The organism is Pseudonocardia lutea (assembly GCF_042658055.1).
In the GTDB taxonomy this organism is placed as follows: Bacteria; Actinomycetota; Actinomycetes; order Mycobacteriales; family Pseudonocardiaceae; genus Pseudonocardia; species Pseudonocardia lutea.
In genome coordinates this window covers 1-56,029 of sequence record NZ_JBHSQK010000026.1, presented here as the reverse complement: position 1 = coordinate 56,029, position 56,029 = coordinate 1, and the positions used below count along the sequence as shown (strand labels likewise).

Here is a 56,029-nt window from a genome sequence, read left to right as displayed (position 1 = left end):
GCCGGCGGCGACACCGGGGTGACCGGCCTGATGATGGAGAGCTTCCTGGTGGAGGGGAACCAGTCCCTCGGCGGCGACCTCGTCTACGGGCGGTCCGTCACGGACGAGTGCCTGTCCTGGGACACCACGGCCGACCTGCTCGACGAGCTGGCCGCGGCCGTGCGCGCCCGGCGTTGAGCGGCCGCGGATAGGCCCGGCCGCCCGGTGGTATCCGCCCATCATGGGTGACTACGAACACTCCACCACCGTGGCGGCCGAGCCCGACGCGCTGTTCCGGTACCTGTCCGACGTCCACAACCTCCCCGACTACTTCGCGGCGATGCGCGAGGCCGAGCCGACCGGCAGCGCCGCCACCGGCGACGTCCCCGGCGGCGCCGAGGAGGTGCACGTCGTCGCGGAGGTCGACGGCGAGCGCAAGGAGGGCGAGGCCTGGTTCGACAGCGACCCGGCCCTGCGCTCCCTGCGCTGGGGCTCCGAGGGTCCGAACGCCTACCACGGCGAGCTGTCGGTGAACGCCGCGGCGGAGGGCTCCGAGGTCACGGTCACCCTGCACACCGAGCACGTCGACGGCGACCGCATCCGCTCCGGCCTCGAGCACACCCTCGCCGAGATCAAGCGCAACGTGGAGGGCACGACCAACCCCGGCTGAGCGCATAGCCGGGCCGCGAGCGGGCACCCGGCGGCCTCGACGGCCCGTCCGGGGCCGCGGACCGAGGAGGCGCGATGGCGGACGGGCTCGGTGGGCCGGTCGTGGTGGGGATCGACGGCTCGGACCCGGCCCTCGAGGCCGTCCGGTGGGCGGCCCACGAGGCGGCGGGCCGGGAGGTTCCCCTCCGGATCGTCGAGGCCGTGGCCTGGACGTCGTCCCGCCCGGTGGGCATGTCGGCGCCAGGGCAGGAGCGCCTGCGCGAGATCTGCGAGCGGGTCGGGCGGGAGCATCTGGCGGCCGCCGCCGAGCTCGCCCGCGAGATCGCCCCCGGTGTGGAGATGGAGCGGGAGGTGCTCGTCGGCGGGACCGTCCGGGGCGCGCTGCGGCTCGAGACCCGACGTGCGGGCATGCTCGTGCTGGCGAGCCGCGGCCGGGGCGGCTTCGCCGGGCTGCGGCTGGGGTCCGTCGTCCTCGGGGTCGCGTCCGGCGCGGAGTGCCCGGTGGTGGCCGTGCGGCCCACCTCCGACGCGGACGGACCGGTCGTGCTGGGCGTGGAGGCCGGCGCAGGCCCCGAGCCCGCCGTCGACCTCGCCTTCGAGGAGGCGGCCCGGCGCAAGGCACCGCTGGTGGCCGTGCACGCGTGGATCGACGCGGTCCTCGACCCGTTCCTCACCCCGCACGTCGACTGGCCGGGGGTCCGCGACGAGCAGGACAAGGCCGTCGCGGATCGGCTCGCCGGGTGGACCGGGACCCGTCCGGAGGTCCCGGTGGAGATCGTGGTCGTCCCCGACGCGGCGTCGCGCGAACTGGTGTCCCGGTCGGCGGGCGCAGCCCTCGTGGTCGTCGGGTCCCGCGGGCGCAGCCCGTGGGCGAACGCCCTGCTCGGCTCGGTGAGCCAGGTCGTGCTGCAGCACGCGGAGTGCCCGGTGGCCCTCGTCCCGCCCGTCGCCGACGTCGAGGACGCGCAGCGCTGAACCGGCCCTCAGACGATCCGGCGGTAGTCCAGGCCCTCCGGGCCCGGCCGCCACGACACGATCTTCGTCACCGTGACGACGACCGGCTGGGAGAAGACGGCGAGCCAGTCGTCGAAGCTCTGGTCACCCAGCAGGGCGTGGTACTTCGCCTCGAAGGGCGCCAGGTCGTCGGCGACGTCGTCGTGCCCGACGAGCGTCGCGTCGCCCTCGCCGAGCACGATGTCGGTCCCGCCGGTGGCGCTGTCGAGCGAGAAGGCCACCGCCGGGTTCCGCCGCATCCGCCCGACCTTCGCGGTGTCCGGGCGACTGAACACGACGAGCCGAGGGTCGGCGAAGAGGAACCAGACGGGCGCGGTGTGCGGCCGGGGCGTGCGGTCCATCGTGGTCAGCCACAGGATCGGCTCGCGTGCGAGCCGCGCCGCGGTGACGTCGTCCTGCGGTCCGAGCAGCGGATCGGGCACGCGGCCACTCCAGCAGCAGCGGCCCGGCTCGGCAAGCACCCCGGCCGCGCGCTGCGCCGACCGGCGGAGCGCGACCCGCGGAGTGATCGGCGCAGTGGTCGGCCGGCCTACCCCGGCGGGTTCACCGAGCCTGCGGTCTCCACCACCTCGGCCGCGTCCGACACCGAGTTCGCCGCGCTGGTGGAGGCGGAGTCGTCGCGCCCGAACACCAGCGCCGCGGCGATCGCGACGATGGCCAGGCCGGCCGAAGTCGTCCGTCAGGGGTGAGCCCGCCGGGGCCGCCGCCGCCTAGCGTTCCGGTGTCCGACGGCGAGACGGGAGAGTGGTGCAGCGATGCCGGAACAGACGACCGCGGGGCCGATCGACTTCGTGCTCCTGGAGTTCCCCGACGACGCCGACACGAAGGCCTGCGGCGACATCCTCATGGACCTCGTCCGGCGGGACGTCGTCCGCCTCTACGACCTCCTCCTGATCCGCAAGGCACTCGACGGGTCGTACTCGGGCATCGACCTCACGGACGTGACGTCCGCGGGGGTCGGCGGATTCACGGCGTTCGAGGGGGCGCGGTCCGGCCTCCTGCACGACGACGACGTGCGGGCCGTCGCGGAGATGATGCGGCCGGGCTCGATGGCCGCGCTGCTGCTGTACGAGAACACCTGGGCCGCCCCGTTCGTCGGGGCCGTGCTCGAGGCCGGCGGGGAGCTGGTCGCCAGCCAGCGGATCCCGGCGCCGGACGTGCTCGAGGCCGTGGAACGGCTCGAGGCCGGGCTGCCGGGCTGACGGGAGGACACACCATGCCAGGTCTGTTGCGGGGCATCGCCCGCACCGCGATCGTCGCGGGCACCGCCAGCTCGGTGGCCGGACGGGTGCAGCGCCACCAGGCGCGGAAGTTCGCCGACCGGGACGCCGAGGTCGCCGCCCAGCGCGAGCGGGCCTACGAGGACCAGATGGCCCCGCCGACGCCGTACCCTGCGCCTGCTCCCGCGCCGTACCCGCCCGCGCCCGGCGGCGGGTCGGACGTCATCGCCCAGCTCAAGGATCTCGCCCAGCTCCGCGAGCAGGGCGTGCTCACCGACGAGGAGTTCGCCGCCCAGAAGGCGCGGATCCTGGGCTGACGGTCAGGAGGGCGTCGCCGGGCCGGTGATCAGGTCTCGGGGCTGCCCGGGACCAGCGGGACGAAGCTGACCTCGACCAGGTCCTCGCTGCGCCCGTCGCGGTACCGGACCAGGCTGCCGACCCGGTCGTCGCCGACGGGGCAGACGATCGTGCCGTGGGGGGCGAGCTGGTTCCGCAGCGCGGGCGGGATCTGGCGGGCGGCCATGGCGGTGACGACGATCCCGTCGAAGGGAGCGCGGTCGGGGGCACCGCGCACGCCGTCGCCGGTCCGCACCTCGACGTTCGGGGCGAGCTCGGCCAGGACCTCGCGCGCCCGTTGCGCGAGGTCCGGGTCGCGCTCGATCGACACCACCTCGCCGACGCACCGGGCCAGCACCGCCGCGGCGTAGCCGGACCCGGTGCCGATCTCCAGTACCCGCGCGGTGGGCGGCTGCTGCAGAGCGGCGATGCTGAATGCCACGATGGACGGCGCGGAGATCGTCTGGCCGCGGCCGATGTCCAGCGGGGCGTCGACGTACGCCTCGCCCGCGAGTTCGGGCCGCACGAACCGCTCCCGCGGCACCGCGGCCATGGCCGACAGCACCCGCTCGTCGGCGATGCCCCGCGTGCGGAGCCGGGCGACCATGTCCGCGCGTCCGGTCATGGTCAGCCGGACAACCTGCGGCCGAGCATCTGCTTGGCCTGCTCGGCGCCCTTCCGGCTCTCCCCCTGGGCCCGCCGGAAGAACTCGGCCAGCTCGTCGTCGCCGTCGCGCTCGGCGTCCTGGATGTAGGTCTCCAGCCGCAGCGCGTTGCTGAGGCACTGCTCGGTGAACCAGACGAGGTTGTAGTCCTTGTCCTTGGTGCCGGTGACCTCGCCGCTCTCGGACGTCGTCATGCTCTGCTCACCTCCGGTCGTCCCCGGCGGGCCGGCCGGTCCACGTCGGCACCGCCGTGTTCCCGCGGTACGGCACCCGCACCGCCCTGCGTCCCCGGCGTGCGCCGACGTGGCGCAGTGCGCCCGGGTACCCGCCCGGCGCGCGCCCGAACCTTCCCCGACCGGTGTGGGCCGGGCGTCCTCGTCGGTCCGCGGGCGACGGCCACCGCGACCCGGACCTGACGATCCTCTGACGATTCGCGCCCCGGCACGGGCTGCGCTGGCGCCCCGGTCGCCGGACGGCGTCTGATCGGAGCACCATGTTCCCGATGAGCCCGACGCCGCGCCCCGCCGCACCCGCCGCCCCGCCGCGGCCGGGCGGGCCCGGGCGGGCCGAGGTGCGCGACCGCGTCCTGCTGGTCGACGACGACGGGCGGATCCGCCAGGCCCTGTCGCTCGCCCTGGACGACGAGGGCTTCGCGGTCTCCACCGTGCCGTCGGGCGAGGAGGCGCTGGCCGCACTCGGCCGCGGTCCCGTCGACCTCGTCCTGCTCGACCTGATGCTGCCGGGCACGGACGGCCTGACCGTGTGCCGGCAGCTGCGGGCCCAGGGCGACCTGCCGATCATCATCATCACGGCGCGGTCCGACTCGGCCGACGTCATCGCCGGGCTGGAGGCCGGCGCCGACGACTACGTGACCAAGCCGGTCGTGGCCGGCGAGCTGGCGGCGCGCATCCGGGCCCTGCTGCGCCGCAGGCGACCGGGCACCCAGGCCGCGGAGCTGCGCGTCGGCGACGTCGAGATCAGGCCCGACGAGGGCGTCGTCCGCTGCCACCGGGGATCCGGGCCCACGGAGGTCCACCTGACGCGCACCGAGTTCCGCCTGCTCGTCGAGCTTGCGTCGGCCGAGGGCAGGGTGGTGAGCCGGGAGGACCTGCTGCGCAGGGTGTGGGGCTACGACTACCTCGGCGACACGCGGCTGCTCGACGTGCACGTCCGCCGGCTGCGGCTCAAGATCGAACCCGATCCGGACGACCCCACGCTCGTCCTCACCGTGCGCGGCGCGGGCTACCGGGCCGCCGGTCGGTCCGATGCCGCCGGCTAGCGGCCCGACGGGAGCGCCCCGGCCGTGGGTCCGCGGTCTGCTCCCGCGGCGGTTGCCCCTGCGCTGGCGCGTCGCCGTCGCGTTCGCCGTGGTCTCGCTCGCGATCACCGGGCTGCTCGCCGCGGTGACCTGGCACCTCGCGTCGGGCTTCCTGGTGGCCAAGCGGGAGGAGGGCGCGACGACCCAGGCCGCCGTGGACGCGCGCCTGGTGCAGGACGCGCTGCGGTACCCGTCCCAGTACGGGTCCGGTGACCTGCTCACCGGGCTCGCCGGGGGCGGGGACGGCACCGTCGCGGTGCGCCGCCACGGCACCTGGACCGCCAGTGGTCGTCCCGTCGACCTCGACGCCCTGCCCGCAGAGCTGCTCGCCCTCGCGGGCTCGGGGACCCCGGCGCGCCAGCGCATCCTGGCCGGCGGGATCCCGGTGCTGGCCGTGGCGCTCCCCCTGCCCGACGGGGTGTACGTCGAGCTCGCCGCGCTCACGGAGCTCGACGCCACGCTGCGGTTCCTCAGCGGGGTGCTGGTGGCGGGGGTCGGGGTCAGCGGGCTGCTCGGCCTGGCGCTGGGCGGGTGGGCCGGGCGTCGCGCGCTGCGTCCCCTGGCCGAGCTGCGCGACGCCGCCGCCCGGGTCGCGGCCGGCGATCTCGACGCCCGGCTCCCCCAACAGGTCGACGCCGACCTCGCCCCGCTGGCCGCGACATTCAACCGCACCGCGGAGGACCTGCAGCGCCGGGTGCGCCGGGACGCCCGCTTCGCCGCTGACGTGAGCCACGAGCTGCGCTCCCCGCTGACCACCCTGGTCAATGCGGTCGCCGTGCTGCGTCGCCGCCGCGAGGAGCTCCCGCCGACCGCCCGGCAGGCCGTCGACCTGCTCGACGCGGACGTGCACCGCTTCCGCGCGATGGTCACCGACCTGCTGGAGATCTCCCGCGACGAACGGCTCGACCCCCGGGACCTGGAGGTGTGCGACGTGGTCGACATCGTCACCCACGCCGTCGGTTCGCGCGCCGGCGTCGCCGTCGAGGTCCACGGGACACCGCCGAAGATCGTGGTCGACCGCCGCCGCCTGGACCGGGTCGTCGGCAACCTGCTGGACAACGCCGACCACCACGCCGGCGGCGCCGTCCGGGTCGGGGTGTCCGCCGCGGGCGACGGCGTGCGGATCGAGGTGGACGACGCCGGTCCCGGGATCCCGCCCGACCTGCGCGAGGAGGTCTTCGAGCGGTTCGCCCGCGGGGCCGGGGCCGGCCGTCGGGACGACCACGGCGGGGCCGGCCTGGGCCTGGCCCTCGTCGCCCGCCACGTCCACGCCCACCAGGGCCGGATCCGGGTCGAGGACAGCCCGTCGGGCGGCGCCCGCGTCGTCGTCGAGATCCCCGGACGCTGCCCGTGAGGAGCCCTCGCACCCCTCGCGCGTCGACGCCGGTCGCCGGCGTCGGGCGCGGGCTGACCGCCGCGCTGCTGGCCGCGCTGGCCACGGCGTGCGGGGTGACCACCGAGGACCATCCCGAGCACCTCGCCCCGTCCATGGTGCCGGCGGTGCCGACGCCGACCGTCACGGTGGTACCGGATGCACCGGCGCCCGGTACCACCACGTCGGAGACCACCCCGCCGACCCACGGCCCGACGCGCCCGCGTTGACCGCCCGTTCCGGGAGGCGAACGCCCGGGCGGGCCTTCCGGGACGGTGCATCATCAGCGGCGCACCGGGTACGGCGGCCCGACCCCGACCGCGAAGGAGCGCACGGCCGTGACCTCTGAGGCGCCGACGAACCTGCCGCGTCTCGCCCCCGAGATCGTCCGGCGCCTGCCGAGCGTGCTCGAGGAGGTCGCCGAGCAGCTCGGCGAGCAGCATCCCGGCTACGCGACCTTCGTCGACTCCGAGTTCCCGAACATCCTCGCGGGGGCGGAGGCCTTCATCGAGCGCCTGTTCTCGGTCGCCGCACGCGGCCACCAGGGCCGGCCCGAGTTCGTCACCGACGCCGAGCGGGCGCTCTTCGAGACCATCGGGCGCGCGCACTACCACCAGCACCAGGACGTGGACGCCCTGTTGGCCGCCTACCGCATCGGGGCCGCCGTCGTGTGGCGCCACGTCGCCGACGTCGCGCTGCTGCACCGACTGCCGTCGGCCCGGTTCGCCGGGCTGGCCTCGGCCGTGTTCGCCGCCGTCGAGGAGTTGTCCGCGGCGAGCCGGCAGGGCTACCTCGACGCCGAACGGGAGCGGCGGCACAGCATCGGGCGGCACCGGCACGAGCTCGTCGAGCTGCTGCTCTCGGACCGGCCGAGCCCCGCGGCGGTGGACGCAGTGGCCGAACGCGCCGACTGGCCCCTGCCGGAACGGGCGGCCGTCGTGCTCCTCGAGCCCGATCCGGGGGCGGGCGAGCGGCCGGCGCCGGTCGAGGGCGACGTCCTGGTGGGAGAGGGGGCGCTGGTCGTGCCCGAGCCCGATCGGCCGGGGAGACCCGAGCACCTGCACCGGGCCTTCCGGGGACGGTCCGCCGTGATCGGGCCGAGCGTCCCGGTCGACCAGGTGCACCACAGCCTCGAGCTCGCCCGGCTCGCGGCGCGGCTGCGGGACGAGGGCGTGCTGAGCGGCGACCCGCTCGTCGTCGACGATCATCTCGACGCCCTCATCGTGCACCGTGACGAGCACCTGCTCGAGGCCCTGCGGGTCCGGCTCCTCGCGCCGGTGCTCGAGCTCCCGGGCTCCAGCGCCGAACGGCTGGTGGAGACCCTCGCCAGCTGGCTGCTCCACCTGGGCAACGGCAAGGCCGTGGCCGAGGACCTGCACGTCCACCCGCAGACCGTGCGGTACCGCCTGGGGCGGCTGCGGGAGCTGATGGACCTCGACGCCCCCCGCAGGCGGGCCGCCCTGCTGCTCGCGCTGGGCTGGCCGCGCGCGGAGAAGCCGGCGGCGACGGACGACCGAGCTGCCCGGGGCGACGAGGGCCGCTGACGGGAGCGGACGGCCGCGAGGTGGTCAGGCCTCGTGGACGCGGGCGTGCGACCGGCCGGCCCGGTCACCGCCCGCTCCCCCGCCGCGGTCGTCCTCCCGGCCGCCCTCGTGGCCGTGGCCGCCCGCGTCGTCGGTGAGCAGCGGCGACCGGGCCAGCAGGAGCGTGCCGCCGACCAGGAGCAGCGCCCCGCCGCCGGCGAGCGCGAACCAGGGCCCCCCGCGGACCTGTTCTCCGAACACCACGACGCCCCAGGCCGTCGCCACCAGTGGGTTGGCCAGCGTCATGCCCGGCTGGGACGCGACGAGGTTCCCGGCGCGCAGGGCGTTCTGCAGCATGAAGAACCCCGACGGACCGACGACCACGACCGCCCACGTCTGCCACGCCGTCAGCACGCCGTGCAGGCCGAACCGGTACTCCGCACCCACCGCCGCGACCAGCACCGCGACGTACCCGAAGAGGATGCCGGTCGCGATCCCGAACGCCGCCGCCCGCCGCGGGCCCTCGGCCCGCAGCCCGAGGAACACCACGGCGCCCGCGAGACCCAGGGTCGCGCCGGACCCCACGGCCCACTGCCAGCCCGGCACCGCCACCGGGTCACCGCCGTGCGGGGCCAGGGCGAACACCACCGCGGCCAGCCCCACCGCGAGCGCCCCGATCGACCACCAGTCCCGACCGGCCGGGCGCAGGTGGAAGGCCAGGGCGGCCAGGAGGATGGTGAACGGCAGCTCGGCGACCAGCAGCGGCTGCACGACCGCGACCCGGCCGAGCGTGAGGGCCACGGCCTGCGCGCCGAAACCCGCCAGGACCGAGGTGATCCCGCCGATCCAGGCCGGGCGGCGGGCCAGGTCGAGCAGCATCCGGACGGAGAACTCGCGGTCCGCGGGCTCGTCGCGGGCCGCGCGCCGCTGCAGGACGGAGGCCGCCGCGTTGAGTGCGGCGGCGAGCAGGGCGAGACCGATGGCTGTCACGAGCTTCCTCCTGTCCGGGTGGCCCCGTCGCGGGCCGGCGCCCCCGCCTGCTCGGACCCGTCGCCGGTGTCGTCGCCACCGGCCCGTCCGGGCCGGTCCCCGTCCCCGGGTTCGTCGGCCGGAGCGGGATGCCCCAGGAGGACGGGCACGGTGTGCCGCAGGACGGCGGCGACCGGGACGGCCACCACCGCCCCCACGATCCCGCCGAGGATCGATCCCACGGCCAGGGCCAGACCGATGAGCAGCGGGTGCAGCCGCACGTAGCGGCCGACGATCAGCGGCTGGAGCACGTGTCCCTCGAGCTGGTCCTCCGCGATCAGGACCACGAACAGGATCAGTCCCGCCACCCAGCCCTTGACGGCCAGCGTGACGAGCACCGCGATCCCGCCGGCGACCAGCGCGCCGGCGATCGGGACGAAGCTTCCCAGGAACACCAGCACGGCCAGCGGCAACGCCAGGGGCACCCCGAGCAGGTACAGAACCAGGCCGATCACGGTCCCGTGGATCGTCGCGATCACCGCGGTGCCGTGCACGTAGGCGGTGACCACTTCCCAGGCGGCCCGGCCGGCCCGGTCCATCCGCTGCCGCGCCACGTCGCGGAAGGGCAGCAGCACGCCGCGCCACACGCGTTCGCCGTCGTAGAGGAAGAAGAAGGTGACGAACAGCGTCAGGAGGATCATCGTCCCCGCGTCGACCAGCACCCCCGCGCCGGTCTGCACCGCGTTGAGGGCCTGGTCGCGGTGGGCCTGCAGCCAGTCGACGATCGCGGTCTGCAGCCGGTCGAGCCGCAGGTCGGCCATCCCGAGCCGGGCGAGCAGCGGGCGCATCCCCTGCACCGTGCCCACGAGGTCGTCGACCAGCGTCGACAGCTGGGCCGCCACCCGCTGCTGCACGAGGAAGCCGACCCCGCCCAGCACGGCGACGGTCGCGAGCAGCGTGAGGAGCGCGGCCAGCGGCCCGGGGACGTGCCACCGCGCCAGCCGCCGGGTCAGCGGCCGCAGCAACGAGGCCAGGAGCACGGCGGCGACGACCGGCACCACGACCAGCCACACCAGCGCGAGGACGCGCACCAGCGCGTAGGCCGCGACCCCCACCGCGAGCAGCCGCCACGCCCATCCGCCCGCGAGCACCAGCAGTCGCGGAAGCTCGGCCGGCGGCCGCGGCCCCCACCGGTTGCGTGCCTCGACGCCCATCTCCTGGTGTCCTTCCGCGTCCGCGTTCCCTGCCCGCTCCGGTCCGTCCCTGCTCACGCGACGCGGTACTGCTCCAGGTCGGCGTCCTTCGGCTCGAGCCCGAGCCCGGCCCGCGACCGGTCCGGTCGCAGCACCCCGCCGGCCTCGGGTTCGAGCACGCCGTCGAAGGCGAGGCGCTCGATCCGCTCGTGGTCGTGGAAGTACTCGAGGTGGCGCAGGTGCCAGACGGCGGTGCCGGCGTGCGCGGAGGCCTGCGGTGCACAGTGCAGCGACAGGTCCAGGCTGCGGGCGTCGCACAGGGCGGCGACCCGCAGCAGGGCGCTGAAGCCGCCGCACCGGGTGACGTCGGCCTGCAGGCAGTCCACCGCGCCGGCGGCGAGCATGTGGTGGAAGTAGGGCAGGTCGTAGCCGTACTCCCCCGCCGCGACGTCCATCCCGCCGGGACCGCGGTCGCGGAGCAGGCGCAGCCCCTCGAGGTCGTCGGAGCTGACCGGCTCCTCCAGCCACCGCACGTCGTGGTCGGCGAACCGGTGCGCCCACTCCAGGGCCTGCTTGCGGCTCCAGGCCCCGTTGGCGTCGACGAACAGCTCGACGTCGTCGCCGATCGCCCGGCGCGCCGCCCGCACCCGGTCCGGGTCCTCGTCCGGGCGGCGCCCGACCTTCATCTTGACCCGCGGGATGCCGGCCTTCACCCACCCGCACAGCTGCTCCGCGAGCTGACGGTCGTCGTAGGAGGTGAACCCGCCGCTGCCGTAGATCGGCGTGGCCTCGTGGACCGCGCCGAGCACGGTCGCGAGCGGCAGGTCCCGCAGCCGGGCGTGCAGGTCCCACAACGCGATGTCGACCGCCGAGATCGCCTCGGCGACCAGCCCGGGACGGCCGAGGTTGCGGACCGCGTGCTGCATCGCCGCCCAGGACGCGGCCGGGGTGGCGGCGTCCCGGCCGCGCACCAGCCCCGCGAGCTTGCCGGTGACCACCTGCGCCGCGGCCGGCCCGGCGTAGGTGTAGCCGATCCCGGTGCGTCCGCCGCCGTGGGCGCGCACGAGGACGAGGGTGGTGGAGTCCCAGCTCAGCGTGCCGTCGGACTCCGGGCTGTCGGTGGGAATGGCGTAGGCGGCGGCCTCGAGCTGCTCGACGACCGGCGCCCGTTCCTCCGTGGTGGTCACGGGTTCGGCCTACCCCCGGCCCCCGGGCCCGAGGGCCTCGGAGCCGTTTCGTCAGGCAATCGCAGGGTGGCATCCCGGGCCCCGCACCGGTGGTCCGGGTAGCCGTGGAACAGGGGGCTCCGGCGGACCCGTTCCGGGGCCACCGCAGAACCCGTGACGGGACCGCGACGAGACGAGACACGACCCGCACACGACGACTACGCGACGAGATGAGGACGGCAATGCCGAAGGTCGCCGACTACGTCCTGCACCGCCTGACCGAGTGGGGCATCCACCGCATCTACGGCTACCCCGGCGACGGGATCAACGGGTTCCTGGGCGCGCTGGACCGCGCGGACGGGAACCCGGAGCTGATCCAGCCGCGGCACGAGGAGATGGGCGCGTTCATGGCCGGTGCCCACGCCAAGTTCACCGGCGAGCTGGGCTGCTGCCTGGCCACCTCCGGGGGTGGGGCGATCCACCTGCTCAACGGCCTGTACGACGCCAAGCTCGACCACCAGCCGGTGGTGGCGATCGTCGGGCAGCAGAAGCGCTTCTCCCTCGGTGCGGCGTTCCAGCAGGAGATCGACCCGACCGTGCTGTTCACCGACGTGTCCGAGTTCGTGCAGACCTGCATGCACCCCGCCCAGGCCCGCCAGCTGGTCGACCGCGCCTGCAAGGTCGCGCTGTCCAACCGCACCGTCGCCACCATCATCTTCCCGGTCGACGTGCAGGAGGAGGACGCGCAGCCCTCGCCGCCGCGCACCCACGGCGCGGTCTACACCAGCGTCGGTTGGACCAAGCCGCGGGTCGTCCCGCCGCAGACCGAGCTGGAGAAGGCCGCGGAGATCCTCAACGAGGGCTCCAAGGTCGCGATGCTCGTCGGGCAGGGGGCCGCCGAGGCGCAGGACGAGGTGGTGGCCGCGGCCGAGCTGCTCGGTGCCGGCGTGGCCAAGACCCTGCTCGGGCGCGAGGTGCTCCCCGACGACCTGCCCTACGTCACCGGGCCGATCGGGCTGCTCGGCTCGACGGCCAGCTACGAGCTGATGAAGGACGCCGACACCCTGTTCATGATCGGCACCAGCTTCCCGTACGCCGAGTGGCTGCCCGAGGAGGGCCAGGCCAGGGCCGTCGAGATCGACATCGACGGCCGGATGATCGGCGTGCGGTACCCGGTGCAGGCGAACCTGGTCGGCGACTCGCGCGACACGCTGCAGGCCCTGCTGCCGCTGCTGCGGCGCAAGGAGGACCGCTCCTGGCGGGAGAGGATCGAGAAGGAGGTCGAGCAGTGGTGGCGGGTCCTCGACGACCGCGCCCACGAGTCCGCCGACCCGCTCAACCCGCAGCTGGTCGCCTACGAGCTGTCTCCCCGGCTGCCGGAGAACGCGATCATCACCACCGACTCCGGATCGGCCACGAACTGGTGGGCGCAGTACCTGAGGCTCGGCAAGGGGATGCGCGCCTCGCTGGCCGGGACCCTGGCCACGATGGGCGCCGGCACCCCCTACGCGATCGCGGCGAAGTTCGCCTACCCCGACCGCCCGGTGATCGCCCTGGTCGGCGACGGGGCGTTTCAGATGAACGGCATGGCCGAGCTCGTCACGGTCAAGCGCTACATCAAGGAGCTGACCGCGAAGAACCCGACCCTGGTCTTCTGCGTGTTCAACAACCAGGACCTCAACCAGGTGACCTGGGAGCAGCGCGCCGAGTCCGGCGACCCGAAGTTCATGGGATCGCAGTGGATCCCCGACGTCCCCTACGCCGAGTTCGCGACGCTCCTCGGGTTCGAGGGCATCAAGGTCGACGACCCGGCCGCGATGGGTGCGGCGTGGGACCGGGCCCTCGCGGCCGACCGACCGGTCGTGCTGGAGGTCGTCGTCGACCCGGAGATCCCGCCCATCCCGCCGCACATCAAGAAGGAGCTGGGCAGGAAGTCGGCCACGGCGATGCTCAAGGGCGACCCGGAGGAAGCCGGCGTGATCACGAAGGGGGCCAAGCAGAAGCTCCACGAGTTCACCGAGTCGGTCAAGGACGCGATCCCGGGGAGGAACGAGTGACCACCACGGTCCCGGCCCGGCCCGACCGGCGGTTCGCCGCGGGCATGGTCGCCACCGAGACGATCAACACGAAGGGGCTGGAGCAGCACCTGCGCCGGCACGTGAGCGGTGAGGTCCGCTTCGACACCGCCTCGCTGGCCGTGTACGCCAACGACGCGTCGAACTTCCGGCAGGTCCCGGTCGGCGTCGTCGTGCCCCGGACGCCGGACGACGTCGTGGAGACGATGAAGGCCTGCCACCGGTACCGCGCGCCGGTGGTCTCCCGCGGCGGCGGCACCAGCCTGTCCGGCGAGACGGTCAACAACGCCGTCGTGATCGACTTCTCGAAGTACCTCACCAGGGTCGAGGAGGTCGACGCCGAGAACCGGCGCGTCACGACAGAGACCGGGGTGATCAACGAGCAGCTCAACAAGGTCACCGGCGAGTACGGGCTGGTGTTCGGCCCCGACCCGTCGTCGCACTCGCGGTGCACCATCGGCGGCAACATCGGCAACAACTCGTGCGGCATCCACTCCGTGCAGGCGCGCCACTACGGGCCCGGCCCGCGGACCTCGGACAACACCCACGCACTGGAGATCGTCACCTACGACGGCGAGCGCTTCTGGGTCGGGGTCGACGAGGAGGACCGGCTCGACGAGATCATCGCGGCCGGGGGGCGCAAGGGCGAGATCTACGCGAAGCTGCGCGACCTGCGGGACCGCTACGCCGACGACATCCGCGCCGGCTACCCGTCGGTCGACGTGCTGCCGCGGCGGGTGTCGGGCTACAACCTCGACGAGCTGCTGCCGGAGCGGGGGTTCAACGTCGCCCGCGCCCTCGTCGGCACCGAGAGCACCTGCGCGATCGCGCTGCGGGCGGTCCTGCTGCTGACCCCGGCGCTGTTCCGGCGGACCACCGTGCTGGTCCAGTACCCGGAGCTCGCCGAGGCCGCGACCCACGTCCCCGAGATCATGGCGTGGAAGCCGATCGGGCTCGAGGCCCTGGACGAGCGGCTGATCGAGGACGAGCAGCTGAAGAAGATCAACCTCGGGGGCCTGCACGAGCTGCCCCGGCGCGACGAGGGCGGCGCCTGGCTGATGGTCCAGTTCGGCGCCGACACCACCGAGGAGTCGGTGGGCCGCTGCCGGGAGTTCGTCGACTGGCTCCGCGGGGAGAAGGGCTATGCCGAGGACCGCATCCGGGTCGCGAAGAGCGTCCAGGAGGGCGGGAACAGCGAGACCCTGTGGGCCATCCGCGAGGGCGGTCTCGGCTCCACCGCCTTCCCCGCCGACGGGGACCACTGGCCGGGCTGGGAGGACTCCGCGGTGCCGCCGGACCGGGTCGGCGACTACGTCCGCGACCTCGACGCGCTCTACGGCGAGCACGGGCTGCGCGGGGCGATGTACGGCCACCTCGGAGAGGGCTGCATCCACTCGCGGATCAGCTTCGACCTGCGCACCGCCGAGGGCATCCGCAACTACCGCGCGTTCATGGAGGACGCCGCCGACCTGGTCACCCGCTACGGCGGCACGCTGTCCGGGGAGCACGGCGACGGCCAGCAGCGCGCCGAGCTGCTGGAGAAGCAGTACGGGCCGCGGCTGATGCAGGCCATGCGGGAGTTCAAGGCCATCTGGGACCCGGACGCGAAGATGAACCCGGGCAAGGTCGTCGACGCCTACCGGATGGACGAGAACCTCAAGCTCGGCACGGGCTACAACCCCTGGCGGCCCGCCGTCCGCTTCGCCTATGCCCAGGACGACGGGGACTTCGCCCACGCCGCGCTGCGCTGCGTCGGCGTCGGCAAGTGCCGCGACCCCGAGCCCACGCAGACCATGTGTCCCAGCTACCAGGTCACCCGCGAGGAGAAGCACACCACCCGCGGGCGCTCCCGGCTGCTGTTCGAGATGCTGCGCGGCGAGGTGATCACCGACGGGTGGCAGTCGACGGAGGTCGCCGACGGCCTCGAGCTGTGCCTGGCCTGCAAGGGCTGCACCAGCGACTGCCCGGTCGACGTCGACATGCCCACCTACAAGGCCGAGTTCCGCTACCACCACTACAAGTCCTGGCGGCGCTGGCGCTCGCGCCACGCCTACACCTTCGGGTTCATCGACCAGGCCGCGCGGCTCGCGTCGCGCATGCCCGAGCTGGTCAACGCCGTCACGCAGACGCCCGGGCTCGCCCGGGTGGCCAAGCTCGTCGCCGGGATCGACCGCCGCCGGCCGTTGCCCACCTTCGCCCCGCAGACCCTGCAGCAGTGGTTCGCCGAGCGCGGGGGCACCCGCAACCCGGACGGGCGCCGCGTGGTGCTCTTCCCCGACACCTTCACCAACCACCTGCACACGGACGTGGGCGTTGCGTGTGTCGAGGCCGTCGAGGCCGCCGGCTGGCAGGTCGTCATGCCGGAGGTGCACGTGTGCTGCGGGCGGCCGCTGTACGACTACGGGTTCCTGGACGTGGCCGACCGCTACCTGCGGCGGGTCCTCGACGTCCTGCGCGACGACATCCGGGCCGGCACGCCGGTCGTCGGGATGGAACCCAGCTGCCTGGCGGTGTTCAAGGACGAGCTGGTCAAGATGCGGCCGCACGACGACGACGCGCGGCGGCTGGCCGGCAACGCCTACCACTTCGGCGAGTTCTTCGCCCGTTTCGACATCGAGCCGCCCCGGTTGCACGGCCGGGCGCTGCTGTGGGGGCACTGCCACCAGCGGGCGACCGGCGGTGTCGGCCCCGACCAGGAGGTCCTCGAACGCATGGGCATGGAGGTCGAGTCGGTGACCGGCGGATGCTGCGGCCTCGCCGGGTCGTGGGGCTTCGAGAGCGGCAAGTACGACATCTCGACGGCCTGCGGCGAGCAGGCCCTCCTGCCCGCGGTCCGCAACGCCGACCCGGACACGGTCGTCGTCGCCGACGGGTTCTCGTGCACCACCCAGATCGCCGACGCCGGCCTGGGACGCCGGGCCCTGCACCTCGGCGAGGTGATGGCGCTGGCGCGGCGCGAGGGGGCATCCGGCCACCGGGACGGACGGCCGGAGGACGGCACCCCGCCCCGACCACGACCCGGTCGGGGGCGGCGCGTGGCACGGACGACCCTGCCGGTCGCCGTGTCCGCCGCCCTGGCCGCGGCGGTCGCGACCGCCGGGGTGCGCCTGACGACGAGCCACACGACGGGAGGAGTCGCATGAGCGCGGGGATCGTGGTCGTCACGGGAGGCACCGCGGGGGTCGGGCGCGCGGCGGTACGCGAGTTCGCGAACGCCGGCTACGACGTGGCGGTCCTCGCCCGCGGCGCCGCTGGCCTGAAGGCCACCGAGGAGGAGGTCCGGGCGGCCGGCGGGGGGAGGGCGCTCGCCATCGCGACGGACGTCGCGGACACGGCCGCGGTCGAGCAGGCCGCGCGGCAGGTCGAGGACGAGCTCGGGCCGATCGACGTGTGGGTCAACGCCGCCTTCGCCGGGTCGCTCGCCTTCTTCTGGGACACCACCGACGAGGAGTACCGGCGGATGACCGAGGTCACGTACTACGGCCAGGTCAACGGCACCCGCGCGGCGCTGGCCCGGATGCGGCCCAGGGACCACGGGGTGATCGTCAACGTCAGCTCGGCGATGGCCTACCGGTCCATCCCGCTGCAGTCCGCCTACTGCGGGGCCAAGCACGCGGTCAAGGGCTTCACCGAGGCCGTGGCCACCGAGCTCGCCCACGAGAAGAGCGGGGTCAGGATCTGCATGGTCCAGCTGCCCGGGCTCAACACGCCGCAGTTCAGCTGGAACCTGAACAAGATGCCCGGGCACCCGCGCCCGGTCGCGCCGGTCTACCAGCCCGAACTGGCCGGCCGCGCCGTCCGGTTCGTCGCCGAGCACCCGCGCCGCAGCATCTGGGTCGGGATCTCCACCGCGTACACGATCCTGGGCGAGCGGGTGGCGCCCACGCTCGTCCGCGCCTACCTGGCCCGCACCGGGGTCAGCGGCCAGCAGACGGACGCCGACCTGCCGCGCCACGGCTCCAACGTCTTCGCCCCCCGCGACGACGACGCCGACCGGGGCGCCCACGGTGCCTTCGACGACCAGGCGCACTCCCGCGACCCCGTGCTGTGGGCCTCGATGCACCGCGGTGCCCTGCTCGCCGGCGCGGCGGCCTCGGGCCTCGCGGCGCTCGCCGGCCTCGGCCTGCGCCGGCGGTAGCCGCGCCACGGGCGGTGCGCCTCGCGCGGTGCGAGGGCTGTGCACATCGCGGCCGTCCCCGTATCGGGGACGGCCGCGGTCGTGTCGGCGCCGCCGGTCCGACACCCGGGGCCGGTCGTCGACCGTCCTCACTCGGCCAGCCGGATCGACGCCTCCAGCATCGTCGCGTGGACGAACGCCTGCGGCAGGTTGCCGCGCAGCTGGCGCTGCACCACGTCGTACTCCTCGGAGAACAGGCCCGGCGGCCCGCACGCCGCCCGGTTGCGCTCGAACCACCGGGCGGCCTCGGTCCGGTGGCCCTGCTGGTGGGCCGCCATCGCGGTGAGGAACCCGCAGAGCAGGAAGGCGCCCTCGACCTCGTGGAGCGGACGGCCGTCGTGCCGGAACCGGTAGACGTAGCCGTCGCGGCCCAGCTCGGCGCGGACCGCCTCGAACGTGGCGACCGAGCGCGGGTCGTCGGGCGGCACGGCGCCCCGCAACGCCGGAAGCAGGAGCGCGGCGTCCACCCGTGGGTCGTCCGGCGTGCGCTGCCAGCGGCCCGACGGGTGCTGCGAGTCCTCCGCCGTCGCCGCCACGATCCGGTCGGCGAGGGCGTTCCACGCCGCGGCGTCGGAGGCGGGCGCCGCGGCCGAGGCCGCCTGGCGCAGGCCGGCGGCGCAGATCAGCCGCGAGTGCGTCCAGTGCTGCGGGTCGAGCTCCCACAGCCCCGCGTCGGCGTCCTGCCAGCGCTTCTCGATCGCCGCGACGGCGGCCGTGGTGGCGTGGAACCCGTTGGTGTCGAGCCGGTCGTGCCGGGCGGCGGCGGCGAACAGCAGCAGCGCCTCGCCGAAGGCGTCGAGCTGGAACTGCGTGCGCACGTGGTTGCCGACCACGTTCGAGCCGCCCGGGTAGCCCGGCAGGTCCAGGGTGCGCTGCGCGGGCACCGGCTCACCGGTGACCGTGTAGGCGGGCATCAGGTCGGGCCCGTCGGCCAGGATCCGGCCCGCGACGAACCCCACGGCGTCGTCGAGCAGCGGGTGCGGACCCGCGGCGGCCACCGCCTGCCCGGCGAAGCACTGGTCGCGGATCCAGACGAAGCGGTAGTCGTAGTCGCGTCCCCGGTCCGCCCGCTCGGGCAGGCTCGTCGTGCCGGCCGCGACCATCCCGCCGCCGGCGGTCGTGAGCCCCCGCATGACCGCGTAGGCGTGCCGGGCGTCGCGCTCGGCGATGCTCGGTCCCAGCTCGGGCAGCGCCTCCCGCCAGGCGGTCTCGGTGGCGGCCCAGGTGCGGTCGGGGTCCGGCGGCGGGCCGGCGAACTCGGCGTCGGAGAGCTCCAGCACCAGGTCGTGGTGCTCCCCCGGCGCCAGCCGCAGCTCGGTCCGCAGACCGCCGTCGTCCGGTCGCGCCTCCGGGGCACCGGTCCAGCGCACCCGCAAGGACCCGCTCCGCCCGGTCCACACGCCGTCGTCGGACCGCTCGACCCGCGACAGCGCCGTGCGCCCGAAGTCCGCCGCCGGCCGCAGCAGCACATCGAGGCTCGCCTCGCCCCGTACCGGCGCCACCCGCCGCAGGATCACGGCGCGGTGCGGATCGCCGGGGAAGGCGAGCGCCTCACGGCACTCCACGACGGCGTTGTCGTCGGTGATCCAGCGCGACCGCCAGATCAGCGAGCCGTCCTCGTAGTAGCCGCCCCACACGCACCGCTGCCGCGGCGACACCGCGTAGCACCCGCGGCCGCCGAGCAGCGAGGAGAGGACGGCGGGCGAGTCCCACCGCGGCGCGCAGAGCCAGGCGATGTCCCCGCGCGGGCCGACCAGCGCGCCCCGCTCCCCATCCGCGATCAGTGCGTACTCGCGCAGCACGTGCGGGCCCGGCACCGTGCGTGGATCCACCCCCGCCTCCCGCGGTCGCCCCTGCGGGCCGGCCACCGCGGCCGGCCCGGTAGGAGAACTACCCGGACCCGGGGACGCTCAGCAGACCTCCCACCTTGCGATCGTCTGACGCCGGGGTCACTGGCCCACGCGCGCGCCGGGCATGCCGCCGGAGTAGCCGACGGGATCGTCGGGCCTGCGGCCCGGGATGTTCGAGGCCGCGTCGAGCTTGCCCATCGGCAGGATCGTCCGGCCTTTCGTCGCCGCCAGCAACATCGCTCCGGCGACGTAGAAGGCCGCGCCCGCGGAGAAGACGAGCACCCAGCCGCCTGCCGCGACCGCCCAGGCGACCGGGGCGATCAGCCCGATCGCGAGCAGGACCGATCCCGCGGTCAGCAGGCCCAGCACGGTGAACAGGCCCACGCTGACCGTCATCGCGGCGATCGTGCCGAACAGGGTGACCACCGCGAGGCCGATGAACCAGAACCCGAACGCGCGGGACTCGAGGGCGCCGGCAGGCACCAGACCGGTGCCGCCGAGCAGCACGAGCGCGCCCCAACCCAGCCAGAACGACCCCCACGTGCCGTGCATCGCCGTGGCCAGCGTGTCCCGCGCGCGGTACGACCACATCGCGGCGAGGAGCTGCCCCAGCCCACCGAAGAACAGCGCGAACGGCGCGAGGACGGGGGCGGCCGTCGCCGGGGTCCCCCACCAGCCGGCCAACAGCGAGGCCACCATCAACGTCGCCGAACCGAACGCGAACAGGCCCAGCACCGAGGGCGCGGCCACGGGGGTGAGCACGATCCGGCTGCGCTCCTCCCAGACCTCCTTCTCGGGACGGTCGTCGGCGAGGTCGTCCCCCCGCGGTCCGGGAGCCTTCGAGGCCGCGTACCCGCCTCCCGCGCCCTGTCCCGCGCTCGCCAGATCCTTCTCGTGCCGCGTACGCATGTCGTCCTCCTCCAGGTCGACGTCGTCGAGCCGGGAGTCGCACGGCGGCCACCGGCCAAACGCGGTGCGACCTGACGAAACGCTGACGAATACACGCTCCTCCGGGCTCGCCGGCGGAGGGCGGCGCGCACCGGGACCGGTCCCCGTCCGGGGCGCAAGACGATCGTCAGGTCGCTTGCGCGACAACGACTCTCGCCGCGCCTAGCCTCGGTGGCGCCGGGCCGGCCCCGAACCGCACCGGCGGGGCCGGATGGACCGGCCGGAAAGGACACGATGACCGACACGACAGCCACCGAGGGACGAACACCGAGCCAGGACGTGGCGCACCCGCTCGCCGAGGAGTTCGCCGGGATCGCACCGCCCGGCCTCGTCCGGGCGGAGGTGCGCCGCGCCGAGCGCGACCTCCGCGGCGAGGTGCCGGGCGGGGCACTGCCCGAGTTCGTGCACCGCCTGGCCCGGGAACGGCTGCGCCAGCGTCTGCACCTCGCCGGCGCCGCCAGCGACTGAGGAGCCCGGCCTTCGCCTGGGCCGCGACGAGCTCGTGCGCCGGTGAGCGCGGGTCTGCGTGCGCCGCGTCCGTCCTCGATCATCGGCCGCTCGAACCGCGAGGTCATCGGTACGCTCCCCAGGTGGCGGACCCGACCTGGCTAGGGACGATCTCGGCCCTCTCGGGCACCGTGCTCGGCGGTGTCATCGCGGCCGCTGCGCAGTCGCTGCGTGACCGGCGTACGCGGCGCTACGAGTACGAGACACGGTGGGAGAAGGCGTTCGTCGACGGCGTCGCCGAGTTCCTGGCCGTCTCGGACGCGGAGTTCCGCGCCCTGCGTCGACTCCACCAGACCTCCCCCGAGGACGACCGCTGGGAGGGCCTGCGGAAGCGCGCCGACGACGCCGTCGAGGAGGCCGAACGGAAGTCGAACATCGTCTCGCTCCTGTCCGGCGAGCGCACGCACCCGGTCCGCGTCGCCTCGCGGACGATGCGCGAGGCCCTGCGCGAGATGCAGGCCGCAGCCCACGACGGCACGGTGCTGAGCGACGACGAGGTCGAGGACGTGCGGCGGCGCTGGATCGCGGCGCGTGAGGACCTGCTCCGACTCGTCCAGGGCATCCACCTGCGACACGGCCGCCATCCCCGGGTCCGAGCGGTGCAGGAGCGGCTGACCGGCGCCCGGTCAGCGCGACGACCTGGGACCGACGGCCGGGCCTGACCGTCCGGGCGCGCACTCGGGCAGCCGTCGCGCCGCGCAGTGGTGACAGCCACCAGGACGGCCTTCTCAGCCGCGCTCAGTGGGCTCCGCGGTGCGCGGGCTGCGGGCGCCGCCGGGCGTGGTCCGCGGGACCGGGCGGCCGCGCGCGCCGCAGCGCTCCAGCCAGCGCACGAGCTGTCGGTGGACGGCCTCGGCCCCGTACAGCAGGGCCTCGCCCTCGACCGTCCGATCGAGGAGGTCGGCGTCCAGCGGACAGTCCGTCGGGTGGACGAGCACGGCGTCGTTCTGCCAGCCGCCGAGGCCGCCGTGGCAGCCGACGAGCTCCTCGAACGCGTGCACCTCGTCGGTGCGCGGGTCGACCGTCGAGTGGACGTAGAGATCGGGGCAGGCGTCCATGACGGCGACGCGCGCGAGATCGGCCACGGCCCGGGGGCCGAAGGCCGCCAGCGGGTCCCGGCCCTCGACGACGCCCTCGAGCAGCACCCGCACGCCGTCCGGGCCGATCGCCAGCGGGCCGCGCGCGCTGTGCACCACGACGAACGCCACCCCGGGCTCGGACATCAGGCCGGGCACCAGTGCCGGGAACCGCCGGCCCAGCTCCTCGACCGGCACGCGGCCCGGCAGTCGGGGGAACCAGACCAGCCCGACGTTCCCCGACCCCGCGACGACCAGCTCCGGCCGCTCGCCCGCGGACGGCCCGGCCTGCGCACCCCGCGTGTCCCGCTGCGGTCCGACGACCATGCCCGTTCCCTCGGCACCCCACCGCCCGTCGGACCGGCGCGTTCCCGGCCGGACGCCCGAGAGGACCTCGGCGAGCATCGCGTTGACCGGCCCCCACACCTCGACGTCGCCGGTGTCGGCCAGCGTCGCGGTGCTGCTGGTCTCGGTGTGCTCCCGGACCGCCGCCTCCAGCCCGCGCCCGGTCAGCTGGCGGAACGTCGGCCCCTGGCTCTGCCCGTGGTCGGACAGGACCACGAAGCGGTAGTCCCGCGGCGCGGCCGCCGCCACCCTCTCGAGGGTCCCCAGGACCCCGTCCACGCCGGCCAACGCGGCCAGCGACTCCGGCCGGGCGACCCCGGCGTGGTGCGCGATCTCGTCGTAGTCGACGAGATCGACGAAGATCACGGGCGCTCCGGCGATCATGTGCTCGGCGACCAGGGCGACGTTGAGATCGCGCAACAGGACGTTCGTCAGCCCGCGCAGGGCCACGTAGGCGCGGCGCCGGCGGACCCGCGGCTCGATGCCACGCAGGCGCTGCCGTCTGCTCTGGTGGAGCTCCTTGACCATCTCGCCGAGCGTCCGCACCAGGGCCTGGGGGAACACGAACGGGCTGGCGAAGAACCTGACGTAGCCACGGCCGGGGCCGAGGCCACCCCGGCCGGTGATGCGGCTCATCGTCATGAAGGCGGTCGGGGCGTCCCCGCTGAAGATGTTCGACACGCTCACGCCACCCTCGGACAGCAGCCCGCGCCCGTCCGACAGCCGCTTCTCGACCTCGGCCGCGTCCGCCGGGCGGTTGGCGACCATCAGCCGGCCCGTGGCCTTCTCGTACCAGCGGAAGGCAGGGATGCCGTCGTTGGTGCCGTGCAGGAGACCCGCCTGGCTCGCCGGCGTCGTCGACGGGACCCGCGCCCACCAGCGGACCGCGTCGTGGCTGCCGGCGCGCACCCAGCGGGCCAGGGTCGGCAGGACCCCCGAGACGATGCCGTGCTGCAGCAACCTGAACGGCAGCCCGTCCACCTGCACCACGACGAGCCCGGCCGGGGCCGGGCCGGCGTCCGGACCGGCCGCCGGTGGTGTACGCCGACGGCGTCGCTCGCCACGGCGGATCAGGTCCGCGACGAGGTAGGAGTTGTCGGTGACGCCGAGCAGCCAGCGGGTCACGACCGAGACCACGGCGACGATCACCAGCGTCGCCACCGCGTCACCGAGGGAGGCCACCGAGGCCGAGGGCACCGCGAGGAGCGCGAGCTCGACCACGGCGACCTGGACGAGCACACCCGACAGGAGCGCGGTCACCGCACCCGCACGTCCGGCCAGGGCCCGCAGCACGGGGCGGACCAGCGCGTCGACGACGCCCATCGCGGCGGCGACCACGAACGCCGTCCACCACGGCGCGAAGGAGAGCCCGTCCAGGACCGATGCCGCGACGAGCAGGGCCACGCCGGTGACGACGAGCCCGATGAGCCCGTCGCGGACGTCGCGGCCGCTCGCTCGCAGGCTCGGGCCCGCCTGCGTCTCCATACCGGCATCGTGCCGGTCGCGTCGCCCCACGTCGACGAACCGCGCGGTGTCGGCCAGTGACAGCGCTGCGTGGGCGCCGCCCGGCCGGTGGACGTCACCCCGCGCGGGTGAGCGGAGCCGCCGGCGCGTTGGCGACCGTGGACCACCTGAGTCCAGAGCGTGTGGGAGGCCGCGTGACCGACCAGCCGACCGTCCTGTCCGGCCTCGACCGGCTCCGCCGCCGCCACCCGTGGCTCGACCACCTGGTGCGTGCCGGGGTGCGCTACACCGAACGACACGGAGACCACTACGCGGCCGGGATCACCTACTTCAGCCTGCTGGCGCTGGTCCCCCTGGTCATGGTCGCGTTCGCCGTGGTGACCCTGGTGCTGGCCGCCGATCCGGAACCGCTCGCCCGGCTGCGGGCCCACGTCGACGAGGCCCTGCCGGCCGGGCTCGACCAGACGGTGAACTCGATCATCGACCAGGCCGTGGCCTCCGCCTCCACGGTCGGGACGATCGGCCTGCTCATCGCCGCCTACACCGGCCTGAGGTGGATGAGCAACCTGCGGGCCGCGCTGTCCGAGCAGTGGGGCCAACCACCACTACCGCCACCGTTCCTGCGCCGCCTGCGCGTCGACCTGGTCGCGCTGCTCGGGCTGGGCCTGGCGGTGGCGGTGTCGTTCGGGATCACCACCGCGGCCGGCGTCTTCGCCGGGCAGGTCCTGGAGCTGCTCGGGCTCGCCGACCACGGGTGGGCCCGCGGACTGTTGACCGCGCTCGGTGTGGTCCTGAGCCTGCTCGCCGACTGGCTGCTCTTCCTCTGGGTCTTTGCACGGCTGCCCCGCGGACGGTTGACCTGGCGCAGCGCCCGACGTGCGGCGGTCTGCGCCGCGGTCGGCCTCGAGCTCATCAAACAGGGGATGGTGGTGTACCTGGCGTTCGTGACCCGGAGCCCGACCGGCATCGCGTTCGGACCGATCCTCGGCCTGATGGTCTTCCTCTACACGGTCTCCCGTTTCCTGATCTTCGTCGCCGCGTGGGCGGCCACCGCCCCCGAGAACCAGCGCGAGGAACCGCCGCCCCCACCGCAACCCGCCGTCATCCGGCCGGAGGTGTGCATCCGCCGGGGCCTCGGGACGGCCGCAGGCGCGGGCCTGCTCGGGGCTGGAGCCGCGGCAGGCCTGATCGGTGGCCGGCTGCTGGGCCACCGCGGCGGGGAGGAGTGACGGCAGGAAGTGGCGCGATGCCGGGAGGCGTGGATCCGGACGTCGCCCGGATCCTGCTCACCCGAGGGTCGTCTCCGCGGCGCCCGACGGCGTCGGGTCCGGGAGCCGCCGCATCCGAAGGGAGTTGGCGAGCCCGGCCGCGGCGGCGAGCAGCGGCACGAGCAGCCCGACCTGCAGCGCGAAGGGGCGGGCCTCGGTGTTGATCCGGAGGATCTCCTGCCGGATCGCCTCGGGCTGGGTGGCGAGCAGCTCGGCGAGCCGCGTGTTGCTCATCAGCTCGGCGTCCTCTTCCAGCGCCTGCGCGACCTGCTGTTTCTCGACCGGCGGCAGGACGGTGCTGGCGTCGGTCTCCGCCGTGAACGTCCACGCCAGGGCGGCCAGCATGATCGCGCCGGCGAACGCGAGGCCGAAGGAGAGCCCGAACGACCCGGCCGCCGAGTTCACCCCGGCCGCCTCGCTGACCCGTTCCTCCGGCACCGGGGACAACGTGTAGTTGTTCAGCTGCGACACCAGCAGTCCCAGCCCGGCGCCGGCGATCACGAGTGGTCCCACGAGCACCCACCCGGTCCCGGCGCGGGGCACGAGGGGCAGCAGGACGCCGATGCCCAGCACGAGGAGCCCGAAGCCCGCGGCCAGGCCCAGCCCGTACAGGCGCTCCACCCGGCGCACCGTGTAGGGGTGCGAGCGCGGCAGCTGCGCCAACCCGACCCAGAAGCCCCGCAGCGCACGGCCCTGCCGGACCAGCGCGGGGATGTCGACCTCCTGCTCGGTGTGGCGGCCCGAGGCGAGCAGGACCAGCCCCGTCGCGCCGTGCGGGGCGAGATGGGCACCGTGCCGGTCGCAGGAGTACTCGCGCAGCCGCGAGAGGGCCTGCCCGAGCAGCGGGATGCGTCCGGAGTAGGCGACCGAGAGCTGGTACCACAGCGCGACGTGGTGCAGGCGGATGTGGCCCAGCTCGTGGCCGAGGATGAAGCGCAGGCCCTCGCGGTTGCCGCGGTACAGGTTGGTGAACAGCTCGTTGGACAGCACCACGTAGTCGTGCCCGGTGGCCTGGGCGGCGAAGGCATTGAGGGCGCCGTTGCCGTTCGCCAGGAAGACGGCCGGCCGACGCCGCAGCCCGAGCCGGGCCGCGAACTCCTCCGCGACCCCGTAGAGCTCGGGGTACTGCTCCGGCGACACCTGGACGGCCGTGCCCCGGGTCGAGGCCCGCTGCGTCTCGCGGACCACGACCAGGGCGGGAACGAGCAGCAGCAGCTCGAACAGAGCCCCTCGGATCGCGTGCGCCCACGCCGTGTCCTGCAACGCCGGCGGGACGAACGGCAGCACCAGCGCGACCCGGACGATCCCGACCACGACGGCCACGTTGAGGATCACCATGAACGCGAAGAACGGGATCTCGGCAGGATGCCGGAGCCGGTTCGGCGCGGGTGCGGTCGGGCCGGCGGACATCACGCCTCCCCGGGTTCCGGGCGCCGGTCAGTGAGCGGGCTCGCCGACCGAACGGCCGAGAGCGGTGGCCTTCAGCGCCTCGTACTCGTCCCGGGTGATCGCGCCCTGGTCGAGCAGGCGCTTCGCCTCGGCGATCTGGGCGGTGGGTCCGCCGCCGGTCCCGTTCACGGTGGCGATCCTGCGGACGTCGTGCTCGTAGGCGCTGCGGGCGGCCGCGACGTCGGCCTGCCGGCGCTCGGCCATCTTCCGGCCCTCCGCGATCAGGTACACGAGCGACCCGACGATCGGCAGGACGATGATCAGCACCGTCCAGCCGGTCTTGCCCCAGCCGCCGATGTCGTCGCGCCGGAAGATGTCGCCGAAGATCACGAACATCAACCAGAACCAGACGACGAAGCCGAAGAACACCAGCATCGTCCAGAACAGGTCCAGCAACGGGTAGTCGGTCTGTGCGAGCAGCATGTCCAACCCCTTCTCTCCAGGTGTGACGGCTCACCCGTCGCGAACGGGTGGGTCAGGGGCCGGAGTCGCTCCGGCCGGCGGTCGGTCGCCTCAGGCGGTCTCGCCGCGGTACACGGCGAGCGCCCAGATCACGAGCACGTCGAGCGCGATGATCACGAGTGCCCAGACCGGGAAGTACGGCAGGAACGCGAAGTGGGCCACGAGGTTGATCGCCGCAGCCACGATGCCGACGGCGCGCGCCCAGGTCGCGCCCCACAGCACCCCCGCACCCGCGGCGACGAGCAGCACGGCGAGGACCAGGTGGACCCATCCCCACGTCGTCAGGTCGAGGGTGTAGAGGTACTGCGGCGTCCGGACGTAGACCTCGTCGTGCAGGATCGCCGCGATGCCGGTCAGCACGCCGAGTGCGCCCGCGAGCATCATCAGGACCGCGGCGAACAGGGCGAAGGTCGTGGTCCATCCGCTGTCCGCGGTGGTCGTGTCGGCAGCTGGTCCAGCCCGATGCGGTGTGGCGTGCGTGCTCATCACGACCCCTTTCGCACGTTCCCGGTGTAGTCGTGACCATCGCCCGTGGCGGTCGGCCCCGTGCCATCCGGGACGGGTGATTGCGGGTCCGCGACGGGCGGTGCCGGCCGGTGCTCCGCGGGACGTGGCTGGTCGAGGAACTGCACGATCCCGAGCAGGACCAGGAGCACCAGGACGACGACCAGGATCGTCCGGCCCGACGGACGGTCGAGCAGCACGACCACGAGCGCGGCCAGGACGACCAGTGCCGTGCGGACCAGGCCGAGGTGGTCGTGGACCCACGGACCCACCGGGCCCTCGGCGAGTCGGCGCGCGACCGCGCCCCGGCGCAGCGACGCCACCCCGCGGGCCAGTGTGCCCCGGATCCGGACCGCGGCGGACGACGGGCCGGTCACCCAGGCCGCGAGCGCCACGACGAGCCCGACGACGAACAGTGTCCGCAGGGCGGCGCGGACGAAACGCACGATGATGTCGTAGGCCGAGGCCGCGGCGGCGGAGGACTGTTCGGGCACGGCGCCGACCACGATGCCCCGCACGACGAGCAGGGCCGCGGCCAGGGCGAGCATCGTGCCCATCACGGCCAGGCCGATCACCAGAGTCGCCCGCCGTCGGTTGCGGGCCAGCAGGGCCCCGCCGATCAGGAACGCGAGGGTCAACCAGGGCAGCCAGGTCGCCGTCACGTCGAGCAGGTGGTAGAGCGTCTGGGCGCGGATCAGGGTGCTGGCCGGGAACAGCGCGATCGTCGGGTGGATCGGTGGGATCTTGGCGGCGAGCTCGAACCCGGAGGCCACGAGCCGCTGCTTGGCCGCCTCGACGAAGGGGTAGAGGTCGAGGACGGCGTCGCCGCCCTGGACGGTGATCGCCGAGGACTGGCCGGCCAGCACCGCCGCGAGCTGTTGGTGGGTCACCGTCAGCGCCTGCTGCCCGGCGGCGACGAAGGCCGGGCTGCTCACCAGCTCCTGGACCTTGTCCTGCACGAAGCTGCGGGTCCCGTCGGCGAGCGGCCCGGTGAGCCCGTGCAGGCGGTCGGCGATCGGGGCCGGGAGCCCCTGCGCGGCGAGCGCGTCCACCGCCTGGTTCGCGAGCTGCTGGACGTCGACCTGGGTGAAGACCTCCTGGGTCACCCGGCCGGCCACGGCGGTCTGCACCGCGGGGTCGTCGAGGACCGGGCCCATCGTCGCCACGAAGCGGTCGGTGTCGGAGATCTGGTTGTGCGTCCAGACCGCGAGCACGGACACGGGGACCAGCAGCAGGCCCAGGACCAGCAGGACCGCCGAGGCGACCGAGGCCCACCGGATCGGTCCGCGCGGGCGTCGGCTCGGCGGGGGCGGAGGTGGTGGCGCCGCTCGCAGCGCGGCGAGCTCGGCACGCAGGCGTTCCAGCTCCGCCCGCTCCGCGGAGGTGAGCGGGGCCGCCGTGTCCGGCGCGGGGGTGGTCGCCTCGCGGGTGGTGGGCGCGCTCGGGGCCCCGGTCGCGACGGCAGGTCCGGAGCTGTCGGGGCGGTCGACGACGGACATCGCGGTCTCCTCGGAGGCGACTGTGGCGAGCGCACCCTCGGCCACGCACCACGGCTCGGCATCACCTCGTCCGGGCGAGCGCCGCGCGGTCGACGAGCCGTCATGGGGCCCGGAGCGCCGATCTCACCCCACGCCCGGGATGGGCAGCACCGAGACGAGGGTGAGCCCGAGGGCGTCGAGCTGGGCGATGATCCCGTGCAGGTGGGAGTCGTCCAGCACCTCGCCGTCGATCACGGTCTGGGGTGGGAGCACGGTGATCCTCATGCCGCTCAGGGCCGCGCGGGCCTCGTCGGACAGAACCCCGTCGACACGGAACTCGTAATGCATGGGCCCTCGACTCCGGTTCTCCTCGCGTCTCGTCCACCGGTCGTCAGGCTTCCGTGCGGCACGCCCGGCTCCCTCATCCCCGGGGAATGAACCGGCGCGCCGCGAGCCCGAGCAGGCCCGCTGCGGCCGTGCGGAACGCGCGCGCTCCGCGGGTGCTCCGTGTGGAGCTGTCGACGGTGTCCACCATGCGCCTCCCGCGTTCGGGGCGGCGGACCGGCCGTCGCCCGGATGTCTTCCGTGGACCAGGTCCCGGCCTTGGCGCTCAGCGTCCGTGGACCGCCTGGTCCACGACGATCGCCAGGCGGGCGAGCACCTCCTCTGCCTCGCCCTGCGTGACCACGCCACGGTCGACGGCGGCCTCGACCTCGGCCTGCAACAGCGCGACCAGCACTCCGGCCCGGTCGCCGACCTCGGTGGGCGCCGCCCGCGCCGACCCCCGGCGGCCGTCCATCGGCATCACCGGTCGCAGGAACGGAGGGCCGGGCTCGCCGGCGGGTTGTGCCATTCAGCGCCTCCTCGACCCGCGGTGCGCGCGGCTCCGCCCGCACCGTGCGATCGAGTGTCCAGTCATGAGAGTCGACGGAGGTCATCCCGGACGGGTGGTCGCGGTTCCCTCGAGCGGGTCCGGTCAGGGGCGGGGTGCCGGCTGCGACCCGGTCGGGATGCGCTGGAGTCCGACGAGCTCGATCCCGAGGTCCTGCAAGCGGGCCAGCAGCTGTTGCAGCTCCGCCTGGTCGTCGACCCGCGCGCGCAGCTCCGTCTCCGTGGGGTGGGCCGGGCGCAGCGGATCGAGCGCCGCCAGCAGCGCCGGGCTGAGACGTCCCCTCACCCGCACGGAGTACTCGCAGCTCATCCTGACCTCCTTCTTGGCGGTCGCCCGACGAGGACGTCGACGGTCCCGGCCTCCGCGCGACCGCGCACCATCCGCTCCGGATGAGCGCAGCGCGATCCGGCGGCATGGTCCGAGGCAGCGTTCGTCAGAGGAGGCCCAGGAGACGGGCCCGGCGTACCGCGTCGCGCCTGCCGGACGCTCCGAGCTTCCGGTAGAGGGCTCTCTCGTGGGTCTTCACCGTGCTGACCGAGACGTACAGCTCGGCGGCGATCTCGGCGTTGCTGAGACTGCTGGAGAGGTACTGCAGGACCGTCCGTTCCCGCTCGGTCGGCGGGTCGACGAGCGCATGGACCCCGCCCGCCTCCTCCGGGCCCGCGACCATGCGCCCGAGCAGGTCGAGGGCGAACTCCGGCGTCGCGGTGCCCCGTTCGAGACACCTCTGCAGGAGCGGCCGGAGCTCCGGGCCCTCGACCAGGAACGGACCCCGGAGCCCGCACGACAGGCCGGCGACGAGGGCCTCCTCGAGCCGGTCCCGGGCGCGGGACTCCTCGCCGGCCGCCGCGGCGAGCAGCGCGTCGAGGATCCGGACCCGTACGCCGATCCGCGCCGTCGGTGGGTCGCCGACGAGACGGCGGAGGTGTTCTGCGGTCCGCCGGTCTCCCAGCCGCAGCCTCAGTCGCGCCGCGCTCAGCAGAGCGCCCGGTGTGCTCGGTGTCCCCATGTCGTCGAGCACGGCGAGGGTGCGTTCCGGTTCGCCCGTCGTCGCGAGCACCGAGGCCTCCAGGAGGCGGGCACGTTCGACCAGCACGAGCGGGGCCCGATCGGCCTCGGCGTCGAGCTGCGCCCGCAGGTTCGCGAGGGCGGACTCGTGCTCGCCGGCGGCCGCCAGCCGCTCCGCCGCCAGCAGCGCCGCCACGAACCGCACGTGCGGCTCGGCGGTGGCGTTCTCGAACGCCGCCAGGCGCGCCGACCGCTCGTCGGCGGCCTCGGGATCCCCGCGGTCCAGAGCCACCTCGACCAGCGCCAGGTGAGCCGCCGCCACCTGCGCCGTGTCCTCCATCCCGGCCGCGGCCGCCGTGGCGAGGACCTTGCGTGCCTCGCTCTCGGCGGAGTCGAGCTCGCCACGCTCGGCCCGGAGCAGTGCGCGGTAGGCCAGGGCGTTCAGCTGCGCCAGGACGACGCCGGGCACCGCGGCCTCGACGGCAGCCGTCAGATGACGTTCGGCGGCGTCGAGGTCACCGGTCCACAAGGCGGCGGTCCCGAGATTGTTGTGCACGACGACCGGCACGATCTCCCCGCCGGCCATCCCCAGCGCCGCGAGTGCGTCCGGTTCGAGCGGGACCTGCCGGTAGGCGTCGCGCACCATGTCCCAGTCGCCGACCAGCCTCCCGAACCCGCCGGTGCTCATCAGCCGCAGCACCTCGGCTCGATCCCTCCGCCGGCTCGGGAGGCCGCTCACCGGTACCGTCCGGGCCGCCTCGAGGAGGCGGGGCACGTCGAGCCCGATCCCCTGCGCCACCCTGGCTCCGGCGAGTCCTGCGGCGATCTCCGGGTGAACGCCCGCGACGGTGGCGGGAACCTGGGCCAGCACGCGCTCGAGCGGTCGGCCGTCACCGCCCATCACGAGCGTCAGCGCATGGATCCCCGTCAGGTCGGCGGCCAGCCGCCACAGGCCCGCGGTCACCGAGGAGTGGATGGCCTCGAGGGGCATGCCGTTCCCGCGGAACCATTCCGCCGCCCGCCGGTGCAGGTCGCGGCGCTCCCGGGAGGGCATGCTCCGCGCCCTGAGGATGTCCAGGACGAGGCGGTGCAGCCGGAACCAGCGGCCGGGCCGGTCGACTTCGCGGACGAAGAGGTGAGCACCGGCGAGATCGGCGAGCACCTGGCCGGCGTCGGCGCGACCGGTGAGCGCGCGAGCGAGATCGGCACAGACCAGATCGACCACGCTGACCGCGGTCAGGAAGGTCATCAGCTCCGGGGCCTGCTGGTCGAGCACCTCGGTCAGCAGGTACCCCGCGACGGTGTGGTCGTCGCCGGAGAAGGCGGCGACCGCGGCGTCGACGTCCGCCCGGTCCTGCAGGTGCAGCGCGGCCAGGCGGAGTCCCGCCGGCCATCCCTCGGTCCGGTCCAGCAGCCGGTCCACCTGGACCGACGTCAGCTCCAACCCGAGGAGCCCGAACAACTCCGCGGCCTCGTCGTGCCGGAACGCGAGGTCGGCGGCCCGGACGTCGTGAACGGACCCGGCCACCCGCAACCGTTGCAGGGGCCACGGCGGGTCCCTCCGGGTGGCGACGACGATCGACAGGCTCGCCACCGGCCGGTCCACGAGACGCAGGATCCCCTGGTGCACCTCGGACGAGGTGATCTCGTGCAGGCCGTCCAGGACGAGCACGACCGGGGTCCGCACGCTCCGGACCGCGTCGGCGACGGCGCTCGGCAGATAGTCCGTCGCCACGGAGCCCGCGACGACGTCCTGCAGGGCCTGGACCGCCGCCTCGCCCGTCGCATCGCGCAGCGCCGCCGCGACGGCCTGCCAGAAGGGCTTGGGGGCGTCGTGGATCGCCTCGAGGTTCAGCCAGGCGACGGTGCGGGCGTCCGCGCCGGCATCCACCCAGGAGCTCAGCAGAACGGTCTTGCCCCACCCGGCGGCCGCGGCCACGAGCGTCACCGGGGCGGTCAGATCGGCGTCGAGCAGGTCGTCCAGCCGGGGCCGTCGCACGAGGCCGCCGGCGCTGGGGACCCGCACCGTCGCACGCGCCGGCTCGGGACGGCGCCCGCCGGCCCTCCTGACCCTGACCGCTCGATGTCGCGCCATCGCCCCTGCCCGTGGGTCGTGTCCTCCGCGACTCGTCGCAGTCGCCGTCCTCAGCCCGAGACACGACGTTGGACCCGGCCGACCGTCCGATGGTGCCACCTCGACGGGATGGTGCGATGTGGCGAAAGGCCTCATCCGGGGCCCTTTCGCCTGGTCCGGAAGGCGTACCGCGTCGGTCTCACGCCGGCGAGGAGGCGGAGCCACCCCCGACGGATGACCGTCCCGGGGCGTCGCCGACCCACACTCCGGGAGCCCGCCCCGCAGGAAGACCCAGCTGCGCAGAAGCAGGACAAGCCATGCAGGGCGACACGCACGACGGAGGAGGACGACGATGACCATCGGTCCGGTGCAGATGCTCGTGCTCGGGTTCGACCACCCGAACTTCCAGGGCCGCATCCGTGCGGAGCTCGAGCGGCTCCGCGACGACGACATGGTGCGGGTGATCGACTTCCTGGCCGTGCAGAAGGCGGTGGGCGGCGAGGTCAGCAGGCTGAAGGAGACCCAGCTCGACGAGGCCGAGCGGGCCGAGTTCGGCGCCGTCGTGGGCGCGCTGGTCGGGATCGGCGCCGGTCTCACGCCGGAGGAGGGTGCCGCCCTCGGAGCCGAGGCGCTGTCCTACGAGGACGAGCTCCTCGACGAGGAGGCCTGGGACGCCCTGGCCGACATTCCCGAGGGAACGGCGGCCGCGCTCGTCCTGCTCGAACACCGCTGGGCCATCCCGCTCCGCGACGCCGTCGCACAGGCCGGCGGCATCAGGCTCGCCTCCGAGTTCGTGAGCCCCCTGGACCTGGTGGGTGTCGGCCTGGTGGCGGCGCAGGAGGCCGAGGCGATCGTGGCCATGTCCGAGGACACCGTCTGAGGCATCGCGACGGCACGGAGCGGAGAAGGGAGGACGTCGATGTTGGGCCGAGACCGCAGGCTCGCCTGCCGGAGCGGACGGCGCGCCGCCCGCCGGACCGCGCGTCGCCTGGTCCGCCGGCGCTGACCGGCTGGGATCAGCCGACGGCACCGTGGTGATCGTGCTGGAAGCGCGTTCGTGAGTGACCGGGTGCGGCCGCGTGACCGACCGCGGGCAGGGCGGGCACGGCGGTGCGGTGCATCAGGCCGTGCTCGTAGCCGACGACGACCGCGTCGCGACGGTTGCCGACACCGAGCTTGGCGTAGATCGACCGCACATGGGTCTTCACCGTGTTGACGGACACCCCCAGGTCGTCGGCGATCTCCTCGAGGGACCGCAGGGAGGGCAGCAGTTCCAGCACGTCCTGCTCACGGCTGCTGAGCACGGCGTCGAGCCCGTCGGGGTCCCCTGTCGCGAGCGCGAGGGCGCGCCCCGGCAACGTGTGGGCCATCTCCAGGCTGCCGAACTGGTGGGCCAGCAGCTGCCGCACCGCCGCTCCGGCGTGCACGAAGGGGCGCACCAGGTCGTGGGGTTCGGCCGTCGCGACCGCGTCCCGCAGAGCGCGTCGCGCGGCGAACCCGTCCCCCGACCGGACCGCGAGTTCGCAGCGCAGCAGGTGGGCCTCCACGACCGTCGAGGGCAGCGCGCACGGGGCCCTGCCCTCGACGAGCCGGTCCAGGGTCGCGCGGGCCTGCTCCGGACGGCCACCAACGACGTCCGACCGCGCCCGGAGGAGCAGGATCTCGCCGGTCACGCCGCAGCGCCCGGCGAGCCAGCTCAGCGCGGCCCGTGCGGCGGCGTGGTGGCCGAGACGGAGGGCGGCGCCGAACTCCGCCGTCGCCGCGAGCGCGAGGCCGATCGGGTCGGCCTCGTGCTCGCCGAGGACGACCCGTGCCTGCTGGAGCGTGCTCAGGCCCTGTCGGTGGTCGCCGAGGTCCGTGGCGGCGGCCCCGTCCACCACCAGCAGGGAGAACCGCAGCACGGGGTCCGCGGTCTCCGCCCGTGACAGCGCCTCGCGCACGAGCACGAGGGCCTGGTCCGGGTCCGCGGCGAGGAGCGCGGCGTGGGCGAGCGGCACGACGGCGCCGAGCGCGGCGGGTGAGGCGGCCCATCCCCGGGCCGTCGCGAGCGCGTGGGCGTGTGCCGCGTGCTCGCGCATGGCCGCCACGTCGCCGTCCGCCCCGGCCGCGTCGGCCGCGGCGGCGCGGGTCTGCACCAGCAGATGGTCCCAGCCTGCGTGCCGGGCAGCGACCAGCATGTCGTCGAGCACGCGGCGCGCGGGTCGGACGTCGTCGCCGAGGCGTCGATCGCGAATTCGGGCGGCACACCGGGCGACCTCGAGGAGCGCCTCCGGCTCGGGGCCGAGCGGGATCCCGGGAGTGCAGGGACCCCCCACATCCGGCCCGGCGCCGCGCCCGACCTGAGGCAGACCTCCGAGCCGATCCGCGATCGCGCCCAGGACGGCCAGGGCGGCAGGCGGATCGGGCGGCCAGCAGCGGTGGGCCTGCCGCGCCGCCGCGACCGCGGCCGGGCGGTCCCCGGCCTGGTCGGCGGCCAACGCCTCCACGACGGACCACCACGGATCGACCGCGCTGCCACCGGCGACGCGCAGCGCGCGGCGCAGTTGTCCGTGCTGCCCCCGGACCAGCAGGGGAACGGCGACGCGGGCGATCGTGTCCACGAGGAGCGCCGCGTCCTCGGCCTGCGAGGCGTGCTGCAGGGCCGCCACCGGGCGGTTCCGCTCGAGCCACCAGCGAGCCGCAGCGCCGTGCAGGGCGGCCGGGCGCTGCGCGGTGCGCCGGTGCAGGTCGGCGAGGAGGAGGCTGCGGACAAGGGGCTGCAATCGGTAGGTGGCCGGCCTCCGGCCGTGCAGGCGCACCAGGGCGCTCCGGGACTCGAGATCGCCGAGGACGTGGCCGGCGTCCTCCCGGCCGGACAGCTCGACGGCGAGTGCCACCGGGATCTCGTCGCAGACGCTGGTCCGGCGCAGCAGGTCGACCGAGGACGCGGGCAGGCCGGCGAGGACCTCACCGACCAGGTAGTCGGCGACGGCGCGATCCACCCCCGAGAACCGGGAGAGGAAGCCTTCGACGTCCGGCGTCGCGGACAGGGCTGTCGCGGCGAATCGCAGGCCGACGGGCCATCCGTCCGTCTGCCGGTACAGCCGGTCGAGCTGGTCGGGGCGGAGCCGCACCCCGGCCGCGTGCAGGAGCGCCTCGGCCTCGTCGCGGTCCAGGCGCAGCCGATCGGCCCGGAGCTCCACCAGCCGACCCTCGGGCCGGAGGCGCTGGAGACCGATCGGTGGGTCCGACCTGGACCCCAGTGCGACGGGGATCGTGCGCGGACGGTGCTGCAGGAGCCGCGCGACGTCGTGCAGGACCTCGGGTGAGTGCAGCTCCTGCAGGTCGTCGAGCACCAGGCGGACGGGACGCTCGAGTTCGCCGAGTGCGACGGCGACCTCGGCCCCGAACTCGGGTCGGCCGGCCGCCGACACGTCCCAGCCCCGACCGCGGGGGCCGGTCCGGACGGCACTGGTCGCCGGGACCGTGGGGCAGCGGGCGAGGGCGGCGAGCACGGCGCTCCAGAACAGCCGCGGATCGTCGTCGTCGCTGTCGAGGTTCACCCACGCGGTGTCCCGCCCGGGTCGTGCGGCCGCCGCCCACTCCGCGAGCAGCAGGGTCTTCCCGTATCCCGCGGGCGCGCAGACGAGCCCGACGTCGCAGATCTTGTCGAGCTCGTGGCGCAGGAGTGGTCGTCGGAGGAGGTCCGACGGCAGTCGTGGCACGGAGATCTTCGGATCCGGAACGCTCGTCACACCGCCACCTCCAGGTCGCCCCCCGCCGCCCGACCGGCACCTCGAGCCGGGGCGGTCACGCACGGGTGTCGACGGTGCCCCGTTCCGGGATGAGCCGGCGTCCTTCTCCGAGGAGGACCACCTGTGCGGTGCGGTCCCCGACCCGAGCCGCTCCCCTCGGCACCTCGGCGTTCACCTTCCGGGGATGACACACCGCCCGGAGGGGGACGGCACCGTGGCCGTGGCACCGTCCGGCCGTGCGAACACAGGAGGTCAGCGTGCTCAGGCGGATGTCCCACATGCCGGCAGGAACGATCGGGTTCGAGGCGGCCGGCAAGGTCGACGACGACGACTTCGAGGACGTCGTGGCGCCGGTCCTGCGCCAGGAGATCGCCCGGGGGGCGAAGCTGCGCCTCCTCTACCTCTTCGGACCCGCACTCCGCGACTACGAGTCCGACGAGCTCGGGGAGGAGATCGCCTTCGCCGTGCGCCACCCCACGTCCTACGAGCGGGTGGCGGTCGTCAGCGACGAGACGTGGCTCCGGCCCGCGCTGCGGATGCTCTCCCTCCTCGTGCCGGGCCGGCTGCGAGGCTTCCCGGTCGCCGAGCTCGAGGCGGCCAAGCGATGGGTCGCCGCGGAGGAGCACGAGAACACCCCGGCCGATCCGACAGAACCCCCGTACGTCTCCGCCACGGAGGCACACCGCAGCGGCCCGGTGCCTCACCCGGTCGAACCACGACAGGGCGAACAGGAGTCCTCCACGAACCGATGAGTTCGGGGTGCTCCCCGGGTCGGACCAGGCATGCCCACCGCGAGCACCGCCCGCCGGATGTTCGAGCTCCTGGAGCCGATCTGCCTGGTCACCTACTTCGCCGACGAGTGCAACGAGGAGCTGGCCGCGCTCGGCCACCGCACCTACTGGGACGGCTACTTCGCCAGCCGCGCCGCGCCGCTGGGGCGGGTGCCCGCGCAGGTCGTGCACGCGGCCTTCTACAGCTTCGCCGAGGGGGAGGCCGCGCGGCACATCCCGAGCGCGTGGGAGACGATCCCGCCCGAGGCGTCCGTCGCCGCACGGGAGCGGGGCAGCGCGGCCTCACTGCGGCGGATCCTCGGCGACGAGCTGGCAGGCTCCCCGGGCCTGGTGCGCGCCGCCGACCTGACCACCAAGGCCGCGACGAGCGCGCCCACGGAAGGTCGGGTGATGTACGCCGGGATGCGCACCCTTCCGGTGCCGAGCGACCCGGTCGCCCGCCTGTGGCATTCCGCGACCATGCTGCGCGAGCACCGCGGTGACGGGCACGTCGCCGCTCTCGTCGGCGCACGCATCGGCGGCACGGAGGCCCACGTGCTGACCGCGTTGGAGATGGGCATCCACCCGCCGGAGTCGTTCGGGCGCATCCACCACCTGCCGAAGCAGCGGCTGGCCGCGGTGATGGACGGGCTGCGCGAGCGCGGGCTCGTCGACACCGAGAGCCGGTTCACCGAGGCCGGCCGCGAGACCAAGCGACGCATCGAAGCCCTCACCGACGAGCTCGCATCCCCGCCCTACGAGGCCCTCTCCCCCGCCGAGCTCGACGAGCTGATGACCGAGCTCGAACCCATCACCGCGTCACTGGTCGCCGCCGGGTCGCAGTGACGAACGGTGGGGCGGCGGGGGTGACGACGAGCGCTGATCGTCCAGGTCGCAGGTGGACGATCGCGATGCCTGTTCAGCCGGTCGATGATGCGCCGACCTATGGCGAGGAAAGAACGCTGTTACCGCCTCGCCGACACCCCGGCCGAAGTCCTTGAGGTCCTCAAGCACACCGAACAGGAGATCGAAGCCGAGAGCGTCCAGGCGCTCACCCGCTACGACCCGAGCGCATGGCGCCGGCCCTCCGGCGCCACGGCCCTCTGGCGCCACGGTGCTCGGGCAGCGCGCGGAGCGGCAGTACGGGCGGATGCCTCCGCCCACCACCATGAGCCCTCCCAGCGCTGGTTCCAGTACCCGACGGCACCGCCGTCCTGCGCGCCGGCTCGGCCGAGGCGGCCGTACGCCCCTCGCGATGCGGACGGCGAGCGGCTGTCACACCCGTTCGGCGATCTCGAGGCCGCCACCGGGGGATGGCTCGGGCGCGGCGCCGGCGTCGACCGCAGAGCTGTAGCTGTCGACGTACATGCACTGCGCGACGGTCGTGACGACGAGGCCGAGCACGGGGTGCGGCTGATCTCCTCGAGCTCCTTGTGCTCGGCGGTGGCCTTGCGGGGCAGGGTCAGCGGCTGCTGATGCCAGCGCGACGAGGCGTCGACGACGTCGAGCCGCTCGCGCTCAGCCTTCCACCGGGGCCACAGCTCGTCGGTGACGAGCCTTGAGGTCGGACTCGCTCAGCACGTGCTCCCCCGGACCTTTCACTGTGTTGTGCGCCGGAGGGCGGCTGCGCTGACCCAGAACCAGCGGTTGTGATTCAAATCACAGCGCCGTATCCCCGGCATGATCGCAGCCATCTCTCGGCGACCAGACAACGAGAGGGGGCACTACTGTGCGTCGATCAATCATTGTTGGGGTGTTGCTTGCACTCTGCGCCACGTTTTACCTCGGAGTCGGGACCGGAGTCGGGGCCGCCCAGACGGGCGTCAGCTCTACCGACATCACGCAGGCCGTCAATGCCCACAACTCGCTGCGACAGCAGGTTGCGAAGGACGAGACCGCACGGCTCAAGCGGACGATCACGATCCCGAACGTCAGCTGGGACGCCGCAGTCGCCGCGACCGCGCAGGACTGGGCGAACAAGGAAGCGGTGAGGCTGAAGGCGAACCCGAATTCGTCGCCTCAGCATCGGCCGAACAACGTCTACGGCGAGAACACGTTTTGGCAGTGGAGCACGCCTTCGCAGCCGAATGTCACTCCGATCCCGGCGACGAACTACTGGGGAGGCGAGCGGTCCCTGTACAACTACGAGTCGAACGCCTGCTCCGGCGGCGGCATCGCCTGTAAGCACTACACCCAGATGGTCTGGGCGAAGACCCTCAAGATTGGCTGCGGAAAGGCGCAGTGGTCGGTCGGAACCAAGAACTACGTGCTGTGGGTCTGCAACTACTCGCCCAAGGGCAACATCAGCGGCCAGCGGCCGTACTGAGCTGAGGACGAAGCCGTTCGTCGTCTCGATCACCACACGCACCCGCTGCGCTTGCGCTTGGAGGTGATCCCGCTGTTGAGGGCGAGCCGGCGGCCCATCCGGGCGCCGACCATGCAGACTGCGAGGTCGACGAGCTTGCGCGAGTCGCGGTTGACCTTGCCGAGGCTCACGCCCCACTTGTTGGGCCGCCGGCGCGCGTTGTGCACGTGGATCCGCAACCGGGCATCGCCGTCGTGGGTCAGCGAGCCCTCTTCGTCGATCTCGTGGGCGACCCGCTCAGCAACGTGCGGGCCGCGTTGCGCGCAGCGGTCAAGGACCGGCCAGTACACGTCGCTGGCGTTCACCGAGGCCCTGCGCGAGGCCGGGATCGCCGGCTCGATCGGCAGCGTGGGCGACGCCCTGGACAACGCGCTGATGGAGTCGGCGATCGGGCTGTTCAAGACCGAAGTCGTCGACCGGCAGGACCGCTCCTGGACCGGGCGCGACGAGCTGGAGCGCGGGACCGCGCAGTGGGTGCACTGGTTCAACACCACCCGCTGCACTCCGCGCTCGGCTACCTCCCACCCGTGGAGTTCGAACAGCGCTACCGTGACCTTCCACCGGCCGCCGCGACACCCGAGGTGGCCTAAACCCCGTCTCCGACGGACCCAGGCCGGTTCAGGCTGGGCCGCCGCCTACCGCGAACTCGCCGACCACACCGACGACCGGGGCCCCCTCGGTCCGCCGCCCCCGGCCGGCGTCGCCGAATACCACGCCGCCTGGCACACCGCCCACACCGCCCTCGACCTGCCCGACCGCGGCGCCGACGAACAACAGATGACCGACGGCCAACTCCGCGTCCGCGTCGCCGCCTACGACCGCGAGAAGACCTGGGCCCCCGACTGGGTCGCCGACGACCCTCACCGCCGCCCACCAACAGGCACGAAGCCACCACACCGACGCCGAATTGTGGACTGCGCGGGTAGAAACCCTTCACGACCCCGTCGAACGCGAGCAGCTCCTGGCCGCCGCCGGCGAAGCCCGTGCCGAGGCCGAACGGGCCGCCGCTCGCGCCGCCGAGCTGGAGATCATCGACGACGCCCGCGCCGCCTGGTACGCCCACTCCGCCATCACCCGCGTCAATGCCGACCGCGCCCGCAACGAACTCGCCGCCCGCGGCGTCGACCTCGACAGCCCGACCGACCAGGTCACCGCCCAAGAGTGGCTCGACGCACGCCCACCACACCGACCAACTCCTCGACGACCAGCAGCGAGAGATCACCGAACTTGACCTCGCGCCGGCCGAACGGCAGCCGACCCCAAGCGCTCGGACCGAACGGGCCACATACAGCACCGCCGGCGACAGCACCGTCGAGGCGATCCGCCGCGCGCAGAACGCCCTCGCCCAGATCCACGCCCGAGAACAGCTCGACCTCGCCCACGGAACCGACGAGTCCGCCGAACACGCCCGCGCCCAACAGCTCGCACTCTGGGCTCAGCAGGACCGGGACCAGGAGATGGCCGCAGACCAGGCGGCCGGCTACGACCGCTAACCAGAGGCGAGTGAGACCTTCGTTCGTGCGATCAGGTCCACGAGCTGCCGGGAACGCCGAGCCTCGCGCTCGGCGCGACGGCGCAGCTCCAGGCGCCGCTCGGGCTCCTCGAACGCCCACGGTCGGGCCGCGATCTCCCGCTCCACCAGCTCCTCCGGCGAGGCTAGCGACCCGTCAGCGAGCCGCTCCGGAATTGGCAGTGGCGGCCGGTCCTGCCGCCCCAGCAGCCACCGCAAACACACCTCGCCGCCCTCAGCCCAGCCCACCCCGGCAGGCAACACGGGCCAGTTCCGCACCCCGAGCTCGGCGCAGATCTCCTCCAACGGAGGCGGAGGGACCCCAGGAGTCGCCGCCGCCGCGCACGCCCACATCTAGCCGCCACTCCCGCAGCGAACGCAGACTGCTTCTCCAGGTCCGCCCCGTGGGCAATCCAGTGAAGATCATCGAGCTCGCGGCGCCCGCGAGCAGACCACGCAGGATGCACGGGCTGCAACGCCATGCAACCGGTGTCGCCGCACGCTCTGCGTCGACCAATGTCGAACTGGTCCCGCAGCCGACGTCGCCCGCGACTACGTGGCCCACCACCCCGACACCCTGGTCGTCGTCACTGGCGACCACGACTGCGGCCTCATCGCAGAAGCTCCCGCGCCCGAACCCGCGGCGGCGGCCACCCCACCCGGATGGCCCGTTCCCCGTGGCCGGGAGCATGAAATGGTCGGCCGAGGAGCACACCGACGTCCCGGTTTCCGTCACCGCCGAGGACCTTGGCACGGACGCGTTCGACGGGCGTCACCCCAACACCTACCTCCACGAGGTCCTCGGCAAGGCGCCCGGCATCTGACCGCCGCGAGCCGTGCTCTTGTCGTGGCGAGGGGCCGCGACGGCCGCTCCGGTGGGCGGCCGGCGCGGGTATTCGATCCGCTCCGCACACCCAGGGCTGGACGGGCCCGCGATCGGCGTGGATCAGGGACAGCCGCCGCTCGGATTGCTGGGCAGCCTCGATTCACCTCCGCTAGGCGATGGCACCGGTAGTCAGGGCCGGAGCATAGGTCGCCGCCCGGGCTCCGTGCGGGCCGCGGAGCCTTCCGATCTTCCAGTGACAGGAGCGAGCCATGGGAGTGACGGCCTCGGCCGACGCCGGCCGGACCGGGATCCGTCCGTTCACGATCAACGTGCCCGAGGAGCAGCTGGCCGACCTGCGCAGACGCATCGTCGCGACGAAGTGGCCCGACCGGGAACCCGACCCCTCCCAAGGCGTGCGGCTCGAGACGATCCAGGCTCTCGCCGACTACTGGGCGAGCGAGTACGACTGGCGCCGGTTCGAGGAACACTTCGCGGCCCTCCCGCACTTCGTCACCGAGATCGACGGCGTCGACATCCACTTCATCCACGTCCGCTCGGAGCACGAGGACGCCCTGCCACTCATCGTCACCCACGGCTGGCCGGGCTCCACGGTCGAGCAGTTGAAGATCATCGGCCCGCTCACCAGACCGACCGACCACGGGGCGAGCGCAGCCGATGCGTTCCATCTGGTGATCCCGTCGCTGCCCGGCTACGGGTTCTCCGGCAAGCCGACCGAGACCGGCTGGAACCCGGTCCGCATCGCCCGGGCCTGGATCGAGCTCATGAACCGGCTCGGCTACACCCGCTACGTCGCGCAGGGCGGCGACTGGGGCAACGCCGTCACCGAACAGATGGCCCTGGCCAAGCCGCCGGGGCTACTCGGCATCCACACCAACATGCCCGCGACCGTCCCCCCGGAGATCTCCCGAGCACTTCAGATCGGCGGGCCAACCCCCGCCGGCCTGTCCACCGAGGAGAAGACCGCCTATGAGGTGCTGGCCCACTTCTACGCAACCGGGCTGGGCTACGCCACCGAGATGGCCAACCGGCCGCAGACCCTCTACGCCATCGCGGACTCCCCGATCGGGCTGGCCGCCTGGATGCTCGACCACGACGTCCGCAGCTACGAACTCATCGCGCGCGCTTTCGCCGGTCGACCCGGCGGCCTGTCCCGCGACGACGTCCTCGACAACGTCACCCACTACTGGCTGACCAACACCGCGATCTCCTCCGGGCGCCTCTACTGGGAGAACACCGGAGCGTTCTTCGACACGCGCGGTGTCGAGATCCCGGTCGGCGTGACCGTGTTCCCCGACGAGCTCTACCCCGCCCCACGCAGCTGGGCCGAACGGGCCTACCCCAAGCTCGTCCACTACAACGTGGTCGACGAGGGCGGCCACTTCGCCGCCTGGGAACAGCCGCAGACCTTCGCCACCGAGGTCCGGGCCGCCTTCCGGTCACTGCGGTGATCGCGACGGCCGAGCTGCCCGTCGAGGGCGAGCCCCCCAGCGGTGCCACCGCCCGGCGGAACTCGGGACCGCTGACGCGGGCCGGGCTGCGCAGCAGCGTCGCCGTGGTCGGGTTCGGCACGGCGCCCAGGCCTCCGTCTTCACCTTCGGCTAGCCCGATCGAGCAGAGGAGCTGGTATGGCCCACGCATTGTCGATCGACGTCTTCACCAGTGGATACAAGCCGGTCCCGGGCGGGCCGGGCTGGGACGACAGCGCCCCTGCCACCTGGCCGGCCAGCACTGCGACGCTGATCTCCGGCGACCGCGACGCCGTGCTCGTCGACGCGCTGCTCACCACCGACGAAGGGCGGCGCCTCGCCGCGTGGGTGCAGAACACCGGCAAACGGCTCCGGACGATCGTCGTGACACACGGCCACGCCGACCACTTCTTCGGAGCCGGGCCAGTGCTGAATGCCTTCCCCGACACCGAGCTGGTCGCTGCCGATCAGCGGGTCGTCGACGAGGCGCGCGGCCAGACCACACCCGCCGCCATGACGCTGTGGAACTCCTGGTTCGCCGGACAGCTCGCGCAGCACCCCGCGACCCCGGAGCTGGCCGGCTCACCCGACCACGACCTCGAAGGCCACACCCTCCGAATCCGCACCGTCGGCACCGCCGACGGCGCCACCTACGCCACAATCGTGCACGTGCCCGAGCTGCGCACCGTCTGCTCCGGCGACATCGTCTACAACGACATCCACATGTGGCTCTGGAAGTCGACACCGGACACCCGCCAGGCATGGCGGGCATCCCTCGACGCCGTGGCCGCCCTCGCCCCGGCCACGATCATCGCCGGGCACCGGGACCCCGATGCCCCCGACGACGACGCGACCCGCGTGCTCGACCAGACGCGCCGCTACCTCGAGGACTTCGAGCAGGTCGTCGCCAAGTCGAACGAGCCGCCCGAGGTGATCGACGAGATGCTCGCGAGATACCCGAACCACGGGAACCGCTACACGCTGTTCCTCGCGGCCTCCAGCCAGTTCCCGGCCTGACCACCGGGCTCCGGGTGGCCCGGCGCCGCGGGTAGGTGCGTCCGGGCCCGGTGGGCCTCACCGACGCTGGCCGAGATCGCCCTGGCGTGCTTCCTCCTCTGCCGCCGTCTCGCGGGTCTGCGGCGCGACCGCGCTCGGCTGTCTCCTCAGGCGCGGATGCCGAGCGGGCTCACGAACGAGCGCCAACCCGTAATTGACAAAGCGGGCGTCAGTGAGAGATTCACGTTCGCTAGCCACGGGTTGCACCGAGCGGTTCCGAGAGGTGCGCCAGGCCAAGAAGAACGACAGAAGAAGAAGTGAACTCGAAGGGCTCGGCGCAGTAGCCGAGCTCCGAGGAGGCGGCCGGACAACCCCGTCCGGCGCTGCATCACTCCGATGATCAGTACGGCCACCCAGCCCGCCGACGCGCAGACCGGCCCGACAGGCCGCAGCCGCCGTCGGCGGGCTGATCCGCTCGAGGTCGGGCTGTCGTCGCAGGTCGACGGAGGCAGCGATCGGACCTGTAGCCATAGCACGACACCCGCGCCCCGACCTGCTGCGGCATCGACACCGCCTGATTGTCGCCTGATGCGGCACAAGCGCCGGTCCTTCATGATCGGCGACCCGATCATCACCCGCTGCCGCTGTCACTGATCTGTCCCGGCGACTCTCAGCGGTTCTCGGGCGCCGAAGCGGGGCGGAAGAAGTCAACGAGCAGTTGTGTGACACGCTCGGGATCGTCGTGATGCACCCAGTGCGACGCGTCGGGCAGGTACTCGACGCGGTCCAGGTTGGACACGTCGTCGCGGTCGGGCTCGGCCAGTTCCGGGCCGAGATAGCGATCGCGTTGCCCCCAGATGACCAAGGTCGGCGCCTTGACCGGGCGGAGTGCCGCTTCGGCCCGTTTGGTAGGGGTGCGCACCGAGGCGCGGTAGTAATTGATCATCGCGGTGGCTGCGCCGGGCTGCGACCACGCCGCGATGTAGCGATCGGTTTCCTCCGGCGTCAGAGCCGGGCTGGCGTCGCGCAGGAAGTGCCGGAAGAACCGCCAACGGTCCGCGTGCACGACGGCCTCGGGCAGCTCCGGGAGAGCGAAGAAGAAGAAGTACCAGGATCTCCGGAGTTGGTCGGGGTGGTGCAGGCCCTCCAGCAGCCGCCGCGGATGGGCCGCGTTGAGGATCGCCAGCCGGTCAACGACCTCGGGGTGGTGCATCGCGGTCGCCCAGGCAACCGTTCCGCCCCAGTCGTGGCCGGCCAGCAGCGCAGACCGGGCGCCTCGCTCCTGAATGAGGCCGCGGATGTCAGCGGCCAGCGGCTCGGTGTCGTAGGCCGCGACGCCGTCCGGCCGCGACGAGAGGTTGTAGCCGCGCAAGTCAGGTGCGACGACGCGGAATCCCGCCCTCGCGAGGGGTCCGATCTGGCGTCGCCAGCCGTACCAGAAGTCGGGGAAGCCGTGTAGCAGGACGATCAGCGGCCCCTGGCCGGCCTCGACATAGTGCAATCGGACGTCGCCGATCTCGGCGTAACCCTCGCGAAGTTCGTTGTGGTCATCCGACATGCTTGCTCCCCCGTCTGCTGTTGCTGGCCTCTTCCTCGTCCAGGTGGCGGGTTCGGCGCCGACCCGGCTCTTGCGATGTCGAGTGACAAACTGCTGTGGAGCCAACGAGTTCATCCGGATGTGCATGGCGCATCGTCTCTTCGTCTACAGGGTTCCGAGGCGGTCGCCGAGGTCAAGCTCGAGCGGCCCGCGGGTCTGCAGGCCCTGACCGAACAGGGCTGCGGTGCGGGCCTGGGCTGCCTCCGCGATGACCAGCTGGTGGAACCGGCGCGCATCGGCGCGGATCGCATCCGCCCCCGGCATGGTCAGCTCGTTGAGTACCCGCTTGGCTGTTCGCACACCATCCGTCGGGAAGGAAGCGATGCGCCCAGCCAGCCGGGACACGAAGGCGTCCAGGTCGGCGTCCGGGAGGGCCCGGTTGATCCAGCCGTATCGTTCGGCCGTGCTGGCGTCGAAATCATCGGCGCCGAGGACCGCCTCCATGGCCCGGCCTCGGCCGAGCAGCCGGGCCAGGTGCTGCACACCGCCAGCACCGGGGAGGGTGCCGGCCCCCGCCTCGATCTGGCCGAAGATGGCGTTCTCTCGCGCGGCGAACCGCATGTCGCAGGCCAGCGCCAGTTCGCTGCCCGCCCCGCGGGCTCGGCCGCGGACCTTTGCAATCGTGACGGCCTGCAGCTCGCTGAACTTGTGCCACAGCATGCCCAGGTAGGCGTCATCCGGCCCGCCGGCCTTCGCGGCCTCGGCGGTGTACTCGGCGACCTTGGTCAGGTCGACGTGCGGGATGAAGTAGTCGGGGTCGGCGCTCTCCAGCACCACCACGCGGATGTGCGGCGAGATTTCCAGCTCGCCGGTCAGGTTCACCAGGTCGCGTACCAGTTCCGGCCCGATCAGGTTCATCGGCGGCGCGTCGATCACCACGCTGAGCACGCCCTGATCCCCGGAGGTTACCCGCAGCGTCCGGTACACCTGAGTCCCCATTGCCCGGGTCATGACCCGCTGCCGTTGATCGAGCCGAGGACGGCGGCAACGTACTGGGCAGGCTTTTCGGTCAGCACGACCGCGGCGCCCTCGGCCCGAGCCCGTCGCGCCGTGTCGAGCCCGATCCCCGCGGAGCCGCCGATCAGGGCGACGGTTTGCCCCGCCAGCGCCCGCTCCTCCACCGGCACACCCGTGGCTGTCATCGGTCCTCCCCACTCGACGAGCTCGCCATCTGCGCGTCCAGCGCGCCGACCGGCCGCGGCGGCTTCATGACCGGCTCCATGTCCGGCTCCATGTCCGGCTCCATGTCCGGCTCCATGTCCGGCTCCATGTCCGGCTCCATGTCCGGCTCTGCATCCGGCGCCGCCGCGATCTGCCTGCGCAACGTGGCCAAGGCCGCGTCGTAGATCCCCGAGAAGCTCGGGAAGGGCTGGATGGTGTCGCTGAGCACCGCGATCGGGACATGAGCGCGTATGGCCAGCGTGGCCTGCTGCAACCACTCCCCGGCCTCAGGTCCGAGCGCGTAGGCGCCGGTGAGTCGCTCGCCGTCGCTGAGCAGCGTCAGGAACCCGGGAGAGTCGGCGTAGGCGTGGGTGTAGGTGGCGGTCTTCGGTACGTCCGCCAGCGGGGCGGTGGCCCGGTAGCGCGCCTCGCTTGCGCCCACCGCCGCGGCCTGCGGATCGGTGTAGGTGACCCGCGGGACGGCCTCGTAGTTCGCCGGGCGCGCCTCGCCGGCGATGTTCGCCGTGACCACGTCGCCCTCGTACTCCCCGACGTGCGTCAGTGGCCAGACCCCGGTGACGTCGCCGATCGCCCAGAGCCGCTCGCCCGCCCGCAGGTACTCGTCGACGCGGATCCCACGGGGATCGGGCTCCACCCCCACCGTCTCCAGGCCGATCCCGGCGACGCGCGGGCGCCGGCCGGTCGCCACCAGCAGCCGGTCACCCCGCAGGTCGGGGCCACCGTCGAACCCCAGGACGTAACTGCCCCCGTCCCGCCACGCCCCGCTGGCCCGCACGCCGAGGACGAGCTCGATCCCGTCGCGGCGCAGCGCCTTCCCGAGTGCCTCCCCCAGCGGGGCGGGCTCGCGGGGCAGCACGCGGTCGGCGCCCTCCACGATCACCGCCTCGCCGCCGAGGCGGCGCACGACCTGTGCCAGCTCCACGCCCGCGGACCCGCCGCCCAGCACGAGCAGCCGGCGCGGGACGGCGGCCATGCTGGTCGCCTCCCGGGTGCCCCACACGCCCTCGAGCCCACGCAGCCCGGGAATCGGTGGCACAAACGGGTCTGCCCCGATCGCCACCACGACGTGCTCCGCGGTGTGCGGGACGCCGTCGACCTCGACCACGCCGGCGCCGGCCAGCCGTCCCGTGCCCCGTACGAGGGCGATCCCGTGCTCGGCGAGCCAACGCTCCTGCCCGGCGTCGGAGTAGTTCGACACCATGAAGTCCCGCCAGGCCAGCACGGCCCGCGGGTCGACCTGCGCGCTCGCGCCGACCTCGCGGGCCCCCTGCACCGCCTCCCCCGGGCGCAGCAATGACTTCGACGGGATGCACGCCCAGTAGGAACATTCGCCACCGACCAGCTCCCGCTCCACGACAGCCACCCGCAACCCACGCCCGGCCAGCGCCGCAGCGCAGTGCTCACCGGGCGCTCCGCCACCGAGGACGATCACGTCGTAGTCGATCATGCGCTAGAACTCCCGTCCGCGTCGGCGATCGTGTTCCGGACATGCACAGTGGCCATCGCCGCCACCCCGCCCCGCCCGGTCATAACCTCAGGAAGGCCAGAAGGTCGGTGTTGATCGTCTCGGCCTGGGTGGTCGGCATGCCGTGCGGGAAGCCCGCGTAGGTCTCGGGGTGCCGTTCTGCACGAGCCCGCCGACAGCGGTCCGGAGTCGGCGTAGGGGACGATCTGGTCGTCGTCGCCGTGCATCACCAGCACGGGCACCGTGATCCGCTTGAGGTCATCGGTGAAGTCGGTCTGCGAGAAGGCGACGATGCCGTCGTAGTGCGCCTTCGCGCTGCCCATCATCCCCTGCCGCCACCAGTTGGCGATGATCGCCTCCGAGGGCTCCACCCGGGACGGTTGAAGCCGTAGGAATGCTCTTTCGCCAGCCCCTTCGAAGCGGCCGATGGTGGTCGACACGAGGTTCGCGAGGTCCTCTTCGTGGCCGACGTCGGCCGTCACGGGGAAGGCTCCGATCTCCGCAGCCCTGTGCTCAGAGGCCTCCTTATCGAGGTCTGACAGCACGACGTCGGCGCCTTCCCGGGCGAACCGCGTGCAGAGCGCGAGGCCGATCCCGCTTGCGCCGCCGGTCACGACGGCAACCTTGTCCTTGACGATCACTGGGAGTCCTTTCCCTACGGAGAGCTACCGCCGAACGCAGCCGACTCGTTCGTCGGTCACAGCCGAGTTGAAGCTGCAGGCAGGCCCCCGATCCACCTCAAGGCGGACAGGGAAGGCATGAAGAAGTACTCGCCGCCGCGCAGCACGTTGAACGTCTGGATGCCGTGGATACGACGCCTCACCGGAGCCCGGGGGATTGTGAAGGTCGCGCCCTCCTCCTGGAGGCCGATGTTCGGATCACGCTCGTCGCCCAGGTCCATGAAGTTCCCGTTGTTGATCCACTCTTGCTGCAGGAACTCCATCGTCTCCATCGCCTTGGCGCTGAGGAAAAGGAAGTAGAGCCCGCGGGGAACCTCGTCGGCTTCGGGCGAGGTCGCGTCGGGGTCGTAGGGCGCCCCGAAGGTGGTGCTGCGCCGGATGATGCGATGCACATTGACGTCGGCGAGTTGTGTCATGACCGTGTCGCGAGGGTTCATCCGCCGCATGTGCGAGCCGAGCGGCACCTGGTGGCCGTGCGGATCGTCGGCGTAGGTGAAGTCGTTGTTGCGACGTGGGTCGGCACCCAGCGCCGGGTCGTCCTGGCTGGGCGCGAGGGTCAAGGGCGCGCCGCTGCGCCAGCGGCCGACCAGCTTCGCCGCGAGCAACTCGCGCTCCTGCTCGGTTCGGGTGTGTTCGCGCAGGAAGCGGTTGAACGTTCCGACTCGTGACTGGTACTTGCGTAACCCGACAAAGGTGCCGTTGCGGCCCAGGACGTCCGGATGCGGCATCGGCAGCGGCGCGCCGCCCTCCCCCGGATACCCGAGGATGAACTCGCCGGCTTTGATCGGTCGACCCTGGCCGGGCAGCGGCTCGACGCCGCTGCCCTCGATGGCCGGTTGACCGATCGAGTCCTTGTACCCGAGCGGGTTGAGGTCGCCCGGCTGGGCGCCGAAAGCCTGCGCCGACAGCTCGGTGATCCCGGCGAGCCGGCGATAGTGGTGACGTGCCATTTCCACGGTCTCGCGCCAAGCCTGCTCGGAGTCGCTGAATACGCTGACCCCGATGTGGACCTGCCCGGTACCGAAGGGCGCATCCCAGTTCTTCGGATCGTTGGGCCCGTAGTCGCGTAGCTTGTCGGCCTGTGCCGCCATCCCCGATCGGAAGGCTTCGGGGAACGACCGCAGCGAGGCCTGCGGCAGACCCAGTGCGACCATCCCGGTGTAGCTGAGGGCGACCGAGATCCAGGCCTCGCCTGCTCGCCACCATTCGGCAGCGGAGGCGACGTAGGGCGTGAGGTTTCTGAGCAGTTCGCGGCCGGCCCGCCCGTCGTCGATATGGAGCAGGACGTGCGTGCCGTAGTACGGCTCGGGCCGATACCGCAGCACCGTTGCCTGGATGTCGTCGAGCTCGACGGTGACGGGACTGCGCGGAAGCTCACCGCCGAGGCGGTCGACGAGGTGCATGGCGTTCTCCTCAGGGAACGGTTACAGGCAGGCTCACCGGGGCGGCCTGTGGGGGCAGGCATTGTGATTGGCCGCTCCCACAGAACCGCTCCGGAGCTGGTTCAGTCGCCGACCTTGTCCAGGAACTCGTCCACCGCCTTACCGACGCGCTCGAGCCGGCTGATGTCCGCCACCGTCAGATCCGGGTGGGCGACGTACCAGCCTTCTGCGGTGATCTGGTGGCTGGCGAGGTAGTCCTTGGCCTGCGGGCTGCGAATGCCCGGCCAGCCCTCCAACCCACAGCTGAGAATGTCCAGGTAGTCGGGGATCTGCGTGACGAAATCGTCGATGTAGGGGTCCCAGTCGCCATCGAAGGCGGTGCAGAAGAGTAGCTTCGTGTCGTTGTCCAGGAACACGAAGCGCATGTCGTGGAGGCTGCCGACCTTGTTCGCGCCGTCGAAGTTGCCGTCCAGCAGCCGCAGGAACGCGCGCAACCGTTCGGCTCCGCCGGGTGCGAAGGGGGCAATGATGGTCAACTCCGAGACGTTGCCCTGGCGGCTGCCGACCCGCCCGGCGCTCTCCATCCGGGTGCGCGGCTCCGACACCTGCGTCTTCAGCTCGGCGAGCACATTCTCCAGCGCTTTCCTCCCCACCTCAGGTGCGTCGGCGAACAACTCTCGCAACTGCTGGAGTTTCTGGTCGACGGTCTGACCTTGCTCCGATCCGGTGGCCGTCGGTGTTGACGTTGACATTACAGTCCTCTCAATTCATTCGACTCTTTCGCGTTGTGATACAGCCGACCCGCGGATACCCCCTGCTGACCCGCGGATGCCCTTCTGGCGGGCCGGTCTCTGCTTTCAACCGGAACCGGTCGGCCGATCACGGCAATACCGACTCCGCGCTGACGGGCTCGGTCTGCGACTGGTGGTTGAGGGTGCGGCGCACCTTGGCCGACGCGCTGTAGATCCGTCGCACGTTCATGATCTCGCCCAACGGCCGGTGGTCCGCCGTGACCCGCCACTGGTTGAACGCGAGCGCGTCTCCCTTCTCGAAATTCTCAGGACCAGAGATGTCCTGACGCGGCAGCCGCACGCGGCCGACGGTCACGAACGGAGAGAGCTTCTCGGGCCATTCCACGGTCAGCACGTTGACCGGCATCGCTGTGAGGTCCGCACACAACTGCACCTGGAGATCGAAAGTAAAGGCACTCGCTTTCAACTCGTCCACCAGCGTCGGATGGAAAACGTCCGCATCGGCGGCGAGGTCGAGGTCCGGGTGGATCGCATGCGCAGCGCTGTCCACGGCAGGCGCTATCCGTATTTTGGCGACATAGTCGCCATGACGCATCGCGCCCATGGTCCAGTACGTGGTGAGCAAAGGATTACGTAGCGGCGTCTGGGTGGCCGTCCTCACCAGGGCGAACATCTCCTCCCACGCCCAGTCCGGCTGCTTCAGCGCACCCCTACCCGTGAGAACGTCGGCCAGGAGTTGGTGGAACCCGGCCCGGCCGCGCGCCAGGTACGCGTGGATGTTGTTGGCGATGTCCTCGATGAACAGGTAGTGCTTGGCCGTGTTGCTGATGAAGATCGGGTTGTTCTTCAGCACCAGATCGAACGTGTTCGAAGTCGGCTCATCCTCGACCAACTTCTCGCCGGGCACATCGAATATCTTGACCGCAAGGCCGAGTCCAGGGCCCAGTTGCGCATCCGTGCCCAGATGACCTGATGTACTGGAGAATCGCATCAGTGCGCCGTGCCGACCCGGCTCGGCATAGAATCCCTGCGCGTACGCTTCCGGCACATCAGCCAGTATCTCGACCTCCGCCTTGACCAGGCCGAACGATTTCGCATGCGCGCCACGGACGGCTCGCCCGGTGCCCTCGGTCCTGGGCGATTCGCGGCCCTTCTTCTCCCAGAAGTTGATGATCTGTTCGAGCAGCACGTCGATGTTCGGATCGATCGTCTCGATCTCCGGCGTGTACCGAACGAACTCAGGTGACATCTGACCTCCAGGTCGGCCCGGCGGGTACGGCCGTTCATCCGCGGCTGCCGAGCACCCCTTCTGCAGTTCGACCTGCCTGCGCAGGCCACAGGCCGGCAGGGCGGTTGCTCCTCACTCGCGCCAGCAGGGGCACCTCCGGCCCTCGTCTTCAGGCCTTACGCATTTCCTCCGCGGAGTGCGGGGAGTCGCTGCTTCCGGATCGACGATCGCGGCCCTCAGGCGTTTGGCCCTGCCTGGGACGCGGTGCTTGCACGACACACTCCCGAGGACGACGACTCGCACCCGGTCACGTCGGTAGGTCGGTTCCCGTCGCCTCCGCGACCATGTAGGCGGCGTACCACTTGGGCCATTCCTCGTCGCGCTGCCCGATGCGCTTCTCGTGTTCGCCGTGCGCGCGTGCCGCCCGTACCAGTGCGGACTCCAGGTCCGCGGTCGACGCGAACCCGGTCTCGGTGGCCTCGACCCGGCCGGGCAGCCGAGTGGTGATCTCCTGCAGCAACCAGACGTTACCGTCCGGATCGCTGAAGGTCGCCCGGGAGAAGTAGCTGCGCCGCGCCGGATCCACGCCCTCGACCGGCCCGTGGGGCCCAAGGTGGAAGATCGGACTCACTTCGACACCGGCAGCCACCAAGGCCTCTCGGGTGGCCTCGAGGTCGTCAACGACCAGGTACTCCTTGCCCGACCCGGGTGCAGCCGAGGTGAGGCTCGGGCCGAACTGCACCGAGCAGGCAGAGCCGTGCGGCGTCAGCTGGACGACCCCGGGCGGTGTGCGGTCCACCCGCCACCCGAGCCTGCCGTAAAACTCCTTCGCCCGGTCCACGTCCGCAACCGGAAGGACCACCACCTCAAGCTTCATGTCGATCGTCGTGAGGTCCCCGGTCGCCGCAGCTTTCGTGCCCTGGACGTTCGTCGTACTCATCACAACCCATATTCGTTAACAGAGCAGTTGTCCGGCGCGAGCGAATCGACCGCGCGTTTCGCGGATCTCGCGCGTCGAGGTCCTGACAGCGGCAGCCACCGTCCGCGCGCCGGTCGTCGTCAGCTAGGGCCATCAGGCTCCCGCGCGGGGGGACCGTTGCTCCTGGCAACAGCAGGCCTCGCCGCGGGCGCACAACACGCGGTCCAACGCGTGTTGCTGTTCGGGCGGACGCAGTTCCGAGCTCGAGGACGCGCGTACTCAGCGAGCGCCGCCGCGCTGTGCGTCTGCGTCGGCCCCTTCACCAACAACGGCCATCCACTGGGTGAACACGACCCCGTCGTCACTAGGTGAGGTTCCCCCGCTTGCTCGGAGACCGACGATCATGGCCGAAGGGCCGTGAAGGGAGTCTCTGAGAATCTCCTATGTCAAGCGGCCTCGGGGGTGTCGGTCTGTGGCACTGACGTAGTTGCCTTCAGTTGGCGGTAGACGACGTCGGCCAGGTGGCGTCTCAGTACCCGCAGGGCTTCAGTCTTCAAGTCTCCGGCGGCGATGCGGCGGCGGAGCAATGCTTGCGCTGGCGGGTGGATCCGTAGCTGGGTGACCGCTATGCGGTGCAGCGCCGCGTTGAGCTGCCTGTTGCCGCCCCGGGGATCGGGGCGATTCCGGAGCGCTCCTGCAGCGCGGCGACCGCTTTCACCACTTGCGCCTTGTCGGGTCCATTTCCTGGGCGAAAAAAGCACTCTTGGACTCAACCGGTCAGCGCAACACCGTGATGGATGATCATGGTGGAGGTGCTGGCGTTGGCGAGGTTGGGCCGTCCGGGCAGTCGGACGAGGACAGGCAGGAGCTGTGGGACCGCTGGGGGCGTGGGGAGTCGATCTCCCAGATCGCGCGGGCGGTCCTGCGCCCACCCGGGTCGGTGTTCACCGTACTCAAGGGCACCGGCGGGTACGTCCCGGCGCCGCGGCGTCGTCGGGAGGGCTCACTGACCCTCGCTGAGCGTGAGGAGATCTCCCGCGGCCTCGCGCGTGGGGAGTCGATGCGCTCGATCGCCCGCCGGCTCGGCCGCTCGCCCTCGACGATCAGCCGCGAGATCGGCCGGAACTCCGGGCCGCGCAAGTACCGGGCCGTGGACGCCGACGACCGGGCGTGGCGGCGGGCCCGACGCCCGAAGCTGTGCCTGCTGGCCCGCAACGAGCGGCTGCGCCGGTTCGTGTCGGGCAAGCTCGGGGTGGACTGGTCCCCAGAACAGATCGCCGGGTACCTGCGCAAGCACCACGAGCCGGGGTCGGGGATGCGGGTGTCACACGAGACGATCTACAAATCGCTGTTCGTGCAGGCCCGCGGCGTGCTGGCCAAGAACCTGCAGCGCCACCTGCGGTCGGGCCGGCCGATCCGGCGCAACGTGCACAACACCGTGACCGGGCAGTGGCGCTCGCAGATCACCGACGCGGTCTCCATCCGCCATCGCCCCGCCGAGGTCGCCGACCGGGCCGTGCCCGGGCACTGGGAAGGCGATCTGCTCATCGGGCGCGGGCTGACCCAGATCGCCACCGTCGTCGAGCGCTCCACCCGGTACACCGTGCTCGTCGCGCTGCCCGGCCGGGACATGCACTCGGTCACCCGCGGCCTCTCGCAGGTCATGACCCGGCTGCCCGCACAGGTGCGCAAGTCGCTGACCTGGGACCGCGGGATGGAGCTCGCCGGGCACAAGACCGTCAGCGCGAACACCGGGCTGGACGTGTACTTCGCCGACCCGGCCAGCCCCTGGCAGCGCGGCACGAACGAGAACACCAATCGCCTTCTGCGCCAGTACTTCCCGAAGGGCACCCGCCTCGACCTCACCCAGGACGACCTCGACCACGTCGCCCATCAACTCAACACAAGGCCCCGCAAGACCCTCGACTTCGACACCCCCGCCGATAGGATCGCCGCACTGTTGCGCTGACCGGTTGAGTCCAAGAGTGCTTTTTTCGCCCAGGAGATGGACCCGACAAGGAAGAAGTGGTGAAAGCCGTCGAGGCGCTGAAAGGCCGCTTCGGGATCAGCCCGATTCTGAGGGTCCTCGGGGTTGCCGCGTCGACCTACTACGGCTGGCTGGCCCAGCGTCGGGAC

Annotated in this window: 54 protein-coding genes and 2 pseudogenes (1 of these 56 cut by a window edge); 24 read left to right on the top strand and 32 right to left on the bottom strand. The window is 72.8% G+C overall.

All coding sequences use genetic code 11. The annotated features are described in order from the left end of the window. From ACFQH9_RS12355 to ACFQH9_RS12345, 3 genes are all read left to right on the top strand, one after another. On the top strand, positions 1-177 hold the 3' end of the coding sequence (locus ACFQH9_RS12355; protein ID WP_379566147.1) for a 3-deoxy-7-phosphoheptulonate synthase. 891 nt of this gene lie to the left of the window's left edge; 177 of the gene's 1,068 nt are visible here — the last part of the coding sequence; its start codon lies off the left edge, out of view; it ends in the stop codon at positions 175-177. Positions 178-220: 43 nt separating this feature from the next. Further along, complete coding sequence (locus ACFQH9_RS12350) at positions 221-649, top strand: SRPBCC family protein (RefSeq protein WP_379566145.1); 429 nt, start codon at positions 221-223, stop codon at positions 647-649. A gap of 74 nt (positions 650-723) precedes the next feature. Continuing rightward, complete coding sequence (locus ACFQH9_RS12345; RefSeq protein ID WP_379566144.1) at positions 724-1,623, top strand: universal stress protein; 900 nt, start codon at positions 724-726, stop codon at positions 1,621-1,623. 8 nt (positions 1,624-1,631) lie between these two features. On the opposite strand, the gene ACFQH9_RS12340 is transcribed toward ACFQH9_RS12345, so the two are convergent. After that, on the bottom strand, positions 1,632-2,084 hold the full coding sequence (locus ACFQH9_RS12340; RefSeq protein WP_379566143.1) for a pyridoxamine 5'-phosphate oxidase family protein: 453 nt from the start codon (positions 2,082-2,084) through the stop codon (positions 1,632-1,634). Between the two features lie 333 nt (positions 2,085-2,417). Between ACFQH9_RS12340 and ACFQH9_RS12335 the strand changes: the two genes are divergently transcribed. Beyond that, positions 2,418-2,864 carry a DUF6325 family protein gene (locus tag ACFQH9_RS12335; RefSeq protein ID WP_379566142.1) on the top strand — a complete coding sequence of 149 codons (447 nt, stop codon included), beginning with the start codon at positions 2,418-2,420 and terminating at the stop codon, positions 2,862-2,864. A gap of 14 nt (positions 2,865-2,878) precedes the next feature. After that, positions 2,879-3,199, top strand: coding sequence for an SHOCT domain-containing protein (locus tag ACFQH9_RS12330; protein ID WP_379566141.1), 321 nt, complete (start codon positions 2,879-2,881; stop codon positions 3,197-3,199). 29 nt (positions 3,200-3,228) lie between these two features. On the opposite strand, the gene ACFQH9_RS12325 is transcribed toward ACFQH9_RS12330, so the two are convergent. Both ACFQH9_RS12325 and ACFQH9_RS12320 read right to left on the bottom strand, forming a co-directional pair. Next, positions 3,229-3,843, bottom strand: coding sequence for a protein-L-isoaspartate(D-aspartate) O-methyltransferase (locus ACFQH9_RS12325; RefSeq protein WP_379566140.1), 615 nt, complete (start codon positions 3,841-3,843; stop codon positions 3,229-3,231). Between the two features lie 2 nt (positions 3,844-3,845). Beyond that, complete coding sequence (locus ACFQH9_RS12320; protein ID WP_379566139.1) at positions 3,846-4,076, bottom strand: hypothetical protein; 231 nt, start codon at positions 4,074-4,076, stop codon at positions 3,846-3,848. A gap of 308 nt (positions 4,077-4,384) precedes the next feature. Here ACFQH9_RS12320 and ACFQH9_RS12315 point away from each other — a divergent pair, with 308 nt between their 5' ends. The 4 genes from ACFQH9_RS12315 (at position 4,385) to ACFQH9_RS12300 (ending at position 8,116) form a co-directional block, all read left to right on the top strand. Then, positions 4,385-5,161: a response regulator gene (locus ACFQH9_RS12315; RefSeq protein ID WP_379566138.1), complete on the top strand. Its 777-nt coding sequence runs from the start codon at positions 4,385-4,387 to the stop codon at positions 5,159-5,161. A gap of 52 nt (positions 5,162-5,213) precedes the next feature. After that, on the top strand, positions 5,214-6,554 hold the full coding sequence (locus ACFQH9_RS12310; protein WP_379566137.1) for a HAMP domain-containing sensor histidine kinase: 1,341 nt from the start codon (positions 5,214-5,216) through the stop codon (positions 6,552-6,554). After that, complete coding sequence (locus tag ACFQH9_RS12305) at positions 6,551-6,802, top strand: hypothetical protein (protein ID WP_379566136.1); 252 nt, start codon at positions 6,551-6,553, stop codon at positions 6,800-6,802. The genes ACFQH9_RS12310 and ACFQH9_RS12305 overlap by 4 nt, the downstream gene beginning before the upstream one ends. Before the next feature lie 108 nt (positions 6,803-6,910). Beyond that, positions 6,911-8,116: a PucR family transcriptional regulator gene (locus tag ACFQH9_RS12300; protein WP_379566135.1), complete on the top strand. Its 1,206-nt coding sequence runs from the start codon at positions 6,911-6,913 to the stop codon at positions 8,114-8,116. A gap of 24 nt (positions 8,117-8,140) precedes the next feature. Here the strand turns inward: ACFQH9_RS12300 and ACFQH9_RS12295 are convergent, their stop codons facing one another. Genes ACFQH9_RS12295 through ACFQH9_RS12285 form a run of 3 tightly spaced genes read right to left on the bottom strand, consistent with a single transcriptional unit; the run spans position 8,141 to position 11,444 of the window. Next, complete coding sequence (locus ACFQH9_RS12295; RefSeq protein WP_379566134.1) at positions 8,141-9,085, bottom strand: DMT family transporter; 945 nt, start codon at positions 9,083-9,085, stop codon at positions 8,141-8,143. Beyond that, positions 9,082-10,278, bottom strand: a complete 1,197-nt coding sequence (locus tag ACFQH9_RS12290) for an AI-2E family transporter (RefSeq protein WP_379566133.1) — start codon at positions 10,276-10,278, stop codon at positions 9,082-9,084. The genes ACFQH9_RS12295 and ACFQH9_RS12290 overlap by 4 nt, the downstream gene beginning before the upstream one ends. Positions 10,279-10,331: 53 nt before the next feature. After that, positions 10,332-11,444 (bottom strand): enolase C-terminal domain-like protein, encoded by a 1,113-nt coding sequence (locus ACFQH9_RS12285; RefSeq protein ID WP_379566132.1) that lies wholly within the window; start codon positions 11,442-11,444, stop codon positions 10,332-10,334. Between the two features lie 221 nt (positions 11,445-11,665). Between ACFQH9_RS12285 and ACFQH9_RS12280 the strand changes: the two genes are divergently transcribed. From ACFQH9_RS12280 to ACFQH9_RS12270, 3 genes are read left to right on the top strand one after another with little or no spacing between them, the layout of a single operon-like run. Then, positions 11,666-13,480 carry a thiamine pyrophosphate-requiring protein gene (locus tag ACFQH9_RS12280; RefSeq protein ID WP_379566131.1) on the top strand — a complete coding sequence of 605 codons (1,815 nt, stop codon included), beginning with the start codon at positions 11,666-11,668 and terminating at the stop codon, positions 13,478-13,480. Further along, positions 13,477-16,641, top strand: a complete 3,165-nt coding sequence (locus ACFQH9_RS12275) for an FAD-binding and (Fe-S)-binding domain-containing protein (RefSeq protein ID WP_379566129.1) — start codon at positions 13,477-13,479, stop codon at positions 16,639-16,641. Before ACFQH9_RS12280 ends, ACFQH9_RS12275 begins: the two co-directional genes overlap by 4 nt. After that, complete coding sequence (locus ACFQH9_RS12270; protein ID WP_379566128.1) at positions 16,638-17,636, top strand: SDR family oxidoreductase; 999 nt, start codon at positions 16,638-16,640, stop codon at positions 17,634-17,636. Before ACFQH9_RS12275 ends, ACFQH9_RS12270 begins: the two co-directional genes overlap by 4 nt. Before the next feature lie 128 nt (positions 17,637-17,764). Here the strand turns inward: ACFQH9_RS12270 and ACFQH9_RS12265 are convergent, their stop codons facing one another. Together ACFQH9_RS12265 and ACFQH9_RS12260 are read right to left on the bottom strand one after the other, a co-directional pair. Next, a complete protein-coding gene (locus ACFQH9_RS12265; protein ID WP_379566127.1) occupies positions 17,765-19,507 on the bottom strand; it encodes a glycoside hydrolase family 15 protein in 1,743 nt (580 codons plus the stop codon). Between the two features lie 117 nt (positions 19,508-19,624). Continuing rightward, complete coding sequence (locus ACFQH9_RS12260; RefSeq protein ID WP_379566126.1) at positions 19,625-20,434, bottom strand: acetate uptake transporter family protein; 810 nt, start codon at positions 20,432-20,434, stop codon at positions 19,625-19,627. 273 nt (positions 20,435-20,707) lie between these two features. On the opposite strand from ACFQH9_RS12260, the gene ACFQH9_RS12255 reads away from it, so the two are divergent. Both ACFQH9_RS12255 and ACFQH9_RS12250 read left to right on the top strand, forming a co-directional pair. Then, positions 20,708-20,941, top strand: coding sequence for a hypothetical protein (locus ACFQH9_RS12255; RefSeq protein WP_379566125.1), 234 nt, complete (start codon positions 20,708-20,710; stop codon positions 20,939-20,941). A 122-nt stretch (positions 20,942-21,063) separates the two neighbouring features. After that, the gene (locus ACFQH9_RS12250; protein ID WP_379566124.1) at positions 21,064-21,642 is read left to right on the top strand and encodes a hypothetical protein; all 579 of its coding nucleotides are present in this window, start codon (positions 21,064-21,066) and stop codon (positions 21,640-21,642) included. A gap of 66 nt (positions 21,643-21,708) precedes the next feature. On the opposite strand, the gene ACFQH9_RS12245 is transcribed toward ACFQH9_RS12250, so the two are convergent. Continuing rightward, positions 21,709-23,886 carry a phage holin family protein gene (locus ACFQH9_RS12245; protein ID WP_379566123.1) on the bottom strand — a complete coding sequence of 726 codons (2,178 nt, stop codon included), beginning with the start codon at positions 23,884-23,886 and terminating at the stop codon, positions 21,709-21,711. Between the two features lie 173 nt (positions 23,887-24,059). Here ACFQH9_RS12245 and yhjD point away from each other — a divergent pair, with 173 nt between their 5' ends. After that, positions 24,060-25,094, top strand: a complete 1,035-nt coding sequence (gene yhjD, locus ACFQH9_RS12240; protein WP_379566122.1) for an inner membrane protein YhjD — start codon at positions 24,060-24,062, stop codon at positions 25,092-25,094. Between the two features lie 57 nt (positions 25,095-25,151). On the opposite strand, the gene ACFQH9_RS12235 is transcribed toward yhjD, so the two are convergent. From ACFQH9_RS12235 to ACFQH9_RS12200, 8 genes are all read right to left on the bottom strand, one after another. After that, positions 25,152-26,543, bottom strand: coding sequence for a M48 family metallopeptidase (locus tag ACFQH9_RS12235; protein WP_379566121.1), 1,392 nt, complete (start codon positions 26,541-26,543; stop codon positions 25,152-25,154). 27 nt (positions 26,544-26,570) lie between these two features. Continuing rightward, positions 26,571-27,005, bottom strand: a complete 435-nt coding sequence (locus ACFQH9_RS12230) for an SHOCT domain-containing protein (protein WP_379566120.1) — start codon at positions 27,003-27,005, stop codon at positions 26,571-26,573. Between the two features lie 90 nt (positions 27,006-27,095). Then, complete coding sequence (locus ACFQH9_RS12225) at positions 27,096-27,530, bottom strand: DUF7144 family membrane protein (protein WP_379566119.1); 435 nt, start codon at positions 27,528-27,530, stop codon at positions 27,096-27,098. Then, the gene (locus tag ACFQH9_RS12220) at positions 27,530-29,047 is read right to left on the bottom strand and encodes a hypothetical protein (protein ID WP_379566118.1); all 1,518 of its coding nucleotides are present in this window, start codon (positions 29,045-29,047) and stop codon (positions 27,530-27,532) included. Before ACFQH9_RS12220 ends, ACFQH9_RS12225 begins: the two co-directional genes overlap by 1 nt. A gap of 123 nt (positions 29,048-29,170) precedes the next feature. Beyond that, entirely contained in the window at positions 29,171-29,374 is a 204-nt protein-coding gene (locus ACFQH9_RS12215; RefSeq protein WP_379566117.1) for a 3-isopropylmalate dehydratase small subunit, read from the bottom strand. A gap of 262 nt (positions 29,375-29,636) precedes the next feature. Then, positions 29,637-29,879: a hypothetical protein gene (locus tag ACFQH9_RS12210; protein ID WP_379566116.1), complete on the bottom strand. Its 243-nt coding sequence runs from the start codon at positions 29,877-29,879 to the stop codon at positions 29,637-29,639. 123 nt (positions 29,880-30,002) lie between these two features. Beyond that, positions 30,003-30,227 (bottom strand): hypothetical protein, encoded by a 225-nt coding sequence (locus ACFQH9_RS12205; RefSeq protein WP_379566115.1) that lies wholly within the window; start codon positions 30,225-30,227, stop codon positions 30,003-30,005. A gap of 124 nt (positions 30,228-30,351) precedes the next feature. Next, a complete protein-coding gene (locus ACFQH9_RS12200) occupies positions 30,352-32,952 on the bottom strand; it encodes a winged helix-turn-helix domain-containing protein (protein ID WP_379566114.1) in 2,601 nt (866 codons plus the stop codon). A gap of 400 nt (positions 32,953-33,352) precedes the next feature. On the opposite strand from ACFQH9_RS12200, the gene ACFQH9_RS12195 reads away from it, so the two are divergent. Further along, a complete protein-coding gene (locus ACFQH9_RS12195) occupies positions 33,353-33,880 on the top strand; it encodes a hypothetical protein (RefSeq protein WP_379566113.1) in 528 nt (175 codons plus the stop codon). 136 nt (positions 33,881-34,016) lie between these two features. Here the strand turns inward: ACFQH9_RS12195 and ACFQH9_RS12190 are convergent, their stop codons facing one another. Beyond that, positions 34,017-36,734, bottom strand: coding sequence for a helix-turn-helix transcriptional regulator (locus tag ACFQH9_RS12190; protein WP_379566112.1), 2,718 nt, complete (start codon positions 36,732-36,734; stop codon positions 34,017-34,019). Positions 36,735-37,012: 278 nt separating this feature from the next. Between ACFQH9_RS12190 and ACFQH9_RS12185 the strand changes: the two genes are divergently transcribed. Next, positions 37,013-37,486, top strand: a complete 474-nt coding sequence (locus ACFQH9_RS12185; protein WP_379566111.1) for a SpoIIAA family protein — start codon at positions 37,013-37,015, stop codon at positions 37,484-37,486. Between the two features lie 30 nt (positions 37,487-37,516). Beyond that, positions 37,517-38,350, top strand: coding sequence for an SCO6745 family protein (locus ACFQH9_RS12180; protein WP_379566109.1), 834 nt, complete (start codon positions 37,517-37,519; stop codon positions 38,348-38,350). Positions 38,351-38,779: 429 nt separating this feature from the next. On the opposite strand, the gene ACFQH9_RS12175 is transcribed toward ACFQH9_RS12180, so the two are convergent. Beyond that, positions 38,780-38,908, bottom strand: coding sequence for a hypothetical protein (locus tag ACFQH9_RS12175; protein WP_379566108.1), 129 nt, complete (start codon positions 38,906-38,908; stop codon positions 38,780-38,782). 349 nt (positions 38,909-39,257) lie between these two features. On the opposite strand from ACFQH9_RS12175, the gene ACFQH9_RS12170 reads away from it, so the two are divergent. Beyond that, on the top strand, positions 39,258-39,830 hold the full coding sequence (locus tag ACFQH9_RS12170; RefSeq protein ID WP_379566107.1) for a CAP domain-containing protein: 573 nt from the start codon (positions 39,258-39,260) through the stop codon (positions 39,828-39,830). A 29-nt stretch (positions 39,831-39,859) separates the two neighbouring features. Here ACFQH9_RS12170 and ACFQH9_RS12165 read toward each other — a convergent pair whose 3' ends face one another. Next, the gene (locus tag ACFQH9_RS12165; RefSeq protein WP_379566192.1) at positions 39,860-40,270 is read right to left on the bottom strand and encodes a hypothetical protein; all 411 of its coding nucleotides are present in this window, start codon (positions 40,268-40,270) and stop codon (positions 39,860-39,862) included. Between ACFQH9_RS12165 and ACFQH9_RS12160 the strand changes: the two are divergent. Further along, positions 40,152-40,459: pseudogene (locus ACFQH9_RS12160) on the top strand (transposase); the annotation flags it as partial. The gene ACFQH9_RS12165 and the pseudogene ACFQH9_RS12160 overlap by 119 nt on opposite strands. A 28-nt stretch (positions 40,460-40,487) precedes the next feature. On the opposite strand, the gene ACFQH9_RS12155 reads toward ACFQH9_RS12160, so the two are convergent. The 3 genes from ACFQH9_RS12155 to ACFQH9_RS12145 form a co-directional block, all read right to left on the bottom strand. Continuing rightward, a complete protein-coding gene (locus ACFQH9_RS12155) occupies positions 40,488-40,733 on the bottom strand; it encodes a hypothetical protein (RefSeq protein ID WP_379566106.1) in 246 nt (81 codons plus the stop codon). A 284-nt stretch (positions 40,734-41,017) separates the two neighbouring features. Continuing rightward, positions 41,018-41,287, bottom strand: coding sequence for a hypothetical protein (locus tag ACFQH9_RS12150; RefSeq protein ID WP_379566105.1), 270 nt, complete (start codon positions 41,285-41,287; stop codon positions 41,018-41,020). A gap of 71 nt (positions 41,288-41,358) precedes the next feature. Continuing rightward, the gene (locus tag ACFQH9_RS12145; protein ID WP_379566104.1) at positions 41,359-41,628 is read right to left on the bottom strand and encodes a hypothetical protein; all 270 of its coding nucleotides are present in this window, start codon (positions 41,626-41,628) and stop codon (positions 41,359-41,361) included. 155 nt (positions 41,629-41,783) lie between these two features. Between ACFQH9_RS12145 and ACFQH9_RS12140 the strand changes: the two genes are divergently transcribed. From ACFQH9_RS12140 to ACFQH9_RS12130, 3 genes are all read left to right on the top strand, one after another. After that, positions 41,784-42,203, top strand: coding sequence for a hypothetical protein (locus ACFQH9_RS12140; RefSeq protein WP_379566103.1), 420 nt, complete (start codon positions 41,784-41,786; stop codon positions 42,201-42,203). A gap of 271 nt (positions 42,204-42,474) precedes the next feature. After that, complete coding sequence (locus ACFQH9_RS12135; RefSeq protein ID WP_379566102.1) at positions 42,475-43,674, top strand: epoxide hydrolase family protein; 1,200 nt, start codon at positions 42,475-42,477, stop codon at positions 43,672-43,674. A gap of 177 nt (positions 43,675-43,851) precedes the next feature. After that, complete coding sequence (locus tag ACFQH9_RS12130; RefSeq protein WP_379566101.1) at positions 43,852-44,709, top strand: MBL fold metallo-hydrolase; 858 nt, start codon at positions 43,852-43,854, stop codon at positions 44,707-44,709. A gap of 649 nt (positions 44,710-45,358) precedes the next feature. Here ACFQH9_RS12130 and ACFQH9_RS12125 read toward each other — a convergent pair. The 9 genes from ACFQH9_RS12125 to ACFQH9_RS12085 all read right to left on the bottom strand — a co-directional run bounded on the left by ACFQH9_RS12125 (position 45,359) and on the right by ACFQH9_RS12085 (position 53,851). Then, on the bottom strand, positions 45,359-46,246 hold the full coding sequence (locus ACFQH9_RS12125) for an alpha/beta fold hydrolase (RefSeq protein ID WP_379566100.1): 888 nt from the start codon (positions 46,244-46,246) through the stop codon (positions 45,359-45,361). Between the two features lie 144 nt (positions 46,247-46,390). Continuing rightward, a complete protein-coding gene (locus tag ACFQH9_RS12120; protein ID WP_379566099.1) occupies positions 46,391-47,173 on the bottom strand; it encodes an enoyl-CoA hydratase/isomerase family protein in 783 nt (260 codons plus the stop codon). A gap of 59 nt (positions 47,174-47,232) precedes the next feature. After that, positions 47,233-47,427, bottom strand: a complete 195-nt coding sequence (locus tag ACFQH9_RS12115; RefSeq protein ID WP_379566098.1) for a hypothetical protein — start codon at positions 47,425-47,427, stop codon at positions 47,233-47,235. Next, positions 47,424-48,914 (bottom strand): dihydrolipoyl dehydrogenase family protein, encoded by a 1,491-nt coding sequence (locus ACFQH9_RS12110; protein WP_379566097.1) that lies wholly within the window; start codon positions 48,912-48,914, stop codon positions 47,424-47,426. Before ACFQH9_RS12110 ends, ACFQH9_RS12115 begins: the two co-directional genes overlap by 4 nt. Then, positions 48,911-49,573, bottom strand: a complete 663-nt coding sequence (locus ACFQH9_RS32260; protein ID WP_379566096.1) for an SDR family NAD(P)-dependent oxidoreductase — start codon at positions 49,571-49,573, stop codon at positions 48,911-48,913. Before ACFQH9_RS32260 ends, ACFQH9_RS12110 begins: the two co-directional genes overlap by 4 nt. A gap of 56 nt (positions 49,574-49,629) precedes the next feature. Continuing rightward, positions 49,630-51,015 (bottom strand): Dyp-type peroxidase, encoded by a 1,386-nt coding sequence (locus ACFQH9_RS12100; protein WP_379566095.1) that lies wholly within the window; start codon positions 51,013-51,015, stop codon positions 49,630-49,632. 101 nt (positions 51,016-51,116) lie between these two features. Next, entirely contained in the window at positions 51,117-51,746 is a 630-nt protein-coding gene (locus ACFQH9_RS12095; protein ID WP_379566094.1) for a hypothetical protein, read from the bottom strand. Positions 51,747-51,873: 127 nt separating this feature from the next. Continuing rightward, a complete protein-coding gene (locus ACFQH9_RS12090) occupies positions 51,874-52,995 on the bottom strand; it encodes a catalase family protein (protein WP_379566093.1) in 1,122 nt (373 codons plus the stop codon). 286 nt (positions 52,996-53,281) lie between these two features. Next, positions 53,282-53,851, bottom strand: coding sequence for a VOC family protein (locus ACFQH9_RS12085; RefSeq protein ID WP_379566187.1), 570 nt, complete (start codon positions 53,849-53,851; stop codon positions 53,282-53,284). 835 nt (positions 53,852-54,686) lie between these two features. On the opposite strand from ACFQH9_RS12085, the pseudogene ACFQH9_RS12080 reads away from it, so the two are divergent. Beyond that, positions 54,687-55,870 (top strand): annotated as a pseudogene (locus tag ACFQH9_RS12080) (IS30 family transposase). Positions 55,871-56,029 lie beyond the last annotated feature (159 nt).

What these genes read in the sequence shown, in the direction of transcription:
- ACFQH9_RS12215 (WP_379566117.1), bottom strand. Translation starts at nt 29,374, where the DNA reads ATGCATTACGAGTTCCGTGTCGACGGGGTTCTGTCCGACGAGGCCCGC.
- ACFQH9_RS12245 (WP_379566123.1), bottom strand. Translation starts at nt 23,886, where the DNA reads ATGGAGACGCAGGCGGGCCCGAGCCTGCGAGCGAGCGGCCGCGACGTC.
- ACFQH9_RS12255 (WP_379566125.1), top strand. Translation starts at nt 20,708, where the DNA reads ATGACCGACACGACAGCCACCGAGGGACGAACACCGAGCCAGGACGTG.
- ACFQH9_RS12350 (WP_379566145.1), top strand. Translation starts at nt 221, where the DNA reads ATGGGTGACTACGAACACTCCACCACCGTGGCGGCCGAGCCCGACGCG.
- ACFQH9_RS12220 (WP_379566118.1), bottom strand. Translation starts at nt 29,047, where the DNA reads ATGTCCGTCGTCGACCGCCCCGACAGCTCCGGACCTGCCGTCGCGACC.
- ACFQH9_RS12335 (WP_379566142.1), top strand. Translation starts at nt 2,418, where the DNA reads ATGCCGGAACAGACGACCGCGGGGCCGATCGACTTCGTGCTCCTGGAG.
- ACFQH9_RS12330 (WP_379566141.1), top strand. Translation starts at nt 2,879, where the DNA reads ATGCCAGGTCTGTTGCGGGGCATCGCCCGCACCGCGATCGTCGCGGGC.
- ACFQH9_RS12320 (WP_379566139.1), bottom strand. Translation starts at nt 4,076, where the DNA reads ATGACGACGTCCGAGAGCGGCGAGGTCACCGGCACCAAGGACAAGGAC.
- ACFQH9_RS12185 (WP_379566111.1), top strand. Translation starts at nt 37,013, where the DNA reads ATGCCGGCAGGAACGATCGGGTTCGAGGCGGCCGGCAAGGTCGACGAC.
- ACFQH9_RS12235 (WP_379566121.1), bottom strand. Translation starts at nt 26,543, where the DNA reads ATGTCCGCCGGCCCGACCGCACCCGCGCCGAACCGGCTCCGGCATCCT.
- ACFQH9_RS12180 (WP_379566109.1), top strand. Translation starts at nt 37,517, where the DNA reads ATGCCCACCGCGAGCACCGCCCGCCGGATGTTCGAGCTCCTGGAGCCG.
- ACFQH9_RS12090 (WP_379566093.1), bottom strand. Translation starts at nt 52,995, where the DNA reads ATGTCACCTGAGTTCGTTCGGTACACGCCGGAGATCGAGACGATCGAT.
- ACFQH9_RS12230 (WP_379566120.1), bottom strand. Translation starts at nt 27,005, where the DNA reads ATGCTGCTCGCACAGACCGACTACCCGTTGCTGGACCTGTTCTGGACG.
- ACFQH9_RS12130 (WP_379566101.1), top strand. Translation starts at nt 43,852, where the DNA reads ATGGCCCACGCATTGTCGATCGACGTCTTCACCAGTGGATACAAGCCG.
- ACFQH9_RS12325 (WP_379566140.1), bottom strand. Translation starts at nt 3,843, where the DNA reads ATGACCGGACGCGCGGACATGGTCGCCCGGCTCCGCACGCGGGGCATC.
- ACFQH9_RS12085 (WP_379566187.1), bottom strand. Translation starts at nt 53,851, where the DNA reads ATGAAGCTTGAGGTGGTGGTCCTTCCGGTTGCGGACGTGGACCGGGCG.
- ACFQH9_RS12210 (WP_379566116.1), bottom strand. Translation starts at nt 29,879, where the DNA reads ATGGCACAACCCGCCGGCGAGCCCGGCCCTCCGTTCCTGCGACCGGTG.
- ACFQH9_RS12115 (WP_379566098.1), bottom strand. Translation starts at nt 47,427, where the DNA reads ATGACAGCCACGGGTGTGCCGGTGGAGGAGCGGGCGCTGGCGGGGCAA.
- ACFQH9_RS12205 (WP_379566115.1), bottom strand. Translation starts at nt 30,227, where the DNA reads ATGAGCTGCGAGTACTCCGTGCGGGTGAGGGGACGTCTCAGCCCGGCG.
- ACFQH9_RS12345 (WP_379566144.1), top strand. Translation starts at nt 724, where the DNA reads ATGGCGGACGGGCTCGGTGGGCCGGTCGTGGTGGGGATCGACGGCTCG.
- ACFQH9_RS12270 (WP_379566128.1), top strand. Translation starts at nt 16,638, where the DNA reads ATGAGCGCGGGGATCGTGGTCGTCACGGGAGGCACCGCGGGGGTCGGG.
- ACFQH9_RS12290 (WP_379566133.1), bottom strand. Translation starts at nt 10,278, where the DNA reads ATGGGCGTCGAGGCACGCAACCGGTGGGGGCCGCGGCCGCCGGCCGAG.
- ACFQH9_RS12100 (WP_379566095.1), bottom strand. Translation starts at nt 51,015, where the DNA reads ATGCACCTCGTCGACCGCCTCGGCGGTGAGCTTCCGCGCAGTCCCGTC.
- ACFQH9_RS12135 (WP_379566102.1), top strand. Translation starts at nt 42,475, where the DNA reads ATGGGAGTGACGGCCTCGGCCGACGCCGGCCGGACCGGGATCCGTCCG.
- ACFQH9_RS12280 (WP_379566131.1), top strand. Translation starts at nt 11,666, where the DNA reads ATGCCGAAGGTCGCCGACTACGTCCTGCACCGCCTGACCGAGTGGGGC.
- ACFQH9_RS12260 (WP_379566126.1), bottom strand. Translation starts at nt 20,434, where the DNA reads ATGCGTACGCGGCACGAGAAGGATCTGGCGAGCGCGGGACAGGGCGCG.
- ACFQH9_RS12195 (WP_379566113.1), top strand. Translation starts at nt 33,353, where the DNA reads ATGACCATCGGTCCGGTGCAGATGCTCGTGCTCGGGTTCGACCACCCG.
- ACFQH9_RS12110 (WP_379566097.1), bottom strand. Translation starts at nt 48,914, where the DNA reads ATGATCGACTACGACGTGATCGTCCTCGGTGGCGGAGCGCCCGGTGAG.
- ACFQH9_RS12125 (WP_379566100.1), bottom strand. Translation starts at nt 46,246, where the DNA reads ATGTCGGATGACCACAACGAACTTCGCGAGGGTTACGCCGAGATCGGC.
- ACFQH9_RS12315 (WP_379566138.1), top strand. Translation starts at nt 4,385, where the DNA reads ATGAGCCCGACGCCGCGCCCCGCCGCACCCGCCGCCCCGCCGCGGCCG.
- ACFQH9_RS12225 (WP_379566119.1), bottom strand. Translation starts at nt 27,530, where the DNA reads ATGAGCACGCACGCCACACCGCATCGGGCTGGACCAGCTGCCGACACG.
- ACFQH9_RS12095 (WP_379566094.1), bottom strand. Translation starts at nt 51,746, where the DNA reads ATGTCAACGTCAACACCGACGGCCACCGGATCGGAGCAAGGTCAGACC.